Source organism: Streptomyces sp. NPDC059649 (assembly GCF_042734445.1).
GTDB lineage: Bacteria > Actinomycetota > Actinomycetes > Streptomycetales > Streptomycetaceae > Streptomyces.
Window position 1 is genome coordinate 82885 of sequence record NZ_JBHWDV010000021.1, and the last position, 45957, is coordinate 128841.

The following is a 45957-nucleotide window of genomic DNA, read 5'->3' on the forward strand; positions in this document are numbered from 1 at the left end:
CAAGCTGGTCGACATCGGTGAGGCGGTCGGCATCATCGCCGCCCAGTCCATCGGTGAGCCCGGCACCCAGCTGACGATGCGTACCTTCCACACCGGTGGTGTGGCCGGTGACGACATCACCCTGGGTCTGCCGCGTGTCGTCGAGCTCTTCGAGGCCCGTACGCCCAAGGGTGTCGCCCCGATCTCGGAGGCGGCCGGCCGCGTCCGGATCGAGGAGACCGAGAAGACCAAGAAGGTCATCGTCACGCCGGACGACGGCAGCGACGAGACGGCTTACGGCGTCTCCAAGCGCGCCCGTCTGCTGGTGGGCGAGGGCGATCACGTCCAGGTCGGCCAGCCGCTGACCGTGGGTGCGATCAACCCGCACGACGTGCTGCGGATCCTCGGCCAGCGTGCCGTCCAGGTCCACCTGGTCGGCGAGGTCCAGAAGGTCTACAACAGCCAGGGCGTGGCGATCCACGACAAGCACATCGAGATCATCATCCGGCAGATGCTGCGCCGTGTGACGATCATCGAGTCCGGCGACGCCGAACTGCTGCCGGGCGAGCTGGTGGAGCGCACGAAGTTCGAGAGCGAGAACCGTCGCGTCGTGGCGGAAGGCGGCCACCCGGCCTCCGGCCGTCCGCAGCTGATGGGTATCACCAAGGCTTCGCTGGCGACGGAATCCTGGCTGTCGGCCGCCTCCTTCCAGGAGACGACCCGAGTCCTGACGGACGCGGCGATCAACGCCAAGTCCGACAGCCTCATCGGCCTCAAGGAGAACGTCATCATCGGTAAGCTCATCCCGGCCGGTACGGGCCTGTCCCGTTACCGCAACATCCGGGTCGAGCCCACCGAGGAGGCCAAGGCCGCGATGTACTCGGCCGTCGGTTACGACGACATCGACTACTCGCCCTTCGGCACCGGCTCCGGCCAGGCGGTCCCGCTGGAGGACTACGACTACGGCCCGTACAACCAGTAATCCTGGTCCGTACACCGTCCACAGGGCGGCCACCCTCCGGGGTGGCCGCCCTGCGGCATTGGGGGCCGCACGGGGGAACTCGTCCTCCCATCCCTGCGTCTCTGATGAGAAGATGGGGAGAACTGTCGAGCGGGGGGAGGGTCGCGACGTGGCATTCCAGCCGTGGCAGGGTGGGCAGCCCGCTCAGTCGTGGAATCAGGTTCCTGCCATGCGTGCCTCGCACGCCGATCGTGAACGGGCGGTCGACGTGCTCAAGGCGGGGTTCGCCGAGGGGCGGCTCCAGCAACCGGAGTACGAGCAGCGGCTGACCCGTGCCTACAAGGCGCAGACCCACGCCGAGCTGCAGATGCTGGTCTCGGACCTGCCGATGGGGCCGGTGCCGCAGGCGCAGTTCGTACCGCAGCGGCCGGTGCCGGCGACGTTCATGCCGATGCAGATGCCGCCGCCGGTGACGACGAACAGCTCGGCGACGGGTGCGCTGGTCTGCGGGCTGATGACGCCGGTGACCTGGGGGCTGACCGCGATCCCGGCGGTGATCCTGGGTCACAAGGCGCGCGCCGAGATCCGCCGCACCGGGGAGCGCGGGGACGGACAGGCCATCACGGGTCTGGTGCTGGGCTGGCTGGCGATCGGTGGCTGGTCGCTGATGTTCCTGGTGTGGATCCTGCTCGCGGCGGTCAACGTCTGACCGTGGTGCGGGGGCGCCCGTGCCTTCTTCCGTAGGGGCCGCTCGCGCACTACGGTGGCGGCAGCGCCGTGACGAGTCCGGCGTGTCCTTCGCGTGTGCATTTGTTTTGACCGCAGCCAATGCGGTAGGTACGCTCTGACCTTGTGCCTGGGGTGTCCCTGGGCTGCCGTGCGCGCAATCTCCCCAAAGCCATCGGCCGGGAGGCCATCAGCACGGAAGCCGGGTTCCGACACCGCAATCTGCCGCCTTCTCGTTCCAGCGGGGACCGGACTGCAGTATTCGACACACCCGACCGCGTGGGTCGGGAGTGTTCCAGGTTAGCTTTACCGAGACTGGCACACAGAAACCGGAGAAACGGTGCCTACGATCCAGCAGCTGGTCCGCAAGGGCCGGCAGGACAAGGTCGAGAAGAACAAGACGCCCGCGCTCGAGGGTTCCCCCCAGCGCCGTGGCGTCTGCACGCGTGTTTTCACCACCACCCCGAAGAAGCCGAACTCGGCCCTGCGTAAGGTCGCGCGTGTGCGTCTGACCAGCGGGATCGAGGTCACCGCTTACATCCCGGGTGAGGGCCACAACCTCCAGGAGCACTCGATCGTGCTCGTGCGTGGCGGCCGTGTGAAGGACCTGCCGGGTGTTCGGTACAAGATCATCCGCGGCTCCCTCGACACGCAGGGCGTCAAGAACCGCAAGCAGGCTCGCAGCCGCTACGGCGCCAAGAAGGAGAAGTAAGAATGCCTCGTAAGGGCCCCGCCCCGAAGCGCCCGGTCATCATCGACCCGGTCTACGGCTCTCCTCTGGTGACCTCCCTCATCAACAAGGTGCTGCTGAACGGCAAGCGCTCCACCGCTGAGCGCATCGTTTACGGCGCCATGGAGGGGCTGCGCGAGAAGACCGGCAACGACCCGGTCATCACCCTCAAGCGCGCGCTCGAGAACATCAAGCCGACCCTCGAGGTCAAGTCCCGCCGCGTCGGTGGCGCGACCTACCAGGTCCCGGTCGAGGTCAAGCCCGGCCGTGCCGCCACCCTCTCGCTCCGCTGGCTCGTGGGCTACTCGCGCGCCCGTCGCGAGAAGACCATGACCGAGCGCCTCATGAACGAACTGCTCGACGCCTCCAACGGCCTCGGCGCTTCGGTCAAGAAGCGCGAGGACACGCACAAGATGGCCGAGTCCAACAAGGCCTTCGCGCACTACCGCTGGTAGTCGCAACCCACATCGAGACCGAGAGAAGATTGAGCCACTATGGCCACCACTTCGCTTGACCTGGCCAAGGTCCGCAACATCGGGATCATGGCCCACATCGACGCGGGCAAGACGACCACCACCGAGCGGATCCTGTTCTACACCGGTGTTTCGTACAAGATCGGTGAGGTCCACGACGGCGCTGCCACGATGGACTGGATGGAGCAGGAGCAGGAGCGCGGCATCACGATCACGTCTGCCGCGACGACCTGCCACTGGCCGCTGGACAACGTCGACAACACCATCAACATCATCGACACCCCGGGACACGTCGACTTCACCGTCGAGGTGGAGCGCTCGCTGCGCGTGCTCGACGGTGCGGTGACGGTGTTCGACGGTGTTGCCGGTGTGGAGCCCCAGTCCGAGACCGTTTGGCGTCAGGCGGACCGCTACGGCGTCCCGCGCATCTGCTTCGTCAACAAGCTCGACCGTACGGGCGCCGAGTTCCACCGCTGCGTCGACATGATCACGGACCGCCTCGGCGCGACCCCGATCGTGATGCAGCTGCCCATCGGCACCGAGATGGACTTCAAGGGTGTCGTCGACCTCGTCAAGATGAAGGCTCTCGTCTGGTCGGCCGAGGCCGCCAAGGGCGAGATGTACGACACCGTCGACATCCCGGACACGCACATCGAGGCCGCCGACGAATGGCGCGGCAAGCTCCTCGAGGTCGTCGCCGAGAACGACGAAGAGATCATGGAGCTGTACCTGGAGGGCCAGGAGCCCACCGAGGACCAGCTCTACGCGGCGATCCGCCGGATCACCATCGCCTCCGGCAAGGCGGAGCACACCACCGTCACGCCGGTGTTCTGCGGTACCGCGTTCAAGAACAAGGGCGTTCAGCCCCTGCTCGACGCGGTCGTGCGCTACCTCCCCTCCCCGCTTGACGTCGAGGCCATCGAGGGCCACGCCGTCAACGACCCGGAGGAGGTCGTCAAGCGCAAGCCGTCCGAGGACGAGCCGCTGGCCGCCCTCGCGTTCAAGATTGCGAGCGACCCCCACCTGGGCAAGCTCACCTTCATCCGGGTGTACTCGGGCCGCCTCGAGGCCGGCTCGCAGGTGCAGAACTCGGTGAAGGGCAAGAAGGAGCGCATCGGCAAGATCTACCGGATGCACGCGAACAAGCGTGAGGAGATCGACTCGGTGGGTGCCGGTGACATCGTCGCCGTCATGGGTCTGAAGCAGACCACCACCGGTGAGACCCTCTGCGACTCGGCCAACCAGGTCATCCTGGAGTCGATGGAGTTCCCGGCCCCGGTCATCCAGGTCGCCATCGAGCCCAAGTCCAAGGGCGACCAGGAGAAGCTGGGTGTCGCCATCCAGCGTCTCGCCGAAGAGGACCCCTCGTTCCAGGTGCACACCGACGAGGAGACCGGCCAGACCATCATCGCGGGTATGGGCGAGCTGCACCTCGACGTGCTGGTCGACCGTATGAAGCGTGAGTTCCGGGTCGAGGCCAACGTCGGTAAGCCGCAGGTCGCCTACCGCGAGACCCTGCGCAAGGCGGTCGAGCGCCTGGACTACACGCACAAGAAGCAGACCGGTGGTTCCGGTCAGTTCGCGAAGGTCCAGATCGCTCTGGAGCCCCTCGAGGGCGACGGGTACGAGTTCGAGAACAAGGTCACCGGTGGCCGTATCCCGCGGGAGTACATCCCGTCCGTGGACGCGGGCTGCCAGGAGGCCATGGAGTTCGGTGTTCTCGCCGGCTACCCGCTGACCGGCGTCAAGGTCACGCTGCTCGACGGCGCGTTCCACGAGGTCGACTCGTCCGAGATGGCCTTCAAGATCGCCGGCTCGATGGCCTTCAAGGAGGCCGCCCGCAAGGCCTCCCCGGCCCTGCTCGAGCCGATGATGAAGGTCGAGGTCACCACGCCCGAGGACTACATGGGCGATGTGATCGGCGACATCAACTCCCGCCGTGGTCAGATCCAGTCCATGGAGGACCGCAGCGGCGCCAAGCTCGTCACGGGCCTGGTTCCGCTCTCGGAGATGTTCGGCTACGTCGGAGACCTCCGCAGCAAGACGTCGGGTCGCGCGAGCTACTCGATGCAGTTCGACTCCTACGCCGAGGTTCCGCGGAACGTCGCCGAGGAGATCATCGCGAAGGCCAAGGGCGAGTAAGTCCGGTCTCGTAAGAACCGGAGCGCAACACGCTTTAGGCTTGACACCGTCTGATGGGGGTAATCCCCGCAAACCGTGAGGATTGCCCCCGTCAGCCGGCACCCCAGCAAAGATCACCTGGCGCCGATGAGTAAGGCGTACAGAACCACTCCACAGGAGGACCCCAGTGGCGAAGGCGAAGTTCGAGCGGACTAAGCCGCACGTCAACATCGGCACCATCGGTCACATCGACCACGGTAAGACGACCCTCACGGCCGCCATTACCAAGGTGCTGCACGACGCGTACCCGGACCTGAACGAGGCCTCGGCCTTCGACCAGATCGACAAGGCTCCTGAGGAGCGCCAGCGCGGTATCACCATCTCCATCGCGCACGTCGAGTACCAGACCGAGTCGCGTCACTACGCGCACGTCGACTGCCCCGGTCACGCGGACTACATCAAGAACATGATCACCGGTGCGGCGCAGATGGACGGCGCCATCCTCGTGGTCGCCGCGACCGACGGTCCGATGCCGCAGACCAAGGAGCACGTGCTCCTGGCCCGCCAGGTCGGCGTTCCGTACATCGTTGTCGCCCTGAACAAGGCCGACATGGTGGACGACGAGGAGATCCTGGAGCTCGTCGAGCTCGAGGTCCGTGAGCTCCTCTCCGAGTACGAGTTCCCCGGCGACGACGTTCCGGTCGTCAAGGTCTCGGCGCTCAAGGCGCTCGAGGGCGACGCCGAGTGGGGCAAGTCCGTCCTCGACCTGATGAAGGCCGTCGACGAGTCGATCCCGCAGCCCGAGCGTGACGTCGACAAGCCGTTCCTGATGCCGATCGAGGACGTCTTCACGATCACCGGTCGTGGCACCGTCGTCACCGGTCGTATCGAGCGCGGTGTCCTCAAGGTCAACGAGACCGTCGACATCATCGGCATCAAGACCGAGAAGACCACCACCACGGTCACCGGTATCGAGATGTTCCGGAAGCTCCTCGACGAGGGCCAGGCCGGTGAGAACGTCGGTCTGCTCCTCCGTGGCATCAAGCGCGAGGACGTCGAGCGCGGCCAGGTCATCATCAAGCCGGGCTCGGTCACCCCGCACACCGAGTTCGAGGCGCAGGCCTACATCCTCTCCAAGGACGAGGGTGGCCGCCACACGCCGTTCTTCAACAACTACCGTCCGCAGTTCTACTTCCGTACGACTGACGTGACCGGTGTGGTGACCCTCCCCGAGGGCACCGAGATGGTCATGCCGGGCGACAACACCGAGATGTCCGTCTCGCTGATCCAGCCCGTGGCCATGGAAGAGGGCCTGAAGTTCGCCATCCGTGAGGGTGGCCGGACCGTCGGCGCCGGCCAGGTCACCAAGATCGTCAAGTAAGACGGTCCGCCTGACCTGGTAGCTCCCCGGAGCACCCAAGGAGCCCCGCACACCGCAAGGTGGGCGGGGCTCCTTGACAGTTGGGGGTCGATTGGCCTTGGGTGCCGGGCGTATGGCACACTGTCCAGGTTGCTCGGTTGAGTGCCGATGCTGCGCGCCTCCCGCCGGGGGGACCGGAAGCGAGTCCCAGGTATTCGTCGTTCCTTTTCAGGAGCGGAAGTACGGGAATCTTCCGGGAAGCGTCAGCGGGGTGCCTCGGCCAGGCGCCCGGTGGGTGTCCTTCCCCCGCCTCCTCCTTCTTGAGGGATCTTCCGTGCGGAGATTTACGAGAAGGGGTGCGACACGCCCGACCGCGTGGGTCGGAGAAGGACGCGAACCTCCCGGGTCCCAGAGCGTTACGAGAGACAGGACTACGAAGTAGCCATGGCGGGACAGAAGATCCGCATCCGGCTCAAGGCCTACGACCACGAGGTCATCGACTCCTCGGCGAAGAAGATCGTCGAGACGGTGACCCGCACTGGTGCGTCGGTCGCGGGCCCGGTGCCGCTGCCCACTGAGAAGAACGTGTACTGCGTCATCAAGTCGCCGCACAAGTACAAGGACTCGCGCGAGCACTTCGAGATGCGCACGCACAAGCGCCTGATCGACATCCTCGACCCGACGCCGAAGACCGTTGACTCCCTGATGCGACTCGACCTCCCGGCCGGTGTCGACATCGAGATCAAGCTCTGAGGGCCGGTGATCTGAGAGATGGCTAAGCAGATCAAGGGCATCCTGGGCGAGAAGCTCGGCATGACGCAGGTGTGGGACGAGAACAACCGTGTTGTTCCGGTCACCGTCGTCAAGGCCGGGCCCTGTGTCGTTACCCAGGTGCGCACCAATGACCAGGACGGTTACGACTCCGTCCAGATCGCCTTCGGCGAGATCGACCCGCGCAAGGTGAACAAGCCCCTCAAGGGCCACTTCGCGAAGGCCGACGTCACCCCCCGCCGTCACCTCGTCGAGGTCCGTACTCCCGACGCCGGTGAGTACACCCTCGGCCAGGAGCTGACCGCTGAGACCTTCGAGTCCGGCGTCAAGGTGGACGTGACCGGCAAGAGCAAGGGCAAGGGCTTCGCCGGTGTCATGAAGCGTCACGGCTTCGGCGGCGGCAAGGCCTCGCACGGTGCCCACCGCGTGCACCGCAAGCCGGGCTCCATCGGTGGCTGCGCCACCCCGGGCCGCGTGTTCAAGGGCATGCGGATGGCCGGCCGTATGGGCAATGAGCGGGTCACCACCCAGAACCTGACCGTCCACGCCGTTGACGCGGAGAAGGGTCTGCTGCTCATCAAGGGCGCAGTTCCTGGTCCGAACGGCGGCCTCGTCCTGGTCCGTACCGCGGCCAAGGGGGCCTGAGGTAACCGATGAGCACCATTGACATCCTTTCGCCTGCTGGCGACAAGGCCGGGTCCGTCGAGCTCCCCGCGGAGATCTTCGACGCCAAGGTCAGCATTCCGCTGATCCACCAGGTCGTTGTTGCGCAGCTGGCCGCGGCCCGTCAGGGCACGCACAAGACCAAGACTCGCGGCGAGGTCCGCGGCGGTGGCAAGAAGCCGTACCGCCAGAAGGGCACCGGCCGCGCGCGCCAGGGTTCGACCCGTGCGCCGCAGTTCGCCGGCGGTGGCATCGTCCACGGCCCCGTGCCGCGTGACTACAGCCAGCGGACCCCGAAGAAGATGAAGGCCGCCGCCCTGCGCGGTGCCCTCACCGACCGGGCCCGCAACAGCCGCATCCACGTCGTTTCCGGCGTGGTCGAGGGCGACATCTCCACCAAGGCCGCCAAGGCTCTCCTCGGCAAGGTCAGCGAGCGCAAGAACGTGCTCCTGGTCGCCGAGCGCAGCGACGAGGCCGCGTGGCTGTCCGCCCGCAACCTGCCCCAGGTCCACATCCTGGAGCCGGGCCAGCTGAACACGTACGACGTGCTCGTCTCCGACGACGTGGTCTTCACCAAGGCCGCCTTCGAGTCCTTCGTGTCTGGCCCCAAGGCCAACGCTGAGACCGAAGGGAGCGACGCCTGATGACTGAGGCCGTCGTCACCAGCAAGACCTTCACGGACCCGCGTGACATTCTCGTCAAGCCGGTGGTTTCCGAGAAGAGCTACGCGCTGCTGGACGAGAACAAGTACACGTTCGTCGTCGACCCGCGTGCGAACAAGACCCAGATCAAGCAGGCCGTCGAGGCGGTCTTCTCGGTCAAGGTCACCGGGGTCAACACGATCAACCGGCAGGGCAAGCGCAAGCGCACCCGCACCGGTTACGGCAAGCGCGCCAACACCAAGCGCGCCATCGTGACCCTCGCCGAGGGCGACCGTATCGACATCTTCGGCGGCCCGGTCTCCTAACGGAGTCCGAGTCGTCCGGAATCGGACGAGGACTGAGAAATGGGTATCCGCAAGTACAAGCCGACGACCCCGGGCCGTCGTGGCTCCAGCGTCGCCGACTTTGTCGAGATCACGCGGTCCACGCCGGAGAAGTCGCTGGTCCGCCCGCTGCACAGCAAGGGCGGCCGTAACAACGCCGGTCGTGTGACCGTTCGCCACCAGGGCGGTGGCCACAAGCGCGCCTACCGCGTGATCGACTTCCGTCGTCACGACAAGGACGGCGTGCCGGCCAAGGTCGCGCACATCGAGTACGACCCGAACCGCACCGCGCGCATCGCGCTGCTGCACTACGCAGACGGCGAGAAGCGCTACATCATCGCGCCCCGTGGCCTGGCCCAGGGTGCTCGGATTGAGAACGGCCCTGGCGCCGACATCAAGCCGGGCAACAACCTGCCGCTGCGCCACATCCCCGTGGGTACGACGATCCACGCGATCGAGCTGCGTCCGGGCGGCGGTGCGAAGTTCGCCCGCTCGGCCGGTGCCTCCGTGCAGCTGCTGGCGAAGGAGGGCGCGATGGCCCACCTTCGTATGCCGTCCGGTGAGATCCGCCTGGTCGACGTGCGCTGCCGCGCCACCGTCGGCGAGGTCGGCAACGCCGAGCAGTCGAACATCAACTGGGGCAAGGCCGGCCGCATGCGCTGGAAGGGCGTCCGCCCGACCGTGCGTGGTGTCGTGATGAACCCGGTCGACCACCCGCACGGTGGTGGTGAGGGCAAGACCTCCGGTGGTCGCCACCCGGTCTCGCCCTGGGGCCAGAAGGAGGGTCGTACTCGCTCGCCGAAGAAGGCCAGCAACAAGTACATCGTCCGCCGCCGCAAGACGAACAAGAAGCGCTAGGAGCGGGTTTAGATGCCGCGCAGTCTCAAGAAGGGGCCCTTCGTCGACGACCACCTCTCCAAGAAGGTGGACACGCAGAACGAAGCCGGCACCAAGAACGTCATCAAGACCTGGTCCCGCCGCTCCATGATCGTCCCGGCCATGCTCGGCCACACGATCGCGGTGCACGACGGCCGCAAGCACGTCCCGGTGTTCGTCACCGAGTCGATGGTCGGCCACAAGCTCGGCGAGTTTGCGCCGACCCGCACCTTCCGCGGCCACGAGAAGGACGACCGCAAGTCGCGTCGTCGCTGATCGACCGGAGTGCGAAGACTATGACTGACACCGAAGGGACAACCATGGAAGCCAGGGCCCAGGCGCGGTACATCCGCGTCACGCCCATGAAGGCCCGCCGCGTGGTGGACCTTATCCGTGGCATGGATGCCACGGAGGCTCAGGCGGTCCTGCGTTTCGCCCCGCAGGCCGCGAGCGTGCCGGTGGGCAAGGTGCTGGACAGCGCCATTGCCAACGCCGCGCACAACTACGACCACACCGACGCCTCTTCGCTGGTCATCAGCGAGGCGTACGTCGACGAGGGCCCGACCCTGAAGCGGTTCCGTCCGCGTGCCCAGGGCCGTGCCTACCGGATCCGCAAGCGGACCAGCCACATCACCGTGGTCGTCAGCAGCAAGGAAGGAACCCGGTAATGGGCCAGAAGGTAAACCCGCACGGGTTCCGGCTCGGTGTGACGACGGACTTCAAGTCCCGTTGGTACGCCGACAAGCTGTACAAGGACTACGTCAAGGAAGACGTCGCCATTCGTCGCATGATGACGAAGGGCATGGAGCGCGCCGGTATCTCCAAGGTGGAGATCGAGCGCACCCGTGAGCGCGTCCGCGTTGACATCCACACCGCTCGCCCGGGCATCGTCATCGGCCGCCGCGGCGCCGAGGCCGACCGCATCCGCGGTGAGCTCGAGAAGCTGACCGGCAAGCAGGTCCAGCTGAACATCCTCGAGGTCAAGAACCCCGAGACCGATGCTCAGCTCGTGGCCCAGGCCGTCGCCGAGCAGCTGTCCTCCCGCGTCTCCTTCCGTCGCGCCATGCGTAAGAGCATGCAGTCGACGATGAAGGCCGGCGCCAAGGGCATCAAGATCCAGTGTGGTGGCCGTCTCGGCGGCGCCGAGATGTCCCGCTCGGAGTTCTACCGCGAGGGCCGTGTGCCCCTGCACACGCTCCGCGCGAACGTCGACTACGGCTTCTTCGAGGCCAAGACCACCTTCGGCCGCATCGGCGTGAAGGTCTGGATCTACAAGGGCGACGTCAAGAACATCGCCGAGGTGCGCGCCGAGAACGCCGCCGCCCGTGCGGGCAACCGCCCGGCTCGCGGTGGTGGCAACGACCGCCCGCGTCGCGGTGGCGAGCGTGGCGGCCGCGGCCGCAAGCCGCAGCAGCAGAGCGCCGCTGCCGAGGCCCCCAAGGCCGAGGCCGCTGCCGCTGCTCCGGCGGAGACCCCCGGAACGGAGGCCTGACCGACATGCTGATCCCTCGCAGGGTCAAGCACCGCAAGCAGCACCACCCGAAGCGCAACGGCATGGCCAAGGGTGGCACCGAGCTGGCCTTCGGTGAGTACGGAATCCAGGCCGTCACCCCGGCCTACGTGACGAACCGGCAGATCGAGTCCGCTCGTATCGCCATGACCCGTCACATCAAGCGTGGCGGCAAGGTGTGGATCAACATCTACCCCGACCGTCCGCTGACGAAGAAGCCGGCCGAGACCCGCATGGGTTCCGGTAAGGGTTCTCCGGAGTGGTGGGTCGCGAACGTCAAGCCCGGTCGGGTGATGTTCGAGCTGTCCTTCCCGAACGAGAAGGTTGCTAAGGAGGCGCTGACCCGCGCCGCCCACAAGCTTCCGATGAAGTGCCGCATCGTTCGGCGCGAGGCAGGTGAATCGTGATGTCGGCCGTTACCAAGGCGTCCGAGCTGCGCGAGCTGAACAACGAGGACCTCGTTGCCAAGCTCCGTGAGGCCAAGGAAGAGCTGTTCAACCTCCGCTTCCAGGCGGCGACCGGACAGCTCGAGAACCACGGCCGGCTGAAGGCCGTCCGCAAGGACATCGCCCGGATCTACACCCTGATGCGTGAGCGCGAGCTCGGCATCGAGACGGTGGAGAGCGCCTGATGAGCGAGAAGAATGTGACTGAGCAGAAGACCGAGCGCGGTTTCCGCAAGACCCGTGAGGGTCTGGTCGTCAGCGACAAGATGGACAAGACCGTCGTCGTCGCTGTCGAGGACCGCGTCAAGCACGCGCTGTACGGCAAGGTCATCCGCCGTACCAACAAGCTCAAGGCGCACGACGAGCAGAACGCTGCCGGTGTCGGCGACCGCGTCCTCCTGATGGAGACCCGGCCGCTGTCCGCCACCAAGCGCTGGCGCATCGTCGAGATCCTCGAGAAGGCCAAGTAATCCCTCCTAGGGGGACCCCCTAGGAACAGTTCCGCCAGGCTCGGCGAGAAGCGCGAAGCACTCGCGCTTCTCGCCGGGAACCGGCAGACATTCAGGAGATAGACGTGATCCAGCAGGAGTCGCGACTGCGTGTCGCCGACAACACTGGTGCGAAGGAGATCCTTTGCATCCGTGTTCTCGGTGGTTCCGGTCGCCGCTACGCGGGCATCGGTGACGTCATCGTCGCCACCGTCAAGGATGCGATCCCCGGTGGCAACGTGAAGAAGGGTGACGTCGTCAAGGCGGTCATCGTTCGCACCGTCAAGGAGCGCCGCCGTCCGGACGGCTCGTACATCCGCTTCGACGAGAACGCGGCCGTCATCCTCAAGAACGATGGCGACCCCCGCGGCACCCGCATCTTCGGCCCCGTGGGCCGGGAACTGCGCGAGAAGAAGTTCATGAAGATCATCTCGCTCGCGCCGGAGGTGCTGTAACCGATGAAGATCAAGAAGGGCGACCTGGTCCAGGTCATCACCGGTAAGGACAAGGGCAAGCAGGGCAAGGTCATCCAGGCCTTCCCCCGCGAGGACCGCGTCCTGGTCGAGGGTGTCAACCGGGTCAAGAAGCACACCAAGGCCGGTCAGACCGCTCGTGGTTCGAAGACCGGCGGCATCGTGACGACCGAGGCCCCCATCCACGTCAGCAACGTTCAGCTGGTCGTGGAGAAGGACGGCCAGAAGGTTGTCACCCGCGTCGGATACCGCTTCGACGACGAGGGCAACAAGATCCGCGTTGCCAAGCGGACCGGTGAGGACATCTGATGACTGCCACCACCAACGCGCCGCGTCTGAAGACGCGCTACCGCGAAGAGATCGCCGGGAAGCTGAAGGACGAGTTCTCCTTCGAGAACGTCATGCAGATCCCCGGTCTGACCAAGATCGTGGTCAACATGGGTGTGGGCGACGCCGCCCGCGACTCCAAGCTGATCGAGGGCGCCATCCGCGACCTCACCACGATCACCGGCCAGAAGCCGGCCGTCACCAAGGCCCGTAAGTCCATCGCGCAGTTCAAGCTGCGCGAGGGCCAGCCGATCGGTGCCCACGTCACCCTCCGCGGTGACCGCATGTGGGAGTTCCTGGACCGCCTGCTGTCGCTCGCGCTCCCGCGCATCCGCGACTTCCGTGGTCTGTCCCCGAAGCAGTTCGACGGTCGGGGCAACTACACCTTCGGTCTCACGGAGCAGGTCATGTTCCACGAGATCGACCAGGACAAGATCGACCGTACCCGGGGTATGGACATCACCGTGGTCACCACGGCGACCAACGACGATGAGGGCCGCGCTCTCCTTCGTCACCTCGGCTTCCCGTTCAAGGAGGCGTGAGCGAGATGGCGAAGAAGGCTCTGATTGCCAAGGCTGCTCGCAAGCCGAAGTTCGGTGTGCGCGCGTACACCCGCTGCCAGCGCTGCGGCCGTCCGCACTCCGTGTACCGCAAGTTCGGCCTGTGCCGCGTGTGCCTTCGTGAGATGGCTCACCGTGGCGAGCTGCCGGGCGTGACCAAGAGCTCCTGGTAATCCCCTAGTTGGGATACCCCGGAGACTCTCGGTAAGCAGTCGGTCGGCGGGCACCTGCCCCCTTTTCCCGTAGGGTGGAAGGGTTTGGGTGTCCCGCCGCCCGAGACCGACCGCGGGCCGAGCCCGCATAACGTCGCTTACTACGCCGTAGGTCCCCGCGCCGCACCCGTCCCGACTCTGATCGGGGAGAGGGATGGCGCACATAGGAAACCCCGGCGAGAGAGGCCGAAGGCCAATTCATGACCATGACTGACCCCATCGCAGACATGCTGACCCGTCTGCGGAACGCGAACTCGGCGTACCACGACACCGTCGTGATGCCGCACAGCAAGATCAAGTCGCACATCGCGGAGATCCTCCAGCAGGAGGGTTACATCACCGGCTGGCGCGTCGAGGACGCCGAGGTCGGCAAGAACCTCGTCCTCGAGCTGAAGTTCGGCCCGAACCGCGAGCGCTCGATCGCCGGCATCAAGCGGATCTCGAAGCCGGGCCTGCGGGTCTACGCAAAGTCCACCAACCTGCCGAAGGTGCTCGGCGGCCTGGGCGTGGCGATCATCTCCACGTCGCACGGTCTGCTCACCGGCCAGCAGGCGCAGAAGAAGGGCGTGGGTGGGGAAGTCCTCGCCTACGTCTGGTAACCCGGGAACGGAGGAAGAGCTAATGTCGCGCATTGGCAAGCTGCCCATCCAGGTTCCCGCTGGCGTGGACGTCACCATCGAGGGCCGCACGGTCAACGTGAAGGGTCCCAAGGGTTCCCTTTCGCACACCGTCGCGGCTCCCATCGAGGTCGCCAAGGGTGAGGACGGCGTCATCAACGTCACCCGCCCGAACGACGAGCGTCAGAACAAGGCCCTGCACGGCCTGTCCCGCACGCTGGTGGCGAACATGATCACCGGCGTGACCCAGGGGTACAGCAAGGCGCTCGAGATCAGCGGTGTCGGTTACCGCGTCCAGGCGAAGGGCTCCAACCTGGAGTTCTCCCTGGGCTACAGCCACCCGATCCTGATCGAGGCCCCCGAGGGCATCTCGTTCAAGGTCGAGTCCCCGACCAAGCTCAGCGTCGAGGGCATCGACAAGCAGAAGGTCGGCGAGGTGGCGGCGAACATCCGCAAGCTGCGCAAGCCTGACCCGTACAAGGCCAAGGGCGTCAAGTACGCCGGCGAGGTCATCCGCCGCAAGGTCGGAAAGGCTGGTAAGTAAGCCATGGCATACGGTGTGAAGATCGCTAAGGGCAACGCGTACAAGCGTGCGGCCGCCAAGCGTCGCCACATCCGCATCCGTAAGCGGATTTCGGGTACCCCGGAGCGTCCGCGTCTGGTCGTGACGCGGTCCAACCGCGGCATCACCGCTCAGGTCATCGACGACATCCAGGGCCACACCCTGGCCTCGGCGTCGACCCTGGACGCGTCCATCCGTGGTGGCGAGGGCGACAAGAGCGCCCAGGCCAAGAAGGTCGGCGCCCTGGTTGCCGAGCGTGCCAAGGCCGCCGGTGTCGAGGCCGTCGTGTTCGACCGCGGTGGCAAGCAGTACGCCGGGCGGATTGCCGCTCTGGCCGACGCCGCCCGCGAAGCCGGGCTGAAGTTCTAAAGCCCCGGTTCCGGAGCTAGCGGACGTAACAGAGAGAGGTAAATCCAATGGCTGGACCCCAGCGCCGCGGCAGCGGTGCCGGTGGCGGCGAGCGGCGGGACCGGAAGGGTCGCGACGGTGGCGCTGCCGCCGAGAAGACCGCGTACGTTGAGCGCGTAGTCGCGATCAACCGCGTCGCCAAGGTTGTCAAGGGTGGTCGTCGTTTCAGCTTCACCGCGCTGGTCGTGGTGGGCGACGGTGACGGCACCGTGGGTGTCGGTTACGGCAAGGCCAAGGAAGTTCCGGCTGCCATCGCCAAGGGCGTGGAAGAGGCCAAGAAGAACTTCTTCAAGGTCCCCCGTATCCAGGGCACCATCCCGCACCCCATCCAGGGCGAGAAGGCCGCGGGCGTCGTCCTGCTCAAGCCGGCTTCCCCCGGTACCGGTGTGATCGCCGGTGGCCCCGTGCGTGCCGTTCTGGAGTGCGCGGGCATCCACGACGTGCTGAGCAAGTCGCTCGGTTCGTCGAACCCGATCAACATCGTGCACGCCACGGTGACCGCGCTTCAGGGCCTGCAGCGCCCCGAGGAGATCGCGGCCCGTCGTGGCCTGCCGCTGGAGGACGTTGCTCCCGCCGCTCTGCTGCGGGCGCGTGCAGGGGTGAGCGCGTAATGGCTCGCCTGGAGATCACGCAGACCAAGTCCTACATCGGCAGCAAGCAGAACCACCGCGACACGCTGCGTTCGCTGGGCCTGAAGCGGCTCGGCGACGTGGTTGTCAAGGAGGACCGTCCCGAGTTCCGCGGCATGGTGCACACCGTCCGCCACCTCGTGTCGGTCAAGGAGGTCGACTGACATGGCGGAGCAGAACCCGCTGAAGGTCCACAACCTCCGGCCCGCCCCGGGCGCCAAGACCGCCAAGACCCGTGTCGGTCGTGGTGAGGCGTCCAAGGGTAAGACCGCCGGTCGTGGTACCAAGGGCACCAAGGCCCGTTACCAGGTTCCGGAGCGCTTCGAGGGTGGGCAGATGCCCCTCCACATGCGCCTCCCGAAGCTGAAGGGCTTCAAGAACCCCGCCCACAAGCAGTTCCAGGTCGTGAACCTGGACAAGCTGGCCGCGCTCTACCCGCAGGGTGGCGAGGTCACGGTGGCCGACCTGGTCGCCAAGGGCGCGGTGCGCAAGAACGAGCTCGTCAAGGTCCTGGGCCAGGGCGAGGTCTCCGTGGCGCTGCAGGTTTCGGTTGACGCCGTCTCCGGCTCCGCCAAGGAGAAGATCGCCGCCGCCGGCGGCACCGTCACCGAGCTCATCTGAGTTCGTTGGTTCAACTGACCGGGGATGCCCATCGATTGGGGCATCCCCGGTTGGTCGTTCCACGGGGGTAGGGTCGCCGGTAAGGTGGCATGCACTGTTGTTTTCCGGGGCCAATGCCCCGGGCCCCCCGCCGCGTGGGCCGTGCCCGCGCGGTGTCCGGCCGTTACGTATTCGTCGATCCTCAAGACCGTTACCTCTCGCCCGCGGGCGGGAGGCGCAGGAGGCACCGTGCTCACCGCGTTCGCCCGAGCGTTCAAGACGCCCGACCTGCGCAAGAAGCTGCTGTTCACGTTGGGCATCATCGTGCTCTACCGGATCGGAGCGCACGTCCCGGTCCCAGGGGTGAACTACGCGAACGTCGAGACCTGCATGAAGCAGGCCGGCGGCAACAGCGGGTTGTTCGCCCTGGTGAACATGTTCAGCGGTGGTGCGCTGCTGCAGATCACGATCTTCGCGCTGGGGATCATGCCGTACATCACGGCAAGCATCATCCTCCAGCTGCTGACCGTGGTCATCCCCCGGCTGGAGGCCCTCAAGAAAGAGGGGCAGACCGGCCAGGGCAAGATCACTCAGTACACCCGGTATCTGACCGTGGCGCTCGCGATCCTGCAGGGCACCGGCCTGGTGGCCACCGCCCGCAGCGGCGCGCTGTTCCAGAGCTGCCCGGTCGCCAGCGAGATCGTGCCCAGCGACTCGATCTTCACCACCATCACGATGGTCATCTGCATGACCGCCGGCACCTGCCTGATCATGTGGCTCGGTGAGCTCGTCACCGACCGCGGCATCGGCAACGGCATGTCCATCCTGATGTTCATCTCGATCGCCGCCGGATTCCCGGGCGCCCTGTGGCAGATCAAGCTCACCGGCAAGCTCGCGGACGGCTGGATCGAGTTCTTCTCGGTGATCGCGGTCGGTCTGGCGATGGTCGCGCTGGTGGTCTTCGTCGAGCAGGCCCAGCGCCGTATCCCGGTGCAGTACGCGAAGCGGATGATCGGCCGCCGGTCCTATGGCGGTACGTCCACGTACATCCCGCTCAAGGTGAATCAGGCGGGTGTGATTCCCGTCATCTTCGCGTCGTCGCTGCTCTACATTCCAGCCCTCGTTGCACAGTTCAGCGGGTCGAAGGCGGGTTGGGCGACCTGGATCGCCACCAACTTCACCAAGGGAAACCACCCGGTTTACATCGTTACGTACTTCCTGCTGATCGTCTTCTTCGCGTTCTTCTACGTCGCCATCAGCTTCAACCCCGAAGAAGTTGCCGACAACATGAAGAAGTATGGTGGCTTCATCCCGGGTATCCGGGCTGGTCGCCCGACGGCCGAGTACCTCAGCTACGTGCTCAATCGGATCACGTGGCCGGGCTCGCTGTACCTGGGGCTGATCGCGCTCGTACCAACAGTGGCGTTGGTGCTGTTCAACGCGAACCAGAACTTCCCGTTCGGCGGGACGAGCATCCTCATCATCGTGGGTGTGGGTCTGGAAACCGTGAAGCAGATCGAGAGCCAGCTTCAGCAGCGCAACTACGAAGGGTTCCTCCGCTGATGCGAATCGTCCTCGTCGGGCCCCCGGGGGCCGGCAAGGGTACGCAGGCTGCGTACCTTGCCAAGAACCTCGCGATCCCGCACATCTCCACGGGCGACCTGTTCCGGGCCAACATCAGCCAGGGCACCGACCTCGGCAAGAAGGCCAAGGCGTTCATGGACGCCGGCGAGCTCGTCCCCGACGAGGTCACCATCGGCATGGCCCGCGACCGGATGAACCAGCCGGACGCCGCCGGCGGCTTCCTGCTGGACGGCTTCCCCCGCAACGTCTCGCAGGCCGAGGCGCTCGACGAGGCCCTCAAGGAGGACGGCGTCACGCTCGACGCGGTCCTGGACCTGGAGGTCCCCGAGGAAGAGGTGGTCAAGCGCATCGCCGGCCGCCGTATCTGCCGCAAGGACTCCAGCCACGTCTTCCACGTGTCCTACAGCCCGCCGAAGCAGCAGGGCGTCTGTGACGTCTGCGGCGGCGAGCTGTACCAGCGCGACGACGACAGCGAGGAGACCGTCCGCAAGCGGCTGGAGGTCTACCACACGCAGACCGAGCCGATCATCGACTACTACAAGGCCCAGGACCTGGTCGTGACCATCCCGGCACTCGGGAAGGTCGAAGAGGTCACGGAGCGCGCGATGGCCGCGCTCCAGGGCGGCAAGTAGCCGGCAGCTCCGTACGGCCGCGGTGTCCAGCACGGGCACCGCGGCCGTACTGTTGGTCGGGTACGACGAACACGGCATGAACAGAAGGGCGTACGCCACGATGGTGGAGATCAAGACCCCCGAGCAGATCGCGAAGATGCGCGAGGCGGGGCTGGTGGTCGCCGCCATCCACGCCGCGACCCGGGAGGTCGCGGTGCCCGGCGCCACGACCAAGGACCTGGACGACGCGGCGCGCAAGGTGCTCGCGGAGCACGGCGCGAAGTCGAACTTCCTCGGCTACGGCGGCTTCCCCGCGACGATCTGCACCTCGGTGAACGACGTCGTGGTCCACGGCATCCCGGACACCGACACGGTCCTCGCGAACGGCGACATCATCTCCATCGACTGCGGAGCGATCGTCGACGGCTGGCACGGCGACGCCGCGTACACCGCGTTCGTCGGGTCCGGTCACTCCGCGGAGCTGATCGAGCTCAGCCGGGTCACCGAGGGCTCGATGTGGGCGGGCATCGCCGCGGTGGCCAAGGGCAACCGGCTGGTCGACATCTCCAAGGCGATCGAGGGCTACATCCGCCGGCAGCCCCGTCCGGCCAGCGGCAAGTACGGCATCGTCGAGGACTACGGCGGCCACGGCATCGGCTCGCAGATGCACATGGACCCGCACCTGCTGAACTACGTCGACCGCAAGCGCGGCCGCGGCCCCAAGCTGGTGCCCGGTTTCTGCATCGCGATCGAGCCGATGGTGAACCTCGGCACCCCGAAGACCCATGTGCTCGAGGACGACTGGACCGTGAAGTCGAACGACGGCAGCTGGTCCTCGCACTGGGAGCACTCGGTCGCGCTGACCGAGCAGGGCCCGCTGGTGCTGACCGCGCCCGACGGCGGCAAGGCCAGGCTCGCGGAGCTCGGGATCACCGCCGCGCCGGACCCGCTGGCGTAAGGATCACCTGGCATGGGCAATAATCCTGGATTCGTCTTTTCCCGGACGCTGACGTAGACTGACGCGTCGGCTCTCGTGCATCCGTATGCCTGTAAAAGGGTCCGGACCTGTCGCAGGTGTTTCACCTGCGAACGACAGCCGCCAAAAGGTAGCCGATTCGAAGGGCGAAGCGTGGCCAAGAAGCAAGGTGCCATCGAAATCGAGGGCACCGTGATCGAGTCCCTCCCGAACGCGATGTTCAAGGTGGAGCTTCAGAACGGTCACAAGGTCCTCGCGCACATCAGCGGCAAGATGCGGATGCACTACATCCGTATCCTCCCGGATGACCGGGTCGTGGTGGAGCTTTCTCCGTACGACCTGACGCGTGGGCGGATCGTCTACCGCTACAAGTAGATCTTGTCGGCACCCCGCTCCCGTGGGGTGACGGCACTGACCCGGAGAACCTCACATCCCATGAAGGTCAAGCCGAGCGTCAAGAAGATCTGCGACAAGTGCAAGGTGATCCGCCGCCACGGCCGGGTCATGGTCATCTGCGACAACCTGCGCCACAAGCAGCGCCAGGGCTGACGCACGCCGACCACCTGCATTTCGCAGTTCGCGCGACGCAAGCACCACACGTTCATACGCAGTCACCCGACCCCCCGCACCAGCGGCGTGGGGACGACACCCCCGGCTCGGAGGCCGGGGACCCGGCTCGTAATTCTGCAGAGTCTTACGGGAACGGTGCTGCGGAAGACCTCCGAATAGCCATCAGGAGCCACATCAATGGCACGCCTCGCAGGCGTTGATCTCCCGCGCGAAAAGCGTGTGGAGGTCGCCCTCACCTACGTCTTCGGTATCGGGCGGACGCTCTCGCAGCAGACCCTCGCTGCCACCGGCGTGAACCCGAACACCCGGGTCCGCGACCTTGCCGAGGAAGACCTCGTCAAGATCCGCGAGTACGTCGACAACAACCTCAAGACCGAGGGTGACCTCCGTCGCGAGATCCAGGCCGACATCCGCCGCAAGGTCGAGATCGGCTGCTACCAGGGTCTGCGTCACCGTCGCGGTCTGCCGGTGCACGGTCAGCGCACCAGCACGAACGCCCGTACCCGCAAGGGTCCGCGTCGCGCGATCGCCGGCAAGAAGAAGCCGGGCAAGAAGTAGTCCTCAGCAGGACGCTCACCAGCGGTCTTCGCTGTAGGACCGACCACCTCCACGGGAGAAATTCATGCCTCCGAAGGGCCGTACGGCCGGCGCCAAGAAGGTGCGCCGCAAGGAGAAGAAGAACGTCGCCCACGGGCACGCTCACATCAAGAGCACGTTCAACAACACGATCGTCTCGATCACCGACCCGACCGGGAACGTGATCTCTTGGGCCTCGGCCGGCCACGTCGGCTTCAAGGGCTCGCGCAAGTCCACCCCCTTCGCCGCGCAGATGGCCGCCGAGTCGGCCGCCCGCCGCGCGCAGGAGCACGGCATGCGCAAGGTCGACGTCTTCGTCAAGGGTCCCGGCTCCGGCCGTGAGACCGCGATCCGCTCCCTCCAGGCCACCGGCCTCGAGGTCGGCTCGATCCAGGACGTCACCCCCACCCCGCACAACGGATGCCGCCCGCCCAAGCGTCGCCGCGTCTGACCCACTGAAGTAGGAGACAACTAGACAATGGCGCGTTACACCGGGGCCGACTGCAAGCGTTGCCGTCGGGAGAAGCAGAAGCTCTTCCTCAAGGGGAGCAAGTGCGAGAGCGCGAAGTGCCCGATCGAGATCCGTCCTTACCCCCCGGGTGAGCACGGTCGCGGGCGCACCAAGGACAGCGAGTACCTGCTCCAGCTTCGTGAGAAGCAGAAGTGCAGCCGCATCTACGGTGTCCTTGAGAAGCAGTTCGTGAACTACTACAAGGAAGCGAACCAGAAGACCGGCAAGACCGGTGAGAACCTTCTGCGCATCCTTGAGACCCGCCTCGACAACGTGGTCTACCGGGCCGGCTTCGCCAAGTCCCGCGACCACGCCCGTCAGCTGGTCCGTCACGGACACATCAACGTGAACGGCCGCAAGACCGACATCCCGTCGGCCCGCGTCGCCGTGAACGACATCATCGAGGTCCGCGAGGGCTCTCGGAACCTGACCCCCTTCGAGGTGGCCAAGGCCGAGGCCGGCGAGAAGACCGTTCCGGCGTGGCTGGAGTCGATCCCCTCGCAGCTGCGGATCCTCGTGCACAGCCTGCCCGAGCGCCAGGTGATCGACACCCAGGTGCAGGAGCAGCTGATCGTCGAGCTTTACTCGAAGTAAGGCTCGTCGGCTCCCGATCACGTCGGGGGCCGGTGGGTGTGGGCGGTACGGAGCTCCGGCGCCGTACCGCCCGTACCCTTGTCAGTACAGCGGGCGTCAAATAGCGGGCGCCCACGACTGAAGGACCGAAAACATGCTGATTGCTCAGCGTCCCTCGTTGACCGAAGAGGTCGTCGACGAATACCGCTCCCGGTTCGTGATCGAGCCGCTGGAGCCGGGCTTCGGCTACACCCTCGGCAACTCCCTGCGTCGTACGCTCCTCTCCTCGATCCCGGGTGCGGCGGTCACGTCCATCCGCATCGACGGCGTTCTGCACGAGTTCACCACCGTGCCGGGCGTCAAGGAGGACGTCACCGACCTCATCCTCAACATCAAGCAGCTGGTCGTCTCCTCGGAGCACGACGAGCCGGTCGTGATGTACCTGCGCAAGCAGGGCCCGGGCCTGGTGACCGCCGCGGACATCGCGCCGCCGGCCGGTGTCGAGGTGCACAACCCGGACCTGGTCCTCGCCACGCTCAACGGCAAGGGCAAGCTGGAGATGGAGCTGACCGTCGAGCGCGGTCGCGGCTACGTCTCCGCCGTGCAGAACAAGCAGGTGGGCCAGGAGATCGGCCGGATCCCGGTCGACTCCATCTACTCGCCGGTGCTCAAGGTCACGTACAAGGTCGAGGCGACCCGTGTCGAGCAGCGCACCGACTTCGACAAGCTGATCGTCGACGTCGAGACCAAGCAGGCCATGCGCCCGCGCGACGCCATGGCGTCCGCCGGTAAGACCCTGGTCGAGCTGTTCGGCCTGGCCCGCGAGCTGAACATCGACGCCGAGGGCATCGACATGGGCCCGTCCCCCACGGACGCCGCCCTGGCCGCCGACCTGGCGCTGCCGATCGAGGAGCTGGAGCTCACCGTCCGCTCCTACAACTGCCTCAAGCGCGAGGGCATCCACTCCGTGGGTGAGCTCGTCGCCCGCTCCGAGGCGGACCTGCTCGACATCCGCAACTTCGGTGCGAAGTCGATCGACGAGGTCAAGGCGAAGCTGGCCGGCATGGGCCTGGCGCTCAAGGACAGCCCGCCCGGATTCGACCCGACCGCCGCTGCCGACGCCTTCGGCGCCGACGACGACGCGGACGCCGGGTTCGTGGAGACCGAGCAGTACTGAGTTCGACCGGCAGGGGTCCGGGAGCGAATCCCGGGCCCCCGCCGTGTGCATCTTCCGCGGGGCGGCCGCCTCGTGGGAACTGACACCGGTACCTGATACGGCCGGTGCAGCAATGAAGGAGATACACCATGCCGAAGCCCGCCAAGGGTGCCCGTCTGGGCGGCAGCGCTGCACACGAGCGTCTGATGCTGCGCAACCTGGCCACCGCTCTCTTCGAGCACGGCCGCATCACCACGACCGAGGCCAAGGCCCGTCGTCTGCGTCCGTACGCGGAGCGCCTGGTGACCAAGGCGAAGAAGGGCGACCTTCACAACCGCCGCCAGGTCATGCAGCTGATCTCGGACAAGAGCGTCGTGCACACGCTCTTCACGGAGATCGCGCCGCGGTTCGAGGAGCGTCCGGGTGGCTACACCCGTATCACCAAGATCGGCAACCGTCGTGGCGACAACGCCCCGATGGCCGTCATCGAGCTGGTCGAGGGCGAGATCGCCAAGAAGGCGACCGTCGCCGAGGCCGAGGCCGCTGCCAAGCGCGCGGTGAAGGAAGCCGATGAGGCTGCGGCGACCGAGGCTCCGGCCGAGGCGCCCGCCGAGGAGTCCAAGGACGCCTGAGGTTGACCTCGTGTGAGCGGGTCCGTCCGAGAGGGCGGGCCCGCTTTCGCGTCTTTCCCGAGGGATCTGCCCGACCCGAGGGATCTGCCCCGAGAGGATCTCCCCGTGAGTGACGAAGTACAGCCCGGACACGTCCGGGTCCGCCTCGACCTGTCGTACGACGGCTCCGCCTTCCACGGCTGGGCCAAGCAGGCCGGCGGCCGGCGCACCGTGCAGTCCGAGATCGAGGACGCCCTGCGCACCGTGACGCGGTCGGGGGACACCACGTACGAGCTGACGGTGGCCGGGCGGACGGACGCCGGGGTGCACGCGCGGGGCCAGGTGGCGCACGTCGACCTGCCGGCGGAGCTGTGGGCGGAGCACCGGGAGAAGCTGCTGAAGCGGCTCGCCGGGCGGCTGCCCAAGGACGTACGGATCTGGCGCCTCGGCGAGGCCCCGGAGGGCTTCAACGCGCGTTTCTCGGCGATCTGGCGGCGCTACGCCTACCGCGTCACCGACCACCCCGGCGGCGTCGACCCGCTGCTGCGCGGGCACGTCCTGTGGCACGACTGGCCGCTCGACGTGGACGCCATGAACGAGGCGGCCCGGCGGCTGCTCGGGGAGCACGACTTCGCGGCGTACTGCAAGAAGCGCGAGGGCGCGACGACCATCCGCACGCTCCAGGAGCTGAGCCTGGTACGGGGCGAGGACGGGATCATCACGGCCACGGTGCGGGCCGACGCCTTCTGCCACAACATGGTGCGTTCGCTGATCGGGGCGCTGCTGTTCGTGGGCGACGGGCACCGGCCGCCGGACTGGCCCGGGAAGGTGCTCGCGGCCGGCATACGGGACTCGGCCGTGCATGTGGTCCGGCCGCACGGGTTGACGCTCGAAGAGGTCGGGTATCCGGCGGACGGGCTGCTGGCGGCCCGCAACAAGGAGGCCCGGAACAAGCGGGCGCTGCCGGCGGGCGGCTGCTGCTGAGCCACCCGCCGGGGAGTCGCGCACCGGGGAGCCGGCCGCCGGGGAGCCGGCGGCCGGCATACGGGCCGGGTCAGGTCAGGAGGACCGGCCGGCCTTCTTCTGGGCTTCCTTCAGCTGGCGCTCGGCGGCCTTGGCGGCCTGGTCCTTGCCGCGCTGGGTGATCTGGGCGAACGCGTACGAGCCGCCGTCCCGGGCGATCTGCCTGGCCTTGGTCTCCGAGGTGACGACGTCCTTGCCGTTGAGGTACCCGGCGATCGTGAAGTAGGCGTAGCGGCCGGTGGCGTTGGTGGCCATCCGGCACTTGTGGCCCTGGCAGAAGTCCGAGGGGACGCCTCCGCCGGGCAGCGGCATGAGGTTGGTCCGGTTCTCGTTCATGACCTTGCTGGCCTTGGCGGGCGAGTCGAAGACCGCGATGCCGATGGTGACCGCCACGCCGCCCTTGGCGTAGGTGGCGCGCAGCAGCTGCCGGCAGCCGTTGTGGGACAGCGAGGAGACCAGCGGGCCCTGGGCGGCGGCGGTGCAGTCCTTGGTCGAGGCGGTGCTGGTGCGCGGGTAGCTGTGCTCGCCGATGACCATGGTCTTCTGCGGGAAGAGCGTGGCCGGGGTGAGCGGCGCGGTGTCCTTCTTGGGGTCGGAGATGTAGTCCTGCGGGTTGGGCGGCGGCGGTACCGAGACGTCCGGGAAGGACGGCTTGTCGTCCGGGGCCGCGGCCTGGCCGGACGAGGCGGGGGCGGCGGTCGGGCTGCCGCCGGGGGAGTCGCTGCCGCCGGTCATCACGGCCGCGGCGACGATGCCGGCCACCGCGACGGTCGCCAACGCGCCGCCGCCGATCCACATCCACCGTTTGCGGCGGGACTGCGCCTCGCTCTCCGCGGCGAGCGCGTCCCAGTCCGGCGTGGACGAGAAAGATCCCCCGGGGCCGTCGAACGGCCCGCCTTGCCCAAAACTCATGGCGCGCATCCTAATGCGGTTGGTGGAACGCTTATAGGCCGGTCACAATCCCGCCATGGGACATCTGGAGGCCGGACACCTGGAGTACTACCTGCCGGACGGGCGGGTCCTGCTGGGGGACGTGTCCTTCCGGGTGGCGGAGGGCGCGACGGTCGCGCTGGTGGGGGCGAACGGCGCGGGCAAGACGACGCTGCTGCGGCTGCTCGCCGGGGAGCTGGCGCCGCACGGCGGATCGGTGACGGTCAGCGGCGGGCTGGGCGTGATGCCGCAGTTCGTCGGCTCGGTGCGGGACGACCGTACGGTGCGGGACCTGCTGGTGTCGGTGGCCCGGCCGCGGATCCGGGAGGCGGCCGAGGCGGTGGACGCCGCGGAGCTGGCGCTCATGACCGAGGACGACGAGGCCGCGCAGATGGCGTACGCGCAGGCGCTGAGCGACTGGGCCGAGGCGCGCGGCTACGAGGCCGAGACGGTCTGGGACATGTGCACCACGGCCGCGCTCGGCGTCCCGTACGAGAAGGCGCAGTGGCGTCAGGTGCGCACGCTCAGCGGCGGTGAGCAGAAGCGGCTGGTGCTGGAGTCGCTGCTGCGCGGCACGGACGAGGTGCTGCTGCTGGACGAGCCGGACAACTATCTGGACGTGCCGGGCAAGCGCTGGCTGGAGGAGCAGCTGCGGGCGACCCGCAAGACGGTCCTCTTCGTCTCCCACGACCGCGAACTCCTCGCCCGCGCCGCCGAGAAGATCATCAGCGTCGAGCCGGGCCCGGCGGGCTCGGACGTCTGGGTGCACGGCGGCGGCTTCGGTACGTACCACGAGGCGCGCCGGGAACGGTTCGCCCGCTTCGAGGAGCTGCGGCGGCGCTGGGACGAGAAGCACGCCCAGCTGAAGAAGCTGGTGGTCACCTTGCGGCAGGCGGCCGCGGTGAGCCATGAGATGGCCTCGCGCTATGCGGCGGCGCAGACCCGGCTGCGGAAGTTCGAGGAGGCCGGGCCGCCGCCGGAGCCCCCGCGGGAGCAGGACATCACGATGCGGCTGCGCGGCGGCCGCACCGGCGTCCGGGCGGTGACCTGCGAGGACCTGGAGCTGACCGGCCTGATGAAGCCGTTCTCGCTGGAGATCTTCTACGGCGAGCGGGTCGCGGTGCTGGGCTCCAACGGCTCCGGCAAGTCGCACTTCCTGCGCCTGCTGGCCGGAGCCACCGACGATCCGGTGGCCCACACCGGCACCTGGAAACTGGGTGCCCGCGTCGTCCCCGGCCACTTCGCCCAGACCCACGCCCACCCCGAACTGCTGGGCCGCACCCTCCTCGACATCCTCTGGACCGAACACGCCAAGGACAAGGGCCGGGCGATGTCGGCCCTGCGCCGCTACGAGCTGGAGAAGCAGGCCGAGCAGCCCTTCGACCGCCTCTCCGGCGGCCAGCAGGCCCGCTTCCAGATCCTCCTCCTGGAGCTGTCGGGCACCACGGCCCTGCTCCTGGACGAGCCGACCGACAACCTGGATCTGGAGTCCGCCGAGGCGCTCCAGGAGGGTCTGGAGGCGTACGAGGGGACGGTGGTGGCGGTCACGCATGATCGCTGGTTCGCCCGTTCCTTCGACCGGTTCCTGGTGTTCGGGTCGGACGGTGTGGTGCGGGAGACGGGGGAGCCGGTGTGGGACGAGCGGAGGGTGGAGCGGGAGCGGTAGGGGGAAGCGGTAGGGGCGGGAGAGAGGGGTGGGGGAGGGGGCTTGGGAAGGTGGTTCGGGGGGCGTTTTGACCGCGCTGGGGACGGCCCGGTATTCTGCTGGTTCGTTATGCGTATTGGCTTGCTCTATCTCACGTGAGGGGCCCTTACGCCGGTCCACCGGACCGATCACCAGAGGCGGACGACCGGGTTGCGTCACCCGTAGTGCCGCCATGCTGCGTGATCGATCGTGGTGACCAGTACAGGACCCACCCCCGAGTCCTCACGGCCCGGGGGTCCCATCACTGAAGAAGCGAAGGCTACGACCGTGCGTACGTTCAGCCCCAAGCCCGGCGATGTCCAGCGCCAGTGGCACATCATTGACGCGCAGGACGTTGTCCTGGGCCGTCTGGCCAGCCAGGCCGCGTCCCTCCTGCGGGGTAAGCACAAGCCGGTGTATGCACCCCACGTTGACACCGGTGACTTCGTCATCATCATCAACGCCGACAAGGTGCACCTGTCCGGCAACAAGAAGACCCAGAAGCTGGCCTACCGTCACTCCGGTTTCCCGGGTGGTCTGCGCTCCGTCCGTTACGACGAGCTGCTCGCCAAGAACCCCGAGAAGGCCGTCGAGAAGGCCATCAAGGGCATGCTCCCCAAGAACACCCTCGGCCGTCAGATGCTCTCGAAGCTGAAGGTCTACGCGGGCGCCGAGCACCCGCACGCTGCGCAGCAGCCGGTGCCGTTCGAGATCACCCAGGTCGCGCAGTAAGTCCGGCCACCCCCTAAGACGACAGAGAATTCTTAAGGAGCATCGTGGCTGAGACCACCCCCGAGACCCCGCTGGACGAGGTCGAGGAGTACACCACCGAGACCGAGGTCGTGGAGTCGGAGTACACCTCCGAGTCCCTCGCGTCCCGCTTCGGCGACCCGCAGCCGGCCGCCGGCCTGGGCCGTCGCAAGAACGCCATCGCCCGCGTCCGGATCGTTCCGGGCTCCGGCCAGTGGAAGATCAACGGCCGCACCCTTGAGGGCTACTTCCCGAACAAGGTGCACCAGCAGGAAGTCAACGAGCCCTTCAAGGTGCTCGAGCTCGACAACCGCTACGACGTCATCGCCCGCATCTCCGGCGGCGGCATCTCCGGCCAGGCCGGTGCGCTGCGCCTGGGCGTGGCCCGTGCGCTGAACGAGGCGGACATCGAGAACAACCGCCCCGCGCTGAAGAAGGCCGGGTTCCTCAAGCGTGACGACCGTGCGGTCGAGCGCAAGAAGGCCGGTCTGAAGAAGGCCCGCAAGGCGCCGCAGTACAGCAAGCGCTAATCGCGCGCTGCAGCATGCAGCTCGTGGCGTACGCCCCGGTGGCACTTCCCGTGCTGCCGGGGCGTTCGGCTATCCGGGACCGGGCGGCGTAGATCCCCGTCCAGGGGCGTATACCTGGACGTGACGCTCTGGTCCAAGCTCAGAAACTCGGAGGACACCAGTGGGACGACTCTTCGGCACGGACGGTGTGCGCGGCGTCGCCAATGCGGACCTGACGGCGGAGCTGGCGCTCGGTCTGTCGGTCGCTGCGGCGCATGTGCTTGCGGAAGCGGGCACATTCGAGGGTCACCGGCCGGTGGCCGTGGTCGGGCGGGATCCGCGGGCGTCGGGGGAGTTCCTGGAGGCGGCGGTGGTGGCCGGGCTGGCCAGCGCCGGGGTGGACGTGCTGCGGGTGGGCGTGCTGCCGACCCCGGCGGTGGCGTACCTGACCGGCTCGCTGGGCGCGGACCTGGGCGTGATGCTCTCCGCCAGCCACAACCCGATGCCCGACAACGGCATCAAGTTCTTCGCCCGCGGCGGCCACAAGCTCGCCGACGAGCTGGAGGACCGGATCGAGGAGACCTACCGCGCGCACAGCTCCGGCGAGCCGTGGGAGCGGCCGACCGGCGGCGGCGTGGGCCGGGTCACCGTCTACGACGAGGGCTTCGACAATTACGTCGCGCACCTGGTCGGCGTCCTGCCGAACCGCCTGGACGGGCTGAAGGTCGTCATCGACGGTGCGCACGGCGCGGCGGCGCGGGTCTCGCCCGAGGCGTTCGCCCGGGCCGGCGCCGAGGTCATCACCCTCGGTACCGACCCCGACGGCCTGAACATCAACGACGGCTGCGGCTCCACCCACCTCGGGCAGCTGCGCGCGGCCGTCGTCGAGCACGGCGCCGACCTCGGTGTCGCCCACGACGGGGACGCCGACCGCTGCCTGGCCGTGGACCGCGAGGGCAACGAGGTCGACGGGGACCAGATCCTGTCCGTCCTGGCGCTCGGCATGCGGGAGGCCGGTGCGCTGCGGAAGAACACCGTGGTCGCCACCGTCATGTCCAACCTGGGCTTCAAGCTGGCCATGGAGCGCGAGGGCATCGACCTCGTACAGACCGCGGTCGGCGACCGGTACGTCCTGGAGGAGATGAAGGCGCACGGCTTCGCGCTGGGCGGCGAGCAGTCCGGGCACGTCATCGTGCTGGACCACGCCACCACCGGCGACGGCACGCTGACCGGGCTGATGCTGGCGGCCCGGGTCGCGGCGACCGGCCGTCCGCTCGGGGAGCTGGCGCGCGTCATGGAGCGGCTGCCGCAGGTCCTGGTCAACGTCCCCGACGTCGACAGGTCGCGGGTGGCCACCTCGCCCGAGCTGACCCAGGCGGTCGCCGAGGCCGAGCGGGAGCTGGGCACCACCGGGCGGGTGCTGCTGCGGCCGTCCGGGACCGAGCCGCTGGTCCGGGTGATGGTGGAGGCCGCGGACGAGGAGCAGGCGCGGGCGGTGGCCGGCCGGCTCGCGGACGTGGTCAAGTCCGCGCTGGGATAGCCGACTTGACGGGATGAGCCCTCGGGCCCCGCCCGCCGGACGCGTCGAAAGTGGCGCGGCAGGCCCGGGCGGGGCCCGTGTCGTGCCGGGCCCGTGTCGTGCCGGGCCCGTGTCGTGCCGGGCCCGTGTCGTGCCGGGCCCGTGTCGTGCCGGGCCCGCGCCGGCCCGGACGGCCCGGCCCCTACAGCTTGCGCAGCGACAGCCGCTGCACCTTGTGGTCCGGCCCCTTGCGCAGCACCAGACTGGCCCGGCCGCGGGTGGGGGCCACGTTCTGCTGCAGATTGGGCCGGTTGATGGTGCGCCACATCAGGCGGGCGTAGTCCAGGGCCTCCTCCTCGGAGACCTGGGTGTACTTGCGGAAGTACGAGAACGGGTTCTGGAAGGCGGTCTCGCGCAGCTTGCGGAACCGGCCGAGGTACCACTGCTCGATGTCCTCGGTGCGGGCGTCCACGTACACGGAGAAGTCGAAGAAGTCGGCCAGGCCGAGGCGGGTGCGCCCGTCCTTGCCGGGCAGCGCGGGCTGCAGGACGTTGAGCCCCTCGACGATGAGGATGTCGGGGCGGTGCACGGTGAGCCGCTCGCCGGGCACGATGTCGTAGATCAGGTGCGAGTAGACCGGGGCGGTGACCTCCGCCCTGCCGGACTTCACATCCGCGACGAAACGGGTCAGCGCACGGCGGTCGTAGGACTCCGGGAAGCCCTTGCGGGACATCAGACCGCGCCGGTGCAGCTCGGCGTTGGGGAACAGGAACCCGTCGGTGGTGACCAGTTCGACGCGCGGGTGCTCCGGCCAGCGGGCGAGCAGCGCCTGCAGCAGCCGGGCGGTGGTCGACTTGCCGACCGCGACGCTGCCGGCGACCCCTATGACGAACGGGGTGCCGGGCTGCGAGCCGTGGCCGTCGCCGGCGTCGCCCAGGAAGGTGTTCAGGGCGCCGCGCAGATTGCTGGTCGCACCGACGTAGAGGTTGAGCAGCCGGGACAGCGGGAGGTAGACGTCGCGGACCTCGTCCAGGTCGATGACGTCGCCCAGGCCGCGCAGCCGCTCCACCTCTTCGGCGGTCAGCGGCAGCGGGGTCTTCTCCCGAAGGGCGCTCCACTGGGCGCGCGTCAGATCGACGTAGGGGGAGCTGTCGGCGCGGCGGCGCGCGGGCGGATCGGTCGTCAGGGCCACGCGCCCATTGTGCGCAGCTGTCACACGCCGTTCATGCCGGGGTGTCACACGCCACCCCGGGCCGGCATGTGGCCTTCGCCACCTGCGGCTCTGTACCGGACGGAAATCGCCCGGTACGGTCGGCGCGGGGGCGGCCCGCAATCCGGGCCGCGAAGAAGACACAGGGGGTGGCTGTGCGCACGCGCAAGCCAGCACTGCCGGGACTGCGGTACCGGCGCAGGAAGAACGGACCGGACGGCACCGCGACGGATCTCTTCGTCGCCCGGGTGCACGCCGAACTCGCCGAGGAACTCCCCGACGAGGACCTGGGCGAGGACCTCGCCGACTTCCTGGAACGGTACGAGCCGGCCAACGGGCCCGGTGCGGACGTGGAGGCCGACGAGGAGTTCCTGGAGACGGTGCGGGAGGCGCACCACCGGATAGCGCGCGGGTATTGAGCGGGCCGCGTCGTAGGCTGCCCCCATGTGCGGAATCGTGGGATACGTGGGCGGGCAGAGCGCCCTGGACATCGTCCTGGCCGGGCTGAGGCGGCTGGAGTACCGCGGCTACGACTCGGCGGGTGTCGCCGTGCTGGCCGACGGCGGACTGGCCGCGGCCAAGAAGGCCGGCAAACTCGCCAACCTGGAGAAGGAGCTGGCGGACCGTCCGCTGCCGGCCGGCTCCACCGCCATCGGGCACACCCGGTGGGCCACCCACGGCGGGCCCACCGACGAGAACGCCCACCCGCACCTGGACAACGCCGGACGGGTCTCGGTGGTGCACAACGGCATCATCGAGAACTTCGCCGCGCTGCGCACCGAACTCACCGAACGCGGCCACACCTTGACGTCCGAGACGGACACCGAGGTCGTGGCCCATCTGCTCGCCGAGTGCTACTCCTCGTGCGGTGAGCTGGCCGAGGCGATGCGGCAGGTGTGCCGGCGTCTGGAGGGCGCGTTCACGCTGGTCGCGGTGCACGCCGACGAGCCCGACGTGGTCGTCGGCGCGCGCCGCAACTCCCCGCTGGTGGTGGGCGTCGGCGAGGGCGAGGCGTTCCTCGCCTCGGACGTCGCGGCGTTCATCGCGCACACCCGCGAGGCGATCGAGCTGGGCCAGGACCAGGTCGTCGAGGCCCGCCGGGAGGGCGTGACGGTCACCGACTTCGACGGGGCGCCGGCGGACGTCCGCGCGTACCACGTCGACTGGGACGCCTCGGCCGCCGAGAAGGGCGGCTACGACTACTTCATGCTCAAGGAGATCGCCGAGCAGCCCAAGGCCGTCGCGGACACCCTGCTGGGCCGGATCGACGGTTCGGGGGTGCTGTCCCTGGACGAGGTGCGGATCCCGCCGGAGGTGCTGCGCGAGGTCGACAAGGTCGTCATCGTCGCGTGCGGGACGGCGTACCACGCCGGCATGATCGCCAAGTACGCGATCGAGCACTGGACCCGGATCCCCTGCGAGACCGAGCTGGCCAGCGAGTTCCGCTACCGCGACCCGATCCTGGACCGGCGCACGCTGGTGATCGCGATCAGCCAGTCCGGCGAGACCATGGACACCCTGATGGCCCTCCGGCACGCCCGCGAACAGGGCGCGAAGGTGCTGGCCATCTGCAACACCAACGGCTCGACGATCCCCCGGGAGTCGGACGCGGTGCTGTACACGCACGCCGGTCCCGAGGTCGCGGTGGCGTCCACGAAGGCGTTCTTGACCCAGCTGGTCGCCTGCTACCTGGTCGCGCTGTACGTCGCGCAGGTACGGGGCACGAAGTGGGGCGACGAGATCCGGGCGGTGGTGCGCGAACTGGCCGCCATCGGCACGCAGGTCGAGCAGGTGCTCGGCACGATGGAGCCGGTACGGGAACTGGCCCGCAGCCTCGCCGACAAGAACACCGTGCTGTTCCTCGGCCGGCACGTGGGCTACCCGGTGGCGCTGGAGGGCGCGCTCAAGCTCAAGGAGCTGGCGTACATGCACGCCGAGGGGTTCGCCGCCGGTGAGCTCAAGCACGGCCCGATCGCGCTGATCGAGGACGATCTGCCGGTCGTCGTCGTGGTGCCGTCGCCGCGCGGCCGGTCCGTGCTGCACGACAAGATCGTCTCCAACATCCAGGAGATCCGGGCCCGCGGCGCCCGCACGATCGTGATCGCCGAGGAGGGCGACGAGGCCGTGGTGCCCTACGCCGACCACCTCGTACGCATTCCGCACACGCCGGTGCTGCTGCAGCCGCTGGTGTCCACCGTCCCGCTGCAGGTCTTCGCCTGCGAACTGGCCACCGCCCGCGGCAACGAGGTCGACCAGCCGCGCAACCTCGCCAAGTCGGTGACGGTGGAGTGATCATCGGGGTGGGGATCGACGTCGCCGAGATCGACCGGTTCGCCGCGGCCCTGGACCGCACGCCCGAGCTGGCCGGCCGGCTGTTCGTCGCGTCGGAACTGCTGCTGCCGAGCGGGGAGCGGCGCGGCACGGCGTCGCTCGCGGCCCGGTTCGCCGCGAAGGAGGCGGTGGCCAAGGCGCTGGGCGCACCGGGCGGGCTGCACTGGACCGACGCCGAGGTGTACGTCGAGGAGAGCGGGCAGCCGCGGCTGCGGGTGCGCGGCACGGTCGAGGCCTGCGCGGCCCGGCTGGGTGTGCGGTCGTGGCACCTCTCGCTGAGCCATGACGCGGGGGTCGCTTCGGCCGTGGTGATCGCCGAGGGGTGACACTGGGGCCATGAGGACTGCCTACAGCGTGTCGACCGTGCGGGCCGCCGAGCGGGAACTGATGGCCCGTCTGCCGGAAGGGGCCCTGATGCAGCGGGCGGCGGCCGGACTGGCCGCCGCCTGCCGGGAGTTGCTGGGCCGGGTCTACGGGAGCCGGGTCGTGCTGCTGGTGGGCAGCGGCGACAACGGCGGGGACGCGCTGTACGCCGGGGCCCGGCTGGCCCGGCGCGGCGCCGGTGTGCTGGCCGTGCTGCTCTCGCCGGACCGGGTCCACCGGGGCGGTCTCGGCGCGCTGCGGGCGGCCGGCGGCCGGGTGTCGGACGACGCGCTGCGGGACCTCGCCCGGTGCGATCTGGTCGTGGACGGGATCGTGGGCATCGGCGGCCGCGGCGGACTCCGGCCGGACGCCGCCGAACTCGCCCGCGCCGCCTGGGAGTCGGCGCCCGTCGTGGCGGTCGATCTGCCCAGCGGGGTGGACGCGGACAGCGGCGAGGTGCCCGGCGAGGCGGTACGGGCCGATGCGACGGTGACGTTCGGAGCGTACAAGCCGGGTCTGCTGATCGATCCGGCCCGGGAGCGGGCGGGGGCGCTGCGGCTGGTGGACATCGGCCTGACGCTGCCCGAGGAGGCCGAGTTCGAGGCGCTGCAGCACGCGGACGTGGCGGAACTGCTGCCGCGCCCGGCGGCGGAGAGCGACAAGTACCGGCGGGGTGTGGTCGGCGTGGTCGCCGGGTCGGCGCGCTATCCGGGGGCGGCGGTGCTGGCGGTGGCCGGTGCGCTGCGCGGCGGCGCGGGGGCCGTCCGGTACGTCGGGCCGGCCGCGGACGCGGTGCTGGCCCGCTTCCCCGAGACGCTGGTGCACGCCGGGCCGCCGCACCGGGCCGGCCGGGTGCAGTCCTGGGTGATCGGCCCCGGCATCGGTGACGAATCGGACGCCCTGGAGGACGTGCTGGCCGCCGACGTGCCGATCCTGGTGGACGCCGACGGGCTGCGCTTCCTGACGCCGGAACGGGTCCGGGCACGCACCGCCGAGACGCTGCTGACGCCGCACGCCGGCGAGGCGGCGGCGCTGCTGGGCCGGGCCCGTGACGAGGTCGAGGCGGAACGGCTCGCGTCCGTACGGGAGCTGGCGGCGCGCTATGCCGCGACGGTGCTGCTGAAGGGCTCGACCACGCTGGTCGCGCAGGAGAGCGGCCCGGTGCGGGTGAACCCCACGGGCACCGGCTGGCTGGCCACGGCCGGCAGCGGAGACGTCCTGTCGGGGGTCACCGGCTCGCTCCTCGCCGCCGGCCTGCCGGCCCGCGACGCGGCGTCCGTCGGCGCGTACCTCCACGGCCTGGCGGCCCGCCGGGCGGCCGGCCCCGAGGGCGCCCCCATCCTGGCCACGGAGGTCGCGGACCATCTGGGTGCGTCCTGGCGGGATGTGACGGGCTGACAGATCTCCTGCCGCGGGGGCCGACATCGGGAATACCTTGCCGCGCCGCAGCGTTGTGGCCCCAGCAGGGGGCGCTCGTCACCCTTACGGGATCTGTTCGCCCGCCCCCTAGGGGCCACACCGCCCGCCCCCCCAGGGCCCACACCGCCCGCCCTCCAGGGCCCAAGCCGCCCCCGTCCAGCCCCCACCCCCAGGGCCCAAGCCCCCCACCCCCGCCCCGCGTTACGCCCCGCCACCCACCCCGGCCGCCCATCCCGCCGCACCCCGGCCGAGCCGCCGGAGGACGCCCCGGCCGCCCGTCCCCGCGTCCCGTCCCCGCGTCCCGCCCTCGCCGCCCCCGTTACGCCCCGCGAGGGAATGCCGCGGGCAGCAGGGCGAACCTCGTGGCCCGGTGGGCGGGAGGGCGGTCCGGCCACGGCATGCGTGAGGGCATGAAACGCACGCTTGTGGCGCTGCTGGCCGGCGCCTCGCTGTTCCCGCTCGCCGGGCCGCCCGCGGTGGCCGTCGCCCCGTCAGCCGCTCGGTACGCGCTTCCCGCTCGGTCCGCGACCCCCGCCCGGTACGCACCGTCCGCCGGGTACACGATCCCCGCCCGGCCCGCGGCCCACGATCTCGTCCCCGGGATCCCGCGCGGTCCGCAACGGCCGGCGCCCGGGGGGCGGCAGGTGCACATCGAGTACGTTCCCCGGTCCGACGCGGGGCGGGGCGGCGGGGCGGCGCGCTGCACCCGCTCCGCCGGGCCGTTCCAGCGGCAGGCCGAGCGCTATCTGCGGCGGAAGCCGGACGGGCGGCAGAGCACGGGGGACTGCCGGGCGATCCGGCGGTTCCAGCGGGCGCACCGGATCGCCCCGGCGACCGGTTACGCGGGGCCGGTCACCGGCGCCGTGGTGCGGCTGCTACGGGCCGGCAAGGACCCCAACCGGGCCGGTCATTGCCCGGTCCGCGCGGAGCGCACCGCGTGTGTCGACCTGGACCGGCAGTTGATGTGGGTGCAGCAGGCCGGACGGGTGGTCTTCGATGTGGTGCCGATCCGTTCCGGCCAGCCGACGATGGAGACCCGAACCGGGACGTACCGGATCTATCTGCGGCGCAGGTTCCACGTTTCGAACCTGTACCACACGCCGATGCCGTTCGCACAGTTCTTCGACCGCGGGGAGGCGTTCCACGGCGTCGAGGACGACATCTACGAGGGGCCCGGCTCGCACGGGTGCATCAATCTGACCTGGTCGGACGCGCGCAACCTCTGGTACGTGCTCAAGAAGGGCGACCTCGTGTACGTCTGGGGGCGGAAACCCAGCGGGTGAGCACGGTTTCCGTGCCGGTCCCCCGGGGCGCCGCGCGATCGCCTGCGACACTGAGGGGGATGAACGAGACAGCGAAGCGCGCCCGTGCCGTCGTCGACCTCGCCGCCGTGCGGGCGAACGTCCGTGCCCTGCGGGACCGCGCCCCCGGGGCAGAGCTGATGGCCGTGGTCAAGTCCGACGGCTACGGACACGGCGCGGTGCCGTGTGCCCGGGCGGCCCGGGCGGCCGGCGCGGCCTGGCTGGGCACCGCGCTCCCCGAGGAGGCGTTCGCCCTGCGCGCGGCCGGAGACACCGGGCGGCTGATGTGCTGGCTGTGGACGCCGGGTGGGCCCTGGCGGCGAGCGGTGGAGCAGGACATCGATGTCTCGGTGAGCGGCCTGTGGGCGCTGCGCGAGGTGACCGACGCGGCGCGGGCGGCCGGCCGTACCGCCCGGGTCCAGCTCAAGATCGACACCGGGCTCGGCCGCAGTGGCTGCCAGCCCGCCGACTGGCCGGAGCTGACCGCCGCGGCCCGCGCCGCCGAGGTCACCGGCGCGCTGCGGGTCACCGGCGTCTGGTCGCACTTCGCCTGCGCCGACGAGCCCGGCCACCCCTCGATCGCCGCCCAGCTCGACGTCTTCCACCAGGCGCTGCGGACGGCGGAGTCGGCCGGGCTGCGTCCCGAGGTGCGGCACATCGCCAACACCCCGGCGACGCTCACCCTCCCCGAAGCCCACTTCGACCTGGTCCGTGCCGGTATCGGCATCTACGGAGTCTCGCCCAGCCCCGAACTCGGCGCCCCCGAGGACTTCGGGCTGCGGCCCGCGATGACCCTGGAGGCCGCGCTGGCCTCGGTCAAGCGGGTGCCGGGCGGCCACGGCGTCTCGTACGGGCACCGCTACATCACCCCCGGCGAGACGACGCTCGCGCTGGTCCCGCTCGGTTACGCCGACGGCATCCCGCGGCACGCCTCCGGCACCGGCCCGGTACTGGTCGCCGGGAAGTGGCGGACCATCGCCGGGCGGGTCGCGATGGACCAGTTCGTCGTCGACCTCGGCGGCGACAGCGCCGAGGAGGGCGATCTCGCGGTGCTCTTCGGCCCCGGCGACCGCGGCGAACCGACCGCGGAGGACTGGGGCCGGGCGGCCGGAACCATCGGGTACGAAATCGTCACCCGGATCGGAAGCCGCGTCCCGCGCGTCTACGTGGACAGTGACATAAACGGCCGGGTGGTCGGGGCAGACGGGGAAGAAGAGGCACCAGAGGCAGAGCACGAAGAGACCGGAACGGAAGCCGGAACAGAGATCCGCACCCACACCGCACCGAAGACCGCAACAAGCACCGCAACGCACACCGCAACCAACACCGAAGCGACCGTCCCGACCACCACCGCGACAGCCGGAACGGCCGATGGAGACACCGCGCTCACGGGGGGTACGGCATGACCGACGGCACTGAAGGCGCCGCGCAGGCGGTCGAGACGGCCGCCGAGGTGGCGGCCGAGGCCGCGAACAACTGGGCCAAGGCGGGCCGCCACGCGGGCATCGCCGGTGCCGCGATCGGCGTGGTCGCGGCCGGGGCGGCGGCCGGCGTGGCCATAGAGCGGCTGACGGTCGGCCGCGGGATGCGCCGCCGGGCCCGGCTCGCCCTGGACGCGGCCGGCCCGTACGGCACGCTGCGCGGTACGCCCGGAGCGGCGATCGCCGAGGACGGCACGGAGCTGTACTTCGAGGTCGACGAGGTGGGTATGGAGCCCGCCCGCCTGGAGAAGGGCGACCGCCGGGGCGGCAAACACGGCCGCAACGACCCCTCGGCGAGGCCGGTCCGCGGCAAGCAGGCCCGTGCCGCCCAGGAGGCCCAGGGCGGGCTGCGCAAGCGGCTGACGGCGGCGCTGGGCCGTCGCCCGTCGGCCGCCCCGACGGTCGTCTTCAGCCACGGTTACTGCCTGAACCAGGACTCCTGGCACTTCCAGCGGGCCGCGCTGCGCGGCAGCGTGCGCACCGTCCACTGGGACCAGCGCAGCCACGGCCGCTCGGCACGCGGCCACGGCCAGATCGAGGGCACCGAGAACGTCACCATCGACCTGCTCGGCCGGGATCTGAAGGCGGTGCTGGACGCGGCGGTGCCGGAGGGGCCGATCGTGCTGGTCGGGCACTCGATGGGCGGGATGACGGTGATGGCGCTGGCCGACCAGTTCCCCGAGTACGTCGCGGAGCGGGTGATCGGCGTGGCCCTGATCGGCACGTCCGCGGGCCGGCTCAGCGAGGTCACCTACGGGCTGCCGTCGATGGGCATGAAGGCGTTCCACTGGCTCGCGCCGAACGTGCTCAAGGCGCTGGGCTGGCAGCCCGACCTGGTCGAACGCGGCCGGCGGGCCACCGCCGATCTGTTCGCCGGGCTGGTCAAGCGGTATTCGTTCGGCACTCCGGAGGACGTGGATCCGGGCATCGCGCGGTTCGGTGAGCGGCTGATCGAGGGCACGCCGATCGATGTGGTCGCCGAGTTCTTCCCGGCGTTCGCGGTGCACGACAAGACCGAGGCGCTGGTGGCGTACGACGCGGTGCCCGCGCTGGTGCTCGCCGGCGAGAACGACCTGATCACCCCCGCCGACCACAGCCGCACGATCGCGGAGGTGCTGCCGGACGCGGGGCTGGTGTGCGTGCCCGGCGCCGGCCACCTGGTGATGCTGGAGCGGCCCGAGCTGGTCAACGAGCATCTGGTGGCCCTGGTGGAACGCGCGACCGCGGCGGCCCGCAGCTCGGGGCACGCACGGGCGTGAGGGCCCCGGTCAAGGGTGGCGGTCGGGCGGGGCGCGGTCTGCCGGCGCGTGGCGGTGTCGATCAGGGTTGGCGGCGGGGGCAGGGGCAGGCCGTACCATTTGCGGCATGAGCACCACCGCCCCTGTTGCGCATGTCACCGTCAAGTCCCCCGATCAGATGCAGGAGTTGGGCCGCAGACTGGCCCCGCTGCTGCGCCCCGGCGACCTGGTGCTGCTCACCGGTGAGCTGGGCGCCGGCAAGACCACGCTGACCCGTGGGCTGGGCGAGGGCCTGGGCGTACGCGGCGCCGTGACCTCGCCCACGTTCGTCATCGCCCGGGTGCACCCGTCCCTGACCGGCGGCCCCGCGCTGGTGCACGTCGACGCCTACCGGCTCGGCGGCGGGTTGGACGAGATGGAGGACCTGGACCTGGACGTCTCGCTGCCGCAGTCGGTGGTGGTCGTCGAGTGGGGCGAGGGCAAGGTCGAGGAGCTCTCCGAGGACCGGCTGCATGTGGTCATCGGGCGGGCCGTGGGCGCTGACGCCCCGGGCGGCGTCGACGGGCACCCGGAGGACGACGTGGACGACGTCCGCGAGGTGACGGTCAGCGGTTTCGGCCCGCGCTGGGCGGGCGCCGGCCTGGCCGACCTGGGGATCTGACCCGATCGACGACTCGGCCGACCGTCCGGCCGACCGTCGGGCCGACCGTCCGGCTGGCAACCCGGCTGCCCCGACCGGGTCGGTGTGCCCCGTGGGCGGGCGGAGATCCGGCCGTGGGTCCCGTAGTTTCCGACAAGCCGTCGGTAAGATGTTGCGTAGCCGGTGCCGCGCGTGGTCACATGGGATGTGACCCCAGTTAGGTCAGCCTAAGTAACGAGCTCGCCGAGCTCGGAGGCGGGTCTAGCTTCTGTCGCTTGCCCCAGGAGCCCCGGGAGGCGTCCATGCCGGCCCACCAGCACGATGCGCGCGAGACGCCGACGATGACCGAACTGCTGGCGGCGTGCGCCGCGGCCAACGCCGTTTCCACACCCCCCGACGCCTCCGAGGAATCCCGGAAGGAACGCCCGGAATCCCGTAAGGGCCGGCCGGCGGAACGGCCCGCGGGCGCCGCGGACGAGTCACCGGCGGACGACGAGGACACCCCGGCGTCCACTCCCGGCCGCTCCGCGGCGTAGTCCGTACGGGCTAAGAAAACCCCGGCGCGGCCGCAGGTGCCGGGCCGCCCCCAAGGGCGTCTTCCTGTTCCTAGGGAAGACCCCTAGGACACCACCACGACCTTGGTGCCGTGGAGTGCGAAATCCCACATCGCCTTGCCGTCGGCCCGGGACTCCCGGATGCCGCCGGTCTTCTTCTTGGCGGCGGGGTCGGGCTTGGAGCCGTCGACGGCCGCGCTGAAGCCGATCGGAACGCCGCCGACGCCGCCGAACAGCACCACGTGCTCGATCGCGACCCCGTCCGAGCCGGTGATGCTCACCGACCGCGAGGTCACCGCGTACGTGCCGGCCGGCGGGCTCACCGTGCTGGGCGCGACCTGGTACGTCCGCAGCGCCTTGCCGTTCGCGCCGACCAGCCAGACCCGCTTGGCGGCGAGCGAGTACACCACGCGCTTGCCGGTGCCGGACGCCGCCGGGACCGGTGCCGGAGCAGGCGCCCGGTGCTTCTTGCCGGAGCCGTCCTCGTGGCCCTTGGCGCTGCCGTGCTGACCCTTACGGGCCGGGGCGAGCGAGTCCGGGGCGGAGGCCGCGGCCTGGTAGCCGAGCACCCCGACCACGACCACGGCGGCCGTGGTCAGCGCGGTGACGATCGTGCTGCTCTTAGCGGGCACCGCTGTGCCACCTTTCCGTACGGGCCTGGACCACGGGCCGACGGTAGCACCGCGACGGGCACCACCGGCCGCGCCGTAGTCTTGAGAGGTGCTGCTGCTAGCTCTTGACACCGCCACCCCCGCCGTCACCGTCGCGCTCCACGACGGAGAGCGGGTCCTCGCCGAGTCCCGCCAGGTGGACGCGCGCCGGCACGGCGAGCTGTTGCTGCCCGCCGTCGACCGGGTGCTGGCCGAGGCCGGCCGCAAGCTCGACGAGGTCAGCGCCATCGTGGCCGGGGTGGGCCCCGGGCCGTACACCGGTCTGCGGGTCGGCCTGGTGACCGCCGCCACGTTCGGCGCGGCGCTCGACGTCCCCGTCCACGGCCTGTGCACGCTCGACGGCCTGGCCCACGCCTCCGGCCTGACCGAGCCGTTCGTCGTGGCCACCGACGCCCGCCGCAAAGAGGTCTACTGGGCCCGCTACGAAGACTCCCGTACGCGCCTGACCGAGCCCGCCGTGGACCGTCCCGCCGACATCGCCGACCAGGTGGCCGGCGTCCCGGCCGTGGGCGCGGGCGCGCTGCTCTACGACTCCGTCTTCACCGGCGTACGGCGCGACGCCCCCGAGCACCAGTCCGCCGGCGCGCTCGCCGAACTGGCCGCCGCCAAGCTGGCCGCGGGCGAGGAACTGCTGCCGCCGCGGCCGCTGTACCTGCGCCGCCCGGACGCCCAGGTGCCCGCCAACTACAAGGTGGTCACACCGAAGTGAGCGCCCGCCCGTCGCCCGACCACGGCCCCTCAACGGCACCGCTGCGCGGCGGCACCCCTCAACCCGCCGAACTGCGCGAGATGCGCTGGTGGGACATAGCCCCGGTGCTGGAGCTGGAGCGCCGGCTGTTCCCCGAGGACGCCTGGTCGCGCGGCATGTTCTGGTCCGAGCTGGCGCACGCCCGCGGCCCGCGGGCCACCCGCCGCTACGTGGTCGCCGAACTCGCGGGCCGGCTGGTCGGCTACGCCGGACTGGCCGCCGTCGACGGCACCGGCGACATCCAGACCATCGCCGCCGACCGCGACCAGTGGGGCACCGGCCTCGGCGCCCGGCTGCTGACCGAACTCCTCGGCGCCGCAACGGACTTCGAATGCCACGAGGTGCTGCTGGAGGTGCGCGTCGACAACCTCCGCGCCCAGCGCCTCTACGAACGCTTCGGCTTCGAGCCGATCGGATTCCGGCGCGGCTACTACCAGCCCGGCAACATCGACGCCCTGGTGATGCGCCGCACCACCCAGACCTCCTCCGAAGCACCCTCCGTACAAGGAACCTGACAACCATGGCTGACTCACGCGGCGGACCGCTCGTCCTCGGCATCGAGACCTCCTGCGACGAGACCGGTGTCGGCATCGTCCGCGGCCACACCCTCCTCGCCGACGCGGTCGCCTCCAGCGTCGACGAACACGCCCGCTTCGGCGGCGTGGTGCCGGAGGTGGCCTCCCGCGCCCATCTGGAGGCGATGGTCCCCACCATCCAGCGCGCCCTGAAGGAGGCCGGGGTCGCGGCGAGCGACCTGGACGGCATCGCGGTCACCGCGGGTCCGGGCCTGGCCGGCGCCCTGCTGGTCGGCGTCTCGGCCGCCAAGGCGTACGCCTACGCGCTCGGCAAGCCGCTCTACGGGGTCAACCACCTCGCCTCGCACATCTGCGTCGACCAGCTCGAACACGGCCCGCTGCCGGAGCCGACGATGGCCCTGCTGGTCTCCGGCGGCCACTCCTCGCTGCTGCTGGCCCCGGACATCACCTCCGATGTGCGCCCGCTGGGTTCGACCATCGACGACGCGGCCGGCGAGGCGTTCGACAAGATCGCCCGGGTGCTGAACCTCGGCTTCCCGGGCGGCCCGGTCATCGACCGCTATGCCCGCGAGGGCGACCCGGACGCGATCCGCTTCCCGCGCGGGCTGACCGGCCCCCGCGACCCCGCCTACGACTTCTCCTTCTCCGGCCTGAAGACGGCGGTGGCCCGCTGGATCGAGGCCAAGCGGGCGGCCGGCGAGGAGGTGCCGGTGGCGGACGTCTCGGCGTCCTTCCAGGAGGCCGTGGTGGACGTGCTGACCCGTAAGGCCGTACGCGCCTGCAAGGACAACGGCGTCGAGCACCTGATGATCGGCGGCGGCGTCGCGGCCAACTCCCGGCTGCGGGCGATGGCCGAGCGCCGCTGTGAGGACGCCGGGATCACGCTGCGGGTGCCGCGGCCCAAGCTGTGCACCGACAACGGTGCGATGGTCGCGGCCCTCGGCGCCGAGATGGTGGCGCGCGGCCGCGCGGCCTCCGCCTGGGACCTGTCCGCGGACTCCTCGCTCCCGGTCACCGAACCGCACGTCCCGGCACAGACGCCCGAGGACGACGGCCACCACGGTCACGACCATGATCATGGCCACGGCCACAGCCACGGCCACGACCACAGCCACGATCACGTCCACGAGCTGAGCAAGCAGAACCTCTACCAGTAATCGCTTCCTGTCATCCCTGCTCGTCATCCCTGCTCGTCCTCTCCACCCGTACGCTCCACCCGTGACAGGGCGTCGGTCCGGAATGTCTGCCTCCGGACCGCCGACATCTGAGGATCGGTGACAACCGCCGCCTCCCCGGACCCCACGGCTGGCGCGAGGTCTTACCCTGGTGCAGCACCGGGCGCGTGGGGAGGCGGCAGGCTGTGGACTGGTTCTGGTGGGTGTTCATCTTCTTCATGGCGGGCGGCTTCGCGAAGGTCGCGGACACCGCCCGTACGGCGCTGCGCACCCGCCACGAGCGCAAGATGGAGCGGCTGGAATCCGTCCGCCAGGAACGGCAGGCGCTGGAGGCCGCCCAGAAGCCGCCGGAGCCGGTGTGCGGCTGTACCCACCACCTCGCGAAGCATGACAAAAAGGGCAAGTGTCATGAGCGGGTGGAGATCCCGGTCGCCTGGGACGCCGACCACAAGCCGGTCCAGTACGAGGCCGGGCAGTGCACCTGCCAGCAGTACGTCGGCCCGCAGCCGCTCTCCCAGATCTACGCCGAGGACCTCACCGACCTGGCCTGACGACCCGTCAGGCCTCGTCCGCCGGCTGCCCCAGCAGCATCGTCGGCGCCCCCGCGACCCGGGTGAGGAAGATCGTGCAGGAATTGCCGCCGCCGCCCAGCTTCAGCTTCTTGCGCAGCTCCTCCGGCTCCACCGCGGAACCCCGCTTCTTGATCACCGCGATGCCGACCCCCCGCTCCCGCAGCAGCGCCTTGAGCCGCTTGACGTGGAACGGCAGCACGTCGGTGATCGCATAGGCGGTGGCGAAGGGGGTCGGGCGCAGCGCGTCGGCGGTGACGTACGCGATCGTCGGGTCGATCAGGCGCCCGTCGAGAGCTGCGGCGACCTCCGCGACGAGGTGGGCGCGGATGACGGCGCCGTCCGGCTCGTACAGGTAGCGGCCCACCGGCCCCGCCTCCGGGTCCGGCAACCCCGCACCGAGCAACGAGTCCCCACCGGGCAACAGCGTGGCCCGACGCCCACCGGCCACCGGCCCCTCGCTCCCGCCGGGCACCGGCCCTTCGCTCCCGCCGGGCCGGGCGAACCACACCACCGCCTCCTTCACCTCGCCCCCGTACGAGATCCACTCCGTCTCGGCGTCCTCGGGCAGTGCCTCGTGCGGTACGCCGGGAGCGATCTTCAGGGCCGCGATCGGGGCGGTACGGGCCGCCTCGACGGCCCACGACAGCGGCGGCGAGTACGCCTCGGGATCGAAGATCCGGCCCCCGCGCGTCTTGGTGCGGCGCGCCGGGTCGACGAACACCGCGTCGTACCCGGCGGTGTCCACCTCCGTCACGTCCGCGCAGCGCACCTCGATCAGCTCCGCGACCCCCAGCGCCTCGGCGTTCGCCCGCGCCGCCGCGCAGGCCAGCGGGTCCCGGTCGACCGCCAGCACCCGGATCCCGGCCCGCGCCAGGGCCAGCGCGTCACCGCCGATCCCGCAGCACAGATCGGCCACCGTCCGCACCCCGAGCCCGGCCAGCCGCGCCGCGCGGTGCGCGGCGACCGCGGCGCGGGTGGACTGCTCGACCCCGTTCGGCGTGAAGTACATCCGCTGCGCATCGTCCCCGAACTTCGCCACCGCCCGCTGCCGGAGCCGCGCCTGGGTGAGCGCGGCGGAAACCAGGGCCGCGGCATGCGTACGCCGCAACCGGGTGGCTGCCGCCAGCTCGTCGGCGGGGTCGTGGTCCCGCAGCTCCTGAAGCAGTGCTTGCCCTTCCGGGCCGAGGAGGGCGACGAAGGTGTCGAGGTCGTTCACGGAGTCATTGTCGCCCCACGTACTCGGCTGTCCCGCCGTTGGGGTTGTTCGCCGTTGCGCCTGGCGGCGGGCGTGGTGTTTTTGGGTGCGGTGCCGGCCCTCCAGACTTCGTCCTCCGGCCCAGCCCCTCCCGTTGGTGGGGGGAGAGGCCGGTGGGGGCGGGCGTTGTCGTTCGGCGGTGACTTGCGTCGTGCGGTGTCTCGCGACGCCCGGTGTCGGGAATACCGCCCCGGCGCGCCGAGTTGAGGCCCGCAAGGGGTGCCCGTATCCCTTACGGGATCTGTTCGCCCCCGCCCTAAGGGACCTCCGACGCCCACCCCCACCGCCCTTAACTTCCCCCCAACGGGAGGGGACGGGCCGGAGGGGCCTTGTTCGTGGACGTAAAGCGAAGCACTGCCAGGAAAATTCCCCGGGGGTCCCTAACCCCGCCCCACAAAAACCCC

The 45957-nt window shown here is 69.5% G+C and carries 59 protein-coding genes (1 of these 59 only partly in view); 55 read left to right on the forward strand and 4 right to left on the reverse strand.

Going from position 1 to position 45957, the window contains the following annotated elements; genetic code table 11:
- The 38 genes from ACFV1J_RS21920 to truA all read left to right on the forward strand — a co-directional run.
- Nucleotides 1-961, forward strand: partial view of a DNA-directed RNA polymerase subunit beta' gene (locus ACFV1J_RS21920; RefSeq protein ID WP_385860577.1) — the end only. Its footprint begins 2939 nt before the window's first position; only the last 961 of its 3900 coding nucleotides appear in the window; its start codon lies off the left edge, out of view; it ends in the stop codon at nucleotides 959-961.
- Nucleotides 962-1169: 208 nt separating this feature from the next.
- A complete protein-coding gene (locus tag ACFV1J_RS21925; protein ID WP_385860578.1) occupies nucleotides 1170-1649 on the forward strand; it encodes a DUF1707 and DUF4190 domain-containing protein in 480 nt (159 codons plus the stop codon).
- Nucleotides 1650-2006: 357 nt separating this feature from the next.
- Nucleotides 2007-2378: a 30S ribosomal protein S12 gene (rpsL, locus tag ACFV1J_RS21930; RefSeq protein ID WP_003948652.1), complete on the forward strand. Its 372-nt coding sequence runs from the start codon at nucleotides 2007-2009 to the stop codon at nucleotides 2376-2378.
- 2 nt (nucleotides 2379-2380) lie between these two features.
- A complete protein-coding gene (gene rpsG / locus ACFV1J_RS21935; RefSeq protein WP_004571813.1) occupies nucleotides 2381-2851 on the forward strand; it encodes a 30S ribosomal protein S7 in 471 nt (156 codons plus the stop codon).
- Nucleotides 2852-2890: 39 nt separating this feature from the next.
- Nucleotides 2891-5011, forward strand: coding sequence for an elongation factor G (fusA, locus tag ACFV1J_RS21940; RefSeq protein WP_385860579.1), 2121 nt, complete (start codon nucleotides 2891-2893; stop codon nucleotides 5009-5011).
- 166 nt (nucleotides 5012-5177) lie between these two features.
- Nucleotides 5178-6371, forward strand: coding sequence for an elongation factor Tu (gene tuf / locus ACFV1J_RS21945; protein ID WP_030803122.1), 1194 nt, complete (start codon nucleotides 5178-5180; stop codon nucleotides 6369-6371).
- Between the two features lie 423 nt (nucleotides 6372-6794).
- Nucleotides 6795-7103 (forward strand): 30S ribosomal protein S10, encoded by a 309-nt coding sequence (gene rpsJ, locus ACFV1J_RS21950; protein WP_003948644.1) that lies wholly within the window; start codon nucleotides 6795-6797, stop codon nucleotides 7101-7103.
- Nucleotides 7104-7121: 18 nt separating this feature from the next.
- Nucleotides 7122-7766 carry a 50S ribosomal protein L3 gene (rplC, locus tag ACFV1J_RS21955; protein ID WP_030413011.1) on the forward strand — a complete coding sequence of 215 codons (645 nt, stop codon included), beginning with the start codon at nucleotides 7122-7124 and terminating at the stop codon, nucleotides 7764-7766.
- An 8-nt stretch (nucleotides 7767-7774) separates the two neighbouring features.
- Nucleotides 7775-8428 (forward strand): 50S ribosomal protein L4, encoded by a 654-nt coding sequence (gene rplD / locus ACFV1J_RS21960; protein ID WP_030413012.1) that lies wholly within the window; start codon nucleotides 7775-7777, stop codon nucleotides 8426-8428.
- The gene (rplW, locus tag ACFV1J_RS21965; protein WP_030413013.1) at nucleotides 8428-8751 is read left to right on the forward strand and encodes a 50S ribosomal protein L23; all 324 of its coding nucleotides are present in this window, start codon (nucleotides 8428-8430) and stop codon (nucleotides 8749-8751) included. Before rplD ends, rplW begins: the two co-directional genes overlap by 1 nt.
- 39 nt (nucleotides 8752-8790) lie before the next feature.
- A complete protein-coding gene (rplB, locus tag ACFV1J_RS21970; protein ID WP_006604876.1) occupies nucleotides 8791-9627 on the forward strand; it encodes a 50S ribosomal protein L2 in 837 nt (278 codons plus the stop codon).
- Nucleotides 9628-9639: 12 nt separating this feature from the next.
- Nucleotides 9640-9921, forward strand: coding sequence for a 30S ribosomal protein S19 (rpsS, locus tag ACFV1J_RS21975; RefSeq protein ID WP_030016988.1), 282 nt, complete (start codon nucleotides 9640-9642; stop codon nucleotides 9919-9921).
- A 44-nt stretch (nucleotides 9922-9965) separates the two neighbouring features.
- A complete protein-coding gene (gene rplV / locus ACFV1J_RS21980) occupies nucleotides 9966-10313 on the forward strand; it encodes a 50S ribosomal protein L22 (protein ID WP_004571827.1) in 348 nt (115 codons plus the stop codon).
- Nucleotides 10313-11137 carry a 30S ribosomal protein S3 gene (rpsC, locus tag ACFV1J_RS21985; protein WP_030413016.1) on the forward strand — a complete coding sequence of 275 codons (825 nt, stop codon included), beginning with the start codon at nucleotides 10313-10315 and terminating at the stop codon, nucleotides 11135-11137. Before rplV ends, rpsC begins: the two co-directional genes overlap by 1 nt.
- Before the next feature lie 5 nt (nucleotides 11138-11142).
- Nucleotides 11143-11562 (forward strand): 50S ribosomal protein L16, encoded by a 420-nt coding sequence (rplP, locus tag ACFV1J_RS21990; protein WP_004571829.1) that lies wholly within the window; start codon nucleotides 11143-11145, stop codon nucleotides 11560-11562.
- Nucleotides 11562-11786 (forward strand): 50S ribosomal protein L29, encoded by a 225-nt coding sequence (gene rpmC, locus ACFV1J_RS21995; RefSeq protein WP_046927445.1) that lies wholly within the window; start codon nucleotides 11562-11564, stop codon nucleotides 11784-11786. The genes rplP and rpmC overlap by 1 nt, the downstream gene beginning before the upstream one ends.
- The gene (gene rpsQ / locus ACFV1J_RS22000; RefSeq protein WP_261957048.1) at nucleotides 11786-12070 is read left to right on the forward strand and encodes a 30S ribosomal protein S17; all 285 of its coding nucleotides are present in this window, start codon (nucleotides 11786-11788) and stop codon (nucleotides 12068-12070) included. Before rpmC ends, rpsQ begins: the two co-directional genes overlap by 1 nt.
- A 104-nt stretch (nucleotides 12071-12174) precedes the next feature.
- Nucleotides 12175-12543 carry a 50S ribosomal protein L14 gene (rplN, locus tag ACFV1J_RS22005; protein ID WP_003998823.1) on the forward strand — a complete coding sequence of 123 codons (369 nt, stop codon included), beginning with the start codon at nucleotides 12175-12177 and terminating at the stop codon, nucleotides 12541-12543.
- 3 nt (nucleotides 12544-12546) lie between these two features.
- Nucleotides 12547-12870, forward strand: a complete 324-nt coding sequence (gene rplX, locus ACFV1J_RS22010) for a 50S ribosomal protein L24 (protein WP_030413017.1) — start codon at nucleotides 12547-12549, stop codon at nucleotides 12868-12870.
- On the forward strand, nucleotides 12870-13430 hold the full coding sequence (rplE, locus tag ACFV1J_RS22015; RefSeq protein WP_030413018.1) for a 50S ribosomal protein L5: 561 nt from the start codon (nucleotides 12870-12872) through the stop codon (nucleotides 13428-13430). The genes rplX and rplE overlap by 1 nt, the downstream gene beginning before the upstream one ends.
- Before the next feature lie 5 nt (nucleotides 13431-13435).
- Nucleotides 13436-13621 carry a type Z 30S ribosomal protein S14 gene (locus ACFV1J_RS22020; RefSeq protein ID WP_003956452.1) on the forward strand — a complete coding sequence of 62 codons (186 nt, stop codon included), beginning with the start codon at nucleotides 13436-13438 and terminating at the stop codon, nucleotides 13619-13621.
- Between the two features lie 239 nt (nucleotides 13622-13860).
- Complete coding sequence (gene rpsH, locus ACFV1J_RS22025; RefSeq protein ID WP_030413019.1) at nucleotides 13861-14259, forward strand: 30S ribosomal protein S8; 399 nt, start codon at nucleotides 13861-13863, stop codon at nucleotides 14257-14259.
- A 22-nt stretch (nucleotides 14260-14281) separates the two neighbouring features.
- Entirely contained in the window at nucleotides 14282-14821 is a 540-nt protein-coding gene (rplF, locus tag ACFV1J_RS22030) for a 50S ribosomal protein L6 (RefSeq protein ID WP_201803195.1), read from the forward strand.
- A 3-nt stretch (nucleotides 14822-14824) separates the two neighbouring features.
- Nucleotides 14825-15208: a 50S ribosomal protein L18 gene (gene rplR / locus ACFV1J_RS22035; RefSeq protein WP_385860580.1), complete on the forward strand. Its 384-nt coding sequence runs from the start codon at nucleotides 14825-14827 to the stop codon at nucleotides 15206-15208.
- A 47-nt stretch (nucleotides 15209-15255) separates the two neighbouring features.
- Nucleotides 15256-15858 carry a 30S ribosomal protein S5 gene (rpsE, locus tag ACFV1J_RS22040; RefSeq protein WP_030413022.1) on the forward strand — a complete coding sequence of 201 codons (603 nt, stop codon included), beginning with the start codon at nucleotides 15256-15258 and terminating at the stop codon, nucleotides 15856-15858.
- Nucleotides 15858-16040, forward strand: coding sequence for a 50S ribosomal protein L30 (gene rpmD / locus ACFV1J_RS22045; protein ID WP_030413023.1), 183 nt, complete (start codon nucleotides 15858-15860; stop codon nucleotides 16038-16040). The genes rpsE and rpmD overlap by 1 nt, the downstream gene beginning before the upstream one ends.
- 1 nt (nucleotide 16041) lies before the next feature.
- Nucleotides 16042-16497 (forward strand): 50S ribosomal protein L15, encoded by a 456-nt coding sequence (rplO, locus tag ACFV1J_RS22050; protein WP_030803138.1) that lies wholly within the window; start codon nucleotides 16042-16044, stop codon nucleotides 16495-16497.
- Between the two features lie 228 nt (nucleotides 16498-16725).
- Nucleotides 16726-18039, forward strand: a complete 1314-nt coding sequence (secY, locus tag ACFV1J_RS22055) for a preprotein translocase subunit SecY (protein ID WP_385860581.1) — start codon at nucleotides 16726-16728, stop codon at nucleotides 18037-18039.
- Complete coding sequence (locus ACFV1J_RS22060) at nucleotides 18039-18692, forward strand: adenylate kinase (RefSeq protein ID WP_385860582.1); 654 nt, start codon at nucleotides 18039-18041, stop codon at nucleotides 18690-18692. Before secY ends, ACFV1J_RS22060 begins: the two co-directional genes overlap by 1 nt.
- A 100-nt stretch (nucleotides 18693-18792) precedes the next feature.
- Complete coding sequence (gene map / locus ACFV1J_RS22065) at nucleotides 18793-19629, forward strand: type I methionyl aminopeptidase (protein ID WP_385860609.1); 837 nt, start codon at nucleotides 18793-18795, stop codon at nucleotides 19627-19629.
- Between the two features lie 171 nt (nucleotides 19630-19800).
- On the forward strand, nucleotides 19801-20022 hold the full coding sequence (gene infA, locus ACFV1J_RS22070) for a translation initiation factor IF-1 (protein ID WP_003956442.1): 222 nt from the start codon (nucleotides 19801-19803) through the stop codon (nucleotides 20020-20022).
- Between the two features lie 60 nt (nucleotides 20023-20082).
- Entirely contained in the window at nucleotides 20083-20196 is a 114-nt protein-coding gene (gene rpmJ, locus ACFV1J_RS22075) for a 50S ribosomal protein L36 (protein ID WP_003956441.1), read from the forward strand.
- Between the two features lie 198 nt (nucleotides 20197-20394).
- Nucleotides 20395-20775: a 30S ribosomal protein S13 gene (rpsM, locus tag ACFV1J_RS22080; protein WP_018090888.1), complete on the forward strand. Its 381-nt coding sequence runs from the start codon at nucleotides 20395-20397 to the stop codon at nucleotides 20773-20775.
- A 64-nt stretch (nucleotides 20776-20839) separates the two neighbouring features.
- Entirely contained in the window at nucleotides 20840-21244 is a 405-nt protein-coding gene (gene rpsK, locus ACFV1J_RS22085) for a 30S ribosomal protein S11 (RefSeq protein WP_004571845.1), read from the forward strand.
- Nucleotides 21245-21271: 27 nt separating this feature from the next.
- On the forward strand, nucleotides 21272-21898 hold the full coding sequence (gene rpsD, locus ACFV1J_RS22090; RefSeq protein ID WP_385860583.1) for a 30S ribosomal protein S4: 627 nt from the start codon (nucleotides 21272-21274) through the stop codon (nucleotides 21896-21898).
- A 133-nt stretch (nucleotides 21899-22031) separates the two neighbouring features.
- Nucleotides 22032-23054 (forward strand): DNA-directed RNA polymerase subunit alpha, encoded by a 1023-nt coding sequence (locus ACFV1J_RS22095; protein WP_003956430.1) that lies wholly within the window; start codon nucleotides 22032-22034, stop codon nucleotides 23052-23054.
- Nucleotides 23055-23182: 128 nt separating this feature from the next.
- On the forward strand, nucleotides 23183-23665 hold the full coding sequence (gene rplQ, locus ACFV1J_RS22100) for a 50S ribosomal protein L17 (RefSeq protein ID WP_385860584.1): 483 nt from the start codon (nucleotides 23183-23185) through the stop codon (nucleotides 23663-23665).
- A gap of 105 nt (nucleotides 23666-23770) precedes the next feature.
- Nucleotides 23771-24628 (forward strand): tRNA pseudouridine(38-40) synthase TruA, encoded by an 858-nt coding sequence (gene truA, locus ACFV1J_RS22105; protein ID WP_385860585.1) that lies wholly within the window; start codon nucleotides 23771-23773, stop codon nucleotides 24626-24628.
- A 75-nt stretch (nucleotides 24629-24703) separates the two neighbouring features.
- Here truA and ACFV1J_RS22110 read toward each other — a convergent pair whose 3' ends face one another.
- Nucleotides 24704-25579: a hypothetical protein gene (locus tag ACFV1J_RS22110; RefSeq protein WP_385860586.1), complete on the reverse strand. Its 876-nt coding sequence runs from the start codon at nucleotides 25577-25579 to the stop codon at nucleotides 24704-24706.
- A 55-nt stretch (nucleotides 25580-25634) separates the two neighbouring features.
- Between ACFV1J_RS22110 and ACFV1J_RS22115 the strand changes: the two genes are divergently transcribed.
- The 4 genes from ACFV1J_RS22115 (at nucleotide 25635) to glmM (ending at nucleotide 30080) form a co-directional block, all read left to right on the forward strand.
- A complete protein-coding gene (locus ACFV1J_RS22115; protein ID WP_385860587.1) occupies nucleotides 25635-27263 on the forward strand; it encodes an ABC-F family ATP-binding cassette domain-containing protein in 1629 nt (542 codons plus the stop codon).
- Nucleotides 27264-27569: 306 nt separating this feature from the next.
- Complete coding sequence (gene rplM, locus ACFV1J_RS22120; protein ID WP_385860588.1) at nucleotides 27570-28013, forward strand: 50S ribosomal protein L13; 444 nt, start codon at nucleotides 27570-27572, stop codon at nucleotides 28011-28013.
- Nucleotides 28014-28057: 44 nt separating this feature from the next.
- Nucleotides 28058-28561, forward strand: a complete 504-nt coding sequence (gene rpsI, locus ACFV1J_RS22125; RefSeq protein ID WP_265362232.1) for a 30S ribosomal protein S9 — start codon at nucleotides 28058-28060, stop codon at nucleotides 28559-28561.
- 160 nt (nucleotides 28562-28721) lie between these two features.
- The gene (glmM, locus tag ACFV1J_RS22130) at nucleotides 28722-30080 is read left to right on the forward strand and encodes a phosphoglucosamine mutase (protein ID WP_385860589.1); all 1359 of its coding nucleotides are present in this window, start codon (nucleotides 28722-28724) and stop codon (nucleotides 30078-30080) included.
- Nucleotides 30081-30261: 181 nt separating this feature from the next.
- Here glmM and coaA read toward each other — a convergent pair whose 3' ends face one another.
- Complete coding sequence (gene coaA, locus ACFV1J_RS22135; protein ID WP_385860590.1) at nucleotides 30262-31251, reverse strand: type I pantothenate kinase; 990 nt, start codon at nucleotides 31249-31251, stop codon at nucleotides 30262-30264.
- A gap of 167 nt (nucleotides 31252-31418) precedes the next feature.
- Here coaA and ACFV1J_RS22140 point away from each other — a divergent pair, with 167 nt between their 5' ends.
- From ACFV1J_RS22140 to ACFV1J_RS22180, 9 genes are all read left to right on the forward strand, one after another.
- Nucleotides 31419-31688 (forward strand): hypothetical protein, encoded by a 270-nt coding sequence (locus tag ACFV1J_RS22140; RefSeq protein WP_385860591.1) that lies wholly within the window; start codon nucleotides 31419-31421, stop codon nucleotides 31686-31688.
- Nucleotides 31689-31713: 25 nt separating this feature from the next.
- The gene (gene glmS, locus ACFV1J_RS22145; RefSeq protein WP_385860592.1) at nucleotides 31714-33561 is read left to right on the forward strand and encodes a glutamine--fructose-6-phosphate transaminase (isomerizing); all 1848 of its coding nucleotides are present in this window, start codon (nucleotides 31714-31716) and stop codon (nucleotides 33559-33561) included.
- Nucleotides 33558-33926 (forward strand): holo-ACP synthase, encoded by a 369-nt coding sequence (locus ACFV1J_RS22150; RefSeq protein WP_385860593.1) that lies wholly within the window; start codon nucleotides 33558-33560, stop codon nucleotides 33924-33926. The genes glmS and ACFV1J_RS22150 overlap by 4 nt, the downstream gene beginning before the upstream one ends.
- Before the next feature lie 10 nt (nucleotides 33927-33936).
- A complete protein-coding gene (locus ACFV1J_RS22155; RefSeq protein ID WP_385860594.1) occupies nucleotides 33937-35361 on the forward strand; it encodes an NAD(P)H-hydrate dehydratase in 1425 nt (474 codons plus the stop codon).
- A 431-nt stretch (nucleotides 35362-35792) separates the two neighbouring features.
- Nucleotides 35793-36665, forward strand: a complete 873-nt coding sequence (locus ACFV1J_RS22160) for a L,D-transpeptidase family protein (RefSeq protein WP_385860595.1) — start codon at nucleotides 35793-35795, stop codon at nucleotides 36663-36665.
- Between the two features lie 59 nt (nucleotides 36666-36724).
- Entirely contained in the window at nucleotides 36725-38089 is a 1365-nt protein-coding gene (gene alr, locus ACFV1J_RS22165; protein ID WP_385860596.1) for an alanine racemase, read from the forward strand.
- Nucleotides 38086-39423 (forward strand): alpha/beta fold hydrolase, encoded by a 1338-nt coding sequence (locus ACFV1J_RS22170; RefSeq protein WP_385860597.1) that lies wholly within the window; start codon nucleotides 38086-38088, stop codon nucleotides 39421-39423. The genes alr and ACFV1J_RS22170 overlap by 4 nt, the downstream gene beginning before the upstream one ends.
- A 106-nt stretch (nucleotides 39424-39529) precedes the next feature.
- Entirely contained in the window at nucleotides 39530-40063 is a 534-nt protein-coding gene (gene tsaE, locus ACFV1J_RS22175) for a tRNA (adenosine(37)-N6)-threonylcarbamoyltransferase complex ATPase subunit type 1 TsaE (protein ID WP_385860598.1), read from the forward strand.
- 254 nt (nucleotides 40064-40317) lie between these two features.
- Nucleotides 40318-40578, forward strand: coding sequence for a hypothetical protein (locus tag ACFV1J_RS22180; RefSeq protein WP_385860599.1), 261 nt, complete (start codon nucleotides 40318-40320; stop codon nucleotides 40576-40578).
- An 83-nt stretch (nucleotides 40579-40661) separates the two neighbouring features.
- On the opposite strand, the gene ACFV1J_RS22185 is transcribed toward ACFV1J_RS22180, so the two are convergent.
- Nucleotides 40662-41228 (reverse strand): hypothetical protein, encoded by a 567-nt coding sequence (locus ACFV1J_RS22185; protein WP_385860600.1) that lies wholly within the window; start codon nucleotides 41226-41228, stop codon nucleotides 40662-40664.
- Between the two features lie 88 nt (nucleotides 41229-41316).
- Here ACFV1J_RS22185 and tsaB point away from each other — a divergent pair, with 88 nt between their 5' ends.
- The 4 genes from tsaB to ACFV1J_RS22205 all read left to right on the forward strand — a co-directional run bounded on the left by tsaB (nucleotide 41317) and on the right by ACFV1J_RS22205 (nucleotide 44277).
- Nucleotides 41317-41976, forward strand: a complete 660-nt coding sequence (gene tsaB, locus ACFV1J_RS22190) for a tRNA (adenosine(37)-N6)-threonylcarbamoyltransferase complex dimerization subunit type 1 TsaB (RefSeq protein WP_385860601.1) — start codon at nucleotides 41317-41319, stop codon at nucleotides 41974-41976.
- A gap of 80 nt (nucleotides 41977-42056) precedes the next feature.
- On the forward strand, nucleotides 42057-42530 hold the full coding sequence (gene rimI / locus ACFV1J_RS22195) for a ribosomal protein S18-alanine N-acetyltransferase (protein ID WP_385860610.1): 474 nt from the start codon (nucleotides 42057-42059) through the stop codon (nucleotides 42528-42530).
- A gap of 5 nt (nucleotides 42531-42535) precedes the next feature.
- A complete protein-coding gene (tsaD, locus tag ACFV1J_RS22200) occupies nucleotides 42536-43708 on the forward strand; it encodes a tRNA (adenosine(37)-N6)-threonylcarbamoyltransferase complex transferase subunit TsaD (RefSeq protein WP_385860602.1) in 1173 nt (390 codons plus the stop codon).
- Nucleotides 43709-43911: 203 nt separating this feature from the next.
- Entirely contained in the window at nucleotides 43912-44277 is a 366-nt protein-coding gene (locus ACFV1J_RS22205; RefSeq protein ID WP_385860603.1) for a hypothetical protein, read from the forward strand.
- Between the two features lie 7 nt (nucleotides 44278-44284).
- On the opposite strand, the gene ACFV1J_RS22210 is transcribed toward ACFV1J_RS22205, so the two are convergent.
- Nucleotides 44285-45514: a methyltransferase domain-containing protein gene (locus ACFV1J_RS22210; RefSeq protein ID WP_385860604.1), complete on the reverse strand. Its 1230-nt coding sequence runs from the start codon at nucleotides 45512-45514 to the stop codon at nucleotides 44285-44287.
- Nucleotides 45515-45957 lie beyond the last annotated feature (443 nt).

Coding starts and splice junctions, on each gene's coding strand:
- ACFV1J_RS21925 (WP_385860578.1), top strand. CDS start 1,170: ATGCGTGCCTCGCACGCCGATCGTGAACGGGCGGTCGACGTGCTCAAG.
- rpsG (WP_004571813.1), top strand. CDS start 2,381: ATGCCTCGTAAGGGCCCCGCCCCGAAGCGCCCGGTCATCATCGACCCG.
- fusA (WP_385860579.1), top strand. CDS start 2,891: ATGGCCACCACTTCGCTTGACCTGGCCAAGGTCCGCAACATCGGGATC.
- rpsJ (WP_003948644.1), top strand. CDS start 6,795: ATGGCGGGACAGAAGATCCGCATCCGGCTCAAGGCCTACGACCACGAG.
- rplC (WP_030413011.1), top strand. CDS start 7,122: ATGGCTAAGCAGATCAAGGGCATCCTGGGCGAGAAGCTCGGCATGACG.
- rplD (WP_030413012.1), top strand. CDS start 7,775: ATGAGCACCATTGACATCCTTTCGCCTGCTGGCGACAAGGCCGGGTCC.
- rplW (WP_030413013.1), top strand. CDS start 8,428: ATGACTGAGGCCGTCGTCACCAGCAAGACCTTCACGGACCCGCGTGAC.
- rplB (WP_006604876.1), top strand. CDS start 8,791: ATGGGTATCCGCAAGTACAAGCCGACGACCCCGGGCCGTCGTGGCTCC.
- rpsS (WP_030016988.1), top strand. CDS start 9,640: ATGCCGCGCAGTCTCAAGAAGGGGCCCTTCGTCGACGACCACCTCTCC.
- rplV (WP_004571827.1), top strand. CDS start 9,966: ATGGAAGCCAGGGCCCAGGCGCGGTACATCCGCGTCACGCCCATGAAG.
- rpsC (WP_030413016.1), top strand. CDS start 10,313: ATGGGCCAGAAGGTAAACCCGCACGGGTTCCGGCTCGGTGTGACGACG.
- rplP (WP_004571829.1), top strand. CDS start 11,143: ATGCTGATCCCTCGCAGGGTCAAGCACCGCAAGCAGCACCACCCGAAG.
- rpmC (WP_046927445.1), top strand. CDS start 11,562: ATGTCGGCCGTTACCAAGGCGTCCGAGCTGCGCGAGCTGAACAACGAG.
- rpsQ (WP_261957048.1), top strand. CDS start 11,786: ATGAGCGAGAAGAATGTGACTGAGCAGAAGACCGAGCGCGGTTTCCGC.
- rplX (WP_030413017.1), top strand. CDS start 12,547: ATGAAGATCAAGAAGGGCGACCTGGTCCAGGTCATCACCGGTAAGGAC.
- rplE (WP_030413018.1), top strand. CDS start 12,870: ATGACTGCCACCACCAACGCGCCGCGTCTGAAGACGCGCTACCGCGAA.
- ACFV1J_RS22020 (WP_003956452.1), top strand. CDS start 13,436: ATGGCGAAGAAGGCTCTGATTGCCAAGGCTGCTCGCAAGCCGAAGTTC.
- rpsH (WP_030413019.1), top strand. CDS start 13,861: ATGACCATGACTGACCCCATCGCAGACATGCTGACCCGTCTGCGGAAC.
- rplF (WP_201803195.1), top strand. CDS start 14,282: ATGTCGCGCATTGGCAAGCTGCCCATCCAGGTTCCCGCTGGCGTGGAC.
- rplR (WP_385860580.1), top strand. CDS start 14,825: ATGGCATACGGTGTGAAGATCGCTAAGGGCAACGCGTACAAGCGTGCG.
- rpsE (WP_030413022.1), top strand. CDS start 15,256: ATGGCTGGACCCCAGCGCCGCGGCAGCGGTGCCGGTGGCGGCGAGCGG.
- rpmD (WP_030413023.1), top strand. CDS start 15,858: ATGGCTCGCCTGGAGATCACGCAGACCAAGTCCTACATCGGCAGCAAG.
- rplO (WP_030803138.1), top strand. CDS start 16,042: ATGGCGGAGCAGAACCCGCTGAAGGTCCACAACCTCCGGCCCGCCCCG.
- ACFV1J_RS22060 (WP_385860582.1), top strand. CDS start 18,039: ATGCGAATCGTCCTCGTCGGGCCCCCGGGGGCCGGCAAGGGTACGCAG.
- map (WP_385860609.1), top strand. CDS start 18,793: ATGGTGGAGATCAAGACCCCCGAGCAGATCGCGAAGATGCGCGAGGCG.
- rpmJ (WP_003956441.1), top strand. CDS start 20,083: ATGAAGGTCAAGCCGAGCGTCAAGAAGATCTGCGACAAGTGCAAGGTG.
- rpsM (WP_018090888.1), top strand. CDS start 20,395: ATGGCACGCCTCGCAGGCGTTGATCTCCCGCGCGAAAAGCGTGTGGAG.
- rpsK (WP_004571845.1), top strand. CDS start 20,840: ATGCCTCCGAAGGGCCGTACGGCCGGCGCCAAGAAGGTGCGCCGCAAG.
- rpsD (WP_385860583.1), top strand. CDS start 21,272: ATGGCGCGTTACACCGGGGCCGACTGCAAGCGTTGCCGTCGGGAGAAG.
- ACFV1J_RS22095 (WP_003956430.1), top strand. CDS start 22,032: ATGCTGATTGCTCAGCGTCCCTCGTTGACCGAAGAGGTCGTCGACGAA.
- rplQ (WP_385860584.1), top strand. CDS start 23,183: ATGCCGAAGCCCGCCAAGGGTGCCCGTCTGGGCGGCAGCGCTGCACAC.
- ACFV1J_RS22110 (WP_385860586.1), bottom strand. CDS start 25,579: ATGAGTTTTGGGCAAGGCGGGCCGTTCGACGGCCCCGGGGGATCTTTC.
- ACFV1J_RS22115 (WP_385860587.1), top strand. CDS start 25,635: ATGGGACATCTGGAGGCCGGACACCTGGAGTACTACCTGCCGGACGGG.
- glmS (WP_385860592.1), top strand. CDS start 31,714: ATGTGCGGAATCGTGGGATACGTGGGCGGGCAGAGCGCCCTGGACATC.
- ACFV1J_RS22155 (WP_385860594.1), top strand. CDS start 33,937: ATGAGGACTGCCTACAGCGTGTCGACCGTGCGGGCCGCCGAGCGGGAA.
- ACFV1J_RS22160 (WP_385860595.1), top strand. CDS start 35,793: ATGAAACGCACGCTTGTGGCGCTGCTGGCCGGCGCCTCGCTGTTCCCG.
- alr (WP_385860596.1), top strand. CDS start 36,725: ATGAACGAGACAGCGAAGCGCGCCCGTGCCGTCGTCGACCTCGCCGCC.
- ACFV1J_RS22170 (WP_385860597.1), top strand. CDS start 38,086: ATGACCGACGGCACTGAAGGCGCCGCGCAGGCGGTCGAGACGGCCGCC.
- tsaE (WP_385860598.1), top strand. CDS start 39,530: ATGAGCACCACCGCCCCTGTTGCGCATGTCACCGTCAAGTCCCCCGAT.
- rimI (WP_385860610.1), top strand. CDS start 42,057: ATGCGCTGGTGGGACATAGCCCCGGTGCTGGAGCTGGAGCGCCGGCTG.
- tsaD (WP_385860602.1), top strand. CDS start 42,536: ATGGCTGACTCACGCGGCGGACCGCTCGTCCTCGGCATCGAGACCTCC.